This is a genomic window from Nocardia sp. FBN12 (assembly GCF_050320175.1).
In the GTDB taxonomy this organism is placed as follows: Bacteria; Actinomycetota; Actinomycetes; order Mycobacteriales; family Mycobacteriaceae; genus Nocardia.
Genome location: NZ_CP190048.1, coordinates 4,783,343 through 4,838,346, shown reverse-complemented (window position 1 = coordinate 4,838,346; position 55,004 = coordinate 4,783,343). Strand labels below are relative to the sequence as shown.

The 55,004-nt window shown below is 68.1% G+C and carries 55 protein-coding genes (2 of these 55 running past the window's edge); 25 read left to right on the top strand and 30 right to left on the bottom strand.

Annotation, left to right across the window (positions count from 1 at the left end):
• The 4 genes from ACQHI0_RS22915 to ACQHI0_RS22900 all read right to left on the bottom strand — a co-directional run.
• Positions 1–845: the 5' portion of a lytic transglycosylase domain-containing protein gene (locus ACQHI0_RS22915; protein ID WP_427903887.1), read on the bottom strand. The gene continues 19 nt to the left of window position 1, outside the view; the window shows 845 of its 864 coding nt (coding positions 1–845); the start codon lies at positions 843–845; its stop codon lies beyond the left edge, outside the window.
• Positions 846–941: 96 nt separating this feature from the next.
• Positions 942–2,303 carry a lytic transglycosylase domain-containing protein gene (locus ACQHI0_RS22910; RefSeq protein WP_427903886.1) on the bottom strand — a complete coding sequence of 454 codons (1,362 nt, stop codon included), beginning with the start codon at positions 2,301–2,303 and terminating at the stop codon, positions 942–944.
• Between the two features lie 111 nt (positions 2,304–2,414).
• Positions 2,415–3,005 carry a DUF1003 domain-containing protein gene (locus ACQHI0_RS22905; protein ID WP_427903885.1) on the bottom strand — a complete coding sequence of 197 codons (591 nt, stop codon included), beginning with the start codon at positions 3,003–3,005 and terminating at the stop codon, positions 2,415–2,417.
• Positions 3,002–4,309, bottom strand: coding sequence for a magnesium transporter MgtE N-terminal domain-containing protein (locus ACQHI0_RS22900; RefSeq protein ID WP_427903884.1), 1,308 nt, complete (start codon positions 4,307–4,309; stop codon positions 3,002–3,004). The genes ACQHI0_RS22905 and ACQHI0_RS22900 overlap by 4 nt, the downstream gene beginning before the upstream one ends.
• Positions 4,310–4,361: 52 nt before the next feature.
• Here ACQHI0_RS22900 and ACQHI0_RS22895 point away from each other — a divergent pair, with 52 nt between their 5' ends.
• The 3 genes from ACQHI0_RS22895 (at position 4,362) to ACQHI0_RS22885 (ending at position 6,448) form a co-directional block, all read left to right on the top strand.
• Positions 4,362–5,291: an HpcH/HpaI aldolase/citrate lyase family protein gene (locus ACQHI0_RS22895; RefSeq protein ID WP_427903883.1), complete on the top strand. Its 930-nt coding sequence runs from the start codon at positions 4,362–4,364 to the stop codon at positions 5,289–5,291.
• Positions 5,292–5,367: 76 nt separating this feature from the next.
• On the top strand, positions 5,368–5,862 hold the full coding sequence (locus ACQHI0_RS22890; protein WP_056813349.1) for a general stress protein: 495 nt from the start codon (positions 5,368–5,370) through the stop codon (positions 5,860–5,862).
• A 4-nt stretch (positions 5,863–5,866) separates the two neighbouring features.
• A complete protein-coding gene (locus ACQHI0_RS22885) occupies positions 5,867–6,448 on the top strand; it encodes a suppressor of fused domain protein (protein WP_427903882.1) in 582 nt (193 codons plus the stop codon).
• Here the strand turns inward: ACQHI0_RS22885 and ACQHI0_RS22880 are convergent.
• Positions 6,445–7,506: a magnesium and cobalt transport protein CorA gene (locus ACQHI0_RS22880; RefSeq protein WP_427909268.1), complete on the bottom strand. Its 1,062-nt coding sequence runs from the start codon at positions 7,504–7,506 to the stop codon at positions 6,445–6,447. The genes ACQHI0_RS22885 and ACQHI0_RS22880 overlap by 4 nt on opposite strands.
• 85 nt (positions 7,507–7,591) lie before the next feature.
• Here ACQHI0_RS22880 and ACQHI0_RS22875 point away from each other — a divergent pair, with 85 nt between their 5' ends.
• The 5 genes from ACQHI0_RS22875 (at position 7,592) to ACQHI0_RS22855 (ending at position 12,207) form a co-directional block, all read left to right on the top strand.
• Positions 7,592–8,446, top strand: coding sequence for a PHP domain-containing protein (locus ACQHI0_RS22875; protein ID WP_427903881.1), 855 nt, complete (start codon positions 7,592–7,594; stop codon positions 8,444–8,446).
• Positions 8,443–8,709 (top strand): hypothetical protein, encoded by a 267-nt coding sequence (locus ACQHI0_RS22870; protein WP_427903880.1) that lies wholly within the window; start codon positions 8,443–8,445, stop codon positions 8,707–8,709. Before ACQHI0_RS22875 ends, ACQHI0_RS22870 begins: the two co-directional genes overlap by 4 nt.
• A 51-nt stretch (positions 8,710–8,760) precedes the next feature.
• Positions 8,761–10,317 carry an FAD-binding protein gene (locus tag ACQHI0_RS22865; protein ID WP_427903879.1) on the top strand — a complete coding sequence of 519 codons (1,557 nt, stop codon included), beginning with the start codon at positions 8,761–8,763 and terminating at the stop codon, positions 10,315–10,317.
• Between the two features lie 389 nt (positions 10,318–10,706).
• Entirely contained in the window at positions 10,707–11,927 is a 1,221-nt protein-coding gene (locus ACQHI0_RS22860; protein WP_427903878.1) for an NAD(P)-dependent malic enzyme, read from the top strand.
• A 70-nt stretch (positions 11,928–11,997) separates the two neighbouring features.
• The gene (locus ACQHI0_RS22855; protein WP_427903877.1) at positions 11,998–12,207 is read left to right on the top strand and encodes a ribbon-helix-helix domain-containing protein; all 210 of its coding nucleotides are present in this window, start codon (positions 11,998–12,000) and stop codon (positions 12,205–12,207) included.
• Here the strand turns inward: ACQHI0_RS22855 and ACQHI0_RS22850 are convergent.
• The 4 genes from ACQHI0_RS22850 to ACQHI0_RS22835 are packed head-to-tail and all read right to left on the bottom strand — an operon-like array spanning position 12,190 to position 15,591.
• Positions 12,190–12,897 carry an ABC transporter permease gene (locus ACQHI0_RS22850; protein WP_427903876.1) on the bottom strand — a complete coding sequence of 236 codons (708 nt, stop codon included), beginning with the start codon at positions 12,895–12,897 and terminating at the stop codon, positions 12,190–12,192. The two genes, ACQHI0_RS22855 and ACQHI0_RS22850, sit on opposite strands and share 18 nt — an antisense overlap.
• Entirely contained in the window at positions 12,894–13,553 is a 660-nt protein-coding gene (locus tag ACQHI0_RS22845) for an ABC transporter permease (protein WP_427903875.1), read from the bottom strand. Before ACQHI0_RS22845 ends, ACQHI0_RS22850 begins: the two co-directional genes overlap by 4 nt.
• Positions 13,550–14,698 carry an ABC transporter ATP-binding protein gene (locus ACQHI0_RS22840; RefSeq protein ID WP_427903874.1) on the bottom strand — a complete coding sequence of 383 codons (1,149 nt, stop codon included), beginning with the start codon at positions 14,696–14,698 and terminating at the stop codon, positions 13,550–13,552. Before ACQHI0_RS22840 ends, ACQHI0_RS22845 begins: the two co-directional genes overlap by 4 nt.
• 8 nt (positions 14,699–14,706) lie before the next feature.
• Positions 14,707–15,591 carry an ABC transporter substrate-binding protein gene (locus ACQHI0_RS22835; protein ID WP_427909267.1) on the bottom strand — a complete coding sequence of 295 codons (885 nt, stop codon included), beginning with the start codon at positions 15,589–15,591 and terminating at the stop codon, positions 14,707–14,709.
• Between the two features lie 247 nt (positions 15,592–15,838).
• Here ACQHI0_RS22835 and ACQHI0_RS22830 point away from each other — a divergent pair, with 247 nt between their 5' ends.
• The 4 genes from ACQHI0_RS22830 (at position 15,839) to ACQHI0_RS22815 (ending at position 20,136) form a co-directional block, all read left to right on the top strand.
• Entirely contained in the window at positions 15,839–16,447 is a 609-nt protein-coding gene (locus ACQHI0_RS22830; RefSeq protein ID WP_427903873.1) for a hypothetical protein, read from the top strand.
• Between the two features lie 154 nt (positions 16,448–16,601).
• Positions 16,602–17,777, top strand: coding sequence for an alpha/beta hydrolase family protein (locus tag ACQHI0_RS22825; protein WP_427903872.1), 1,176 nt, complete (start codon positions 16,602–16,604; stop codon positions 17,775–17,777).
• 222 nt (positions 17,778–17,999) lie between these two features.
• Positions 18,000–18,626 (top strand): PadR family transcriptional regulator, encoded by a 627-nt coding sequence (locus ACQHI0_RS22820; RefSeq protein ID WP_427903871.1) that lies wholly within the window; start codon positions 18,000–18,002, stop codon positions 18,624–18,626.
• Positions 18,610–20,136, top strand: coding sequence for a DHA2 family efflux MFS transporter permease subunit (locus tag ACQHI0_RS22815; protein ID WP_427909266.1), 1,527 nt, complete (start codon positions 18,610–18,612; stop codon positions 20,134–20,136). The genes ACQHI0_RS22820 and ACQHI0_RS22815 overlap by 17 nt, the downstream gene beginning before the upstream one ends.
• Here ACQHI0_RS22815 and ACQHI0_RS22810 read toward each other — a convergent pair.
• The 3 genes from ACQHI0_RS22810 to ACQHI0_RS22800 are packed head-to-tail and all read right to left on the bottom strand — an operon-like array spanning position 20,108 to position 22,308.
• On the bottom strand, positions 20,108–20,473 hold the full coding sequence (locus ACQHI0_RS22810; RefSeq protein ID WP_427903870.1) for a type II toxin-antitoxin system death-on-curing family toxin: 366 nt from the start codon (positions 20,471–20,473) through the stop codon (positions 20,108–20,110). The two genes, ACQHI0_RS22815 and ACQHI0_RS22810, sit on opposite strands and share 29 nt — an antisense overlap.
• The gene (locus tag ACQHI0_RS22805; RefSeq protein ID WP_427903869.1) at positions 20,470–20,679 is read right to left on the bottom strand and encodes a toxin-antitoxin system HicB family antitoxin; all 210 of its coding nucleotides are present in this window, start codon (positions 20,677–20,679) and stop codon (positions 20,470–20,472) included. Before ACQHI0_RS22805 ends, ACQHI0_RS22810 begins: the two co-directional genes overlap by 4 nt.
• A gap of 45 nt (positions 20,680–20,724) precedes the next feature.
• Positions 20,725–22,308 carry a molybdopterin-dependent oxidoreductase gene (locus ACQHI0_RS22800; protein ID WP_427903868.1) on the bottom strand — a complete coding sequence of 528 codons (1,584 nt, stop codon included), beginning with the start codon at positions 22,306–22,308 and terminating at the stop codon, positions 20,725–20,727.
• Positions 22,309–22,435: 127 nt separating this feature from the next.
• On the opposite strand from ACQHI0_RS22800, the gene ACQHI0_RS22795 reads away from it, so the two are divergent.
• Together ACQHI0_RS22795 and ACQHI0_RS22790 are read left to right on the top strand one after the other, a co-directional pair.
• Complete coding sequence (locus tag ACQHI0_RS22795; protein ID WP_427903867.1) at positions 22,436–22,858, top strand: hypothetical protein; 423 nt, start codon at positions 22,436–22,438, stop codon at positions 22,856–22,858.
• 139 nt (positions 22,859–22,997) lie between these two features.
• Positions 22,998–23,708 (top strand): cutinase family protein, encoded by a 711-nt coding sequence (locus tag ACQHI0_RS22790; RefSeq protein WP_427903866.1) that lies wholly within the window; start codon positions 22,998–23,000, stop codon positions 23,706–23,708.
• Positions 23,709–23,759: 51 nt separating this feature from the next.
• Here the strand turns inward: ACQHI0_RS22790 and ACQHI0_RS22785 are convergent, their stop codons facing one another.
• Positions 23,760–24,320, bottom strand: a complete 561-nt coding sequence (locus tag ACQHI0_RS22785; RefSeq protein WP_427903865.1) for a CGNR zinc finger domain-containing protein — start codon at positions 24,318–24,320, stop codon at positions 23,760–23,762.
• 84 nt (positions 24,321–24,404) lie between these two features.
• Here ACQHI0_RS22785 and ACQHI0_RS22780 point away from each other — a divergent pair, with 84 nt between their 5' ends.
• The gene (locus ACQHI0_RS22780) at positions 24,405–25,274 is read left to right on the top strand and encodes an alpha/beta fold hydrolase (protein WP_427903864.1); all 870 of its coding nucleotides are present in this window, start codon (positions 24,405–24,407) and stop codon (positions 25,272–25,274) included.
• A gap of 51 nt (positions 25,275–25,325) precedes the next feature.
• Here the strand turns inward: ACQHI0_RS22780 and ACQHI0_RS22775 are convergent, their stop codons facing one another.
• The 4 genes from ACQHI0_RS22775 to ACQHI0_RS22760 form a co-directional block, all read right to left on the bottom strand.
• Positions 25,326–27,122, bottom strand: coding sequence for an AMP-dependent synthetase/ligase (locus ACQHI0_RS22775; RefSeq protein WP_427903863.1), 1,797 nt, complete (start codon positions 27,120–27,122; stop codon positions 25,326–25,328).
• 92 nt (positions 27,123–27,214) lie between these two features.
• On the bottom strand, positions 27,215–28,168 hold the full coding sequence (locus tag ACQHI0_RS22770) for an alpha/beta hydrolase (protein WP_427903862.1): 954 nt from the start codon (positions 28,166–28,168) through the stop codon (positions 27,215–27,217).
• Between the two features lie 16 nt (positions 28,169–28,184).
• The gene (locus tag ACQHI0_RS22765) at positions 28,185–29,018 is read right to left on the bottom strand and encodes an SDR family NAD(P)-dependent oxidoreductase (RefSeq protein WP_427903861.1); all 834 of its coding nucleotides are present in this window, start codon (positions 29,016–29,018) and stop codon (positions 28,185–28,187) included.
• Positions 29,015–30,550: a flavin-containing monooxygenase gene (locus ACQHI0_RS22760; RefSeq protein ID WP_427903860.1), complete on the bottom strand. Its 1,536-nt coding sequence runs from the start codon at positions 30,548–30,550 to the stop codon at positions 29,015–29,017. Before ACQHI0_RS22760 ends, ACQHI0_RS22765 begins: the two co-directional genes overlap by 4 nt.
• Before the next feature lie 68 nt (positions 30,551–30,618).
• On the opposite strand from ACQHI0_RS22760, the gene ACQHI0_RS22755 reads away from it, so the two are divergent.
• Positions 30,619–31,254 (top strand): TetR/AcrR family transcriptional regulator, encoded by a 636-nt coding sequence (locus ACQHI0_RS22755; RefSeq protein WP_427903859.1) that lies wholly within the window; start codon positions 30,619–30,621, stop codon positions 31,252–31,254.
• 28 nt (positions 31,255–31,282) lie between these two features.
• Here ACQHI0_RS22755 and ACQHI0_RS22750 read toward each other — a convergent pair whose 3' ends face one another.
• Entirely contained in the window at positions 31,283–31,864 is a 582-nt protein-coding gene (locus tag ACQHI0_RS22750) for a helix-turn-helix domain-containing protein (RefSeq protein ID WP_427903858.1), read from the bottom strand.
• A gap of 81 nt (positions 31,865–31,945) precedes the next feature.
• Here ACQHI0_RS22750 and ACQHI0_RS22745 point away from each other — a divergent pair, with 81 nt between their 5' ends.
• The gene (locus ACQHI0_RS22745; protein ID WP_427903857.1) at positions 31,946–32,938 is read left to right on the top strand and encodes an NAD(P)/FAD-dependent oxidoreductase; all 993 of its coding nucleotides are present in this window, start codon (positions 31,946–31,948) and stop codon (positions 32,936–32,938) included.
• A 73-nt stretch (positions 32,939–33,011) separates the two neighbouring features.
• On the opposite strand, the gene ACQHI0_RS22740 is transcribed toward ACQHI0_RS22745, so the two are convergent.
• Positions 33,012–33,230 (bottom strand): hypothetical protein, encoded by a 219-nt coding sequence (locus ACQHI0_RS22740; protein ID WP_427903856.1) that lies wholly within the window; start codon positions 33,228–33,230, stop codon positions 33,012–33,014.
• Positions 33,231–33,330: 100 nt separating this feature from the next.
• Complete coding sequence (locus tag ACQHI0_RS22735; protein ID WP_427903855.1) at positions 33,331–33,948, bottom strand: TetR/AcrR family transcriptional regulator; 618 nt, start codon at positions 33,946–33,948, stop codon at positions 33,331–33,333.
• 79 nt (positions 33,949–34,027) lie between these two features.
• On the opposite strand from ACQHI0_RS22735, the gene ACQHI0_RS22730 reads away from it, so the two are divergent.
• Complete coding sequence (locus tag ACQHI0_RS22730) at positions 34,028–34,660, top strand: hypothetical protein (protein WP_427903854.1); 633 nt, start codon at positions 34,028–34,030, stop codon at positions 34,658–34,660.
• 96 nt (positions 34,661–34,756) lie between these two features.
• On the opposite strand, the gene ACQHI0_RS22725 is transcribed toward ACQHI0_RS22730, so the two are convergent.
• Positions 34,757–35,605, bottom strand: coding sequence for a helix-turn-helix transcriptional regulator (locus ACQHI0_RS22725; RefSeq protein WP_427903853.1), 849 nt, complete (start codon positions 35,603–35,605; stop codon positions 34,757–34,759).
• A gap of 101 nt (positions 35,606–35,706) precedes the next feature.
• Here ACQHI0_RS22725 and ACQHI0_RS22720 point away from each other — a divergent pair, with 101 nt between their 5' ends.
• Both ACQHI0_RS22720 and ACQHI0_RS22715 read left to right on the top strand, forming a co-directional pair.
• Positions 35,707–36,423 (top strand): SDR family NAD(P)-dependent oxidoreductase, encoded by a 717-nt coding sequence (locus tag ACQHI0_RS22720; protein ID WP_427903852.1) that lies wholly within the window; start codon positions 35,707–35,709, stop codon positions 36,421–36,423.
• Positions 36,420–36,884: a hypothetical protein gene (locus tag ACQHI0_RS22715; RefSeq protein ID WP_427903851.1), complete on the top strand. Its 465-nt coding sequence runs from the start codon at positions 36,420–36,422 to the stop codon at positions 36,882–36,884. The genes ACQHI0_RS22720 and ACQHI0_RS22715 overlap by 4 nt, the downstream gene beginning before the upstream one ends.
• A 15-nt stretch (positions 36,885–36,899) precedes the next feature.
• Here the strand turns inward: ACQHI0_RS22715 and ACQHI0_RS22710 are convergent, their stop codons facing one another.
• The 6 genes from ACQHI0_RS22710 to ACQHI0_RS22685 all read right to left on the bottom strand — a co-directional run bounded on the left by ACQHI0_RS22710 (position 36,900) and on the right by ACQHI0_RS22685 (position 48,266).
• Positions 36,900–38,063, bottom strand: a complete 1,164-nt coding sequence (locus tag ACQHI0_RS22710; protein WP_427903850.1) for a hypothetical protein — start codon at positions 38,061–38,063, stop codon at positions 36,900–36,902.
• 271 nt (positions 38,064–38,334) lie between these two features.
• Positions 38,335–42,102, bottom strand: coding sequence for a multifunctional oxoglutarate decarboxylase/oxoglutarate dehydrogenase thiamine pyrophosphate-binding subunit/dihydrolipoyllysine-residue succinyltransferase subunit (locus ACQHI0_RS22705; protein WP_427903849.1), 3,768 nt, complete (start codon positions 42,100–42,102; stop codon positions 38,335–38,337).
• 104 nt (positions 42,103–42,206) lie between these two features.
• Positions 42,207–45,812 (bottom strand): ABC transporter ATP-binding protein, encoded by a 3,606-nt coding sequence (locus tag ACQHI0_RS22700; RefSeq protein ID WP_427903848.1) that lies wholly within the window; start codon positions 45,810–45,812, stop codon positions 42,207–42,209.
• On the bottom strand, positions 45,812–46,597 hold the full coding sequence (locus tag ACQHI0_RS22695; protein WP_427903847.1) for an ABC transporter permease: 786 nt from the start codon (positions 46,595–46,597) through the stop codon (positions 45,812–45,814). The genes ACQHI0_RS22700 and ACQHI0_RS22695 overlap by 1 nt, the downstream gene beginning before the upstream one ends.
• Positions 46,594–47,550: an ATP-binding cassette domain-containing protein gene (locus ACQHI0_RS22690; RefSeq protein ID WP_427903846.1), complete on the bottom strand. Its 957-nt coding sequence runs from the start codon at positions 47,548–47,550 to the stop codon at positions 46,594–46,596. The genes ACQHI0_RS22695 and ACQHI0_RS22690 overlap by 4 nt, the downstream gene beginning before the upstream one ends.
• Positions 47,547–48,266: a hypothetical protein gene (locus ACQHI0_RS22685; RefSeq protein ID WP_427909265.1), complete on the bottom strand. Its 720-nt coding sequence runs from the start codon at positions 48,264–48,266 to the stop codon at positions 47,547–47,549. The genes ACQHI0_RS22690 and ACQHI0_RS22685 overlap by 4 nt, the downstream gene beginning before the upstream one ends.
• A 166-nt stretch (positions 48,267–48,432) precedes the next feature.
• On the opposite strand from ACQHI0_RS22685, the gene ACQHI0_RS22680 reads away from it, so the two are divergent.
• Positions 48,433–49,227, top strand: a complete 795-nt coding sequence (locus tag ACQHI0_RS22680) for an enoyl-CoA hydratase/isomerase family protein (RefSeq protein WP_427903845.1) — start codon at positions 48,433–48,435, stop codon at positions 49,225–49,227.
• A 77-nt stretch (positions 49,228–49,304) separates the two neighbouring features.
• Positions 49,305–50,549, top strand: a complete 1,245-nt coding sequence (locus ACQHI0_RS22675; protein WP_427903844.1) for a class I adenylate-forming enzyme family protein — start codon at positions 49,305–49,307, stop codon at positions 50,547–50,549.
• Here ACQHI0_RS22675 and ACQHI0_RS22670 read toward each other — a convergent pair whose 3' ends face one another.
• Entirely contained in the window at positions 50,550–51,293 is a 744-nt protein-coding gene (locus tag ACQHI0_RS22670; protein ID WP_427903843.1) for a tyrosine-protein phosphatase, read from the bottom strand.
• Positions 51,294–51,606: 313 nt separating this feature from the next.
• On the opposite strand from ACQHI0_RS22670, the gene ACQHI0_RS22665 reads away from it, so the two are divergent.
• Both ACQHI0_RS22665 and ACQHI0_RS22660 read left to right on the top strand, forming a co-directional pair.
• Complete coding sequence (locus tag ACQHI0_RS22665) at positions 51,607–52,143, top strand: TetR family transcriptional regulator (RefSeq protein WP_427903842.1); 537 nt, start codon at positions 51,607–51,609, stop codon at positions 52,141–52,143.
• Between the two features lie 45 nt (positions 52,144–52,188).
• A complete protein-coding gene (locus ACQHI0_RS22660; protein WP_427903841.1) occupies positions 52,189–53,367 on the top strand; it encodes an alanine racemase in 1,179 nt (392 codons plus the stop codon).
• Positions 53,368–53,418: 51 nt separating this feature from the next.
• On the opposite strand, the gene ACQHI0_RS22655 is transcribed toward ACQHI0_RS22660, so the two are convergent.
• Entirely contained in the window at positions 53,419–54,039 is a 621-nt protein-coding gene (locus ACQHI0_RS22655; RefSeq protein ID WP_427903840.1) for a phosphoribosyltransferase, read from the bottom strand.
• An 11-nt stretch (positions 54,040–54,050) separates the two neighbouring features.
• Positions 54,051–54,908 (bottom strand): carbon-nitrogen hydrolase family protein, encoded by an 858-nt coding sequence (locus ACQHI0_RS22650; protein WP_427903839.1) that lies wholly within the window; start codon positions 54,906–54,908, stop codon positions 54,051–54,053.
• Between the two features lie 62 nt (positions 54,909–54,970).
• Between ACQHI0_RS22650 and ACQHI0_RS22645 the strand changes: the two genes are divergently transcribed.
• Positions 54,971–55,004: the start of a DEAD/DEAH box helicase gene (locus tag ACQHI0_RS22645; protein ID WP_427903838.1), read on the top strand. It continues 1,766 nt past the right edge of the window; 34 of the gene's 1,800 nt are visible here — the first part of the coding sequence; the start codon lies at positions 54,971–54,973; the stop codon falls past the right edge of the window.

Genomic DNA, 55,004 nt, shown 5'->3' with positions numbered 1-55,004 from the left:
TCCTGGGGCTTGGGGGCGAGGCCGCTGGAGTAGGAACCCGACCACGCCATCACGTTGGCGACATAGGCCATCGAGTTGTTGTAACGCAGGATCGCCTTCGACTGCTGCGACAGGTCGCGCATGTTCAGGCCGCCGTCGCACAGGTACCGGCCCGCGGTGAGGGCCGCGTCGAAGAGGTTCTGTGGGTCGGCGACGCCGTCGGCGTTGCCATCGGCCGCGTAGCGGTGCCAGGTCTCGGGCAGGAACTGCATCGGGCCGATGGCGCGGTCGTAGCCGCCGAGGCCGTCGAGCTCGCCGCCGTCGCTGTCGTGGATGACATTGTTGCCGGAAAGGCTGCCGTCGAGAACGGGCCCGTAGACCGCCTTGATCGGATTGCCCTGCGCGTCGGCTTTGCCGTAGGCGTGGGTGGATTCGACGCGGCCGATGCCGGCCAGCAGCGACCAGGACATCCCGCAGTGCGGATTCTCCACGGCCAGTTGCTGTTCGGCGGTCTGGTAGGCCGCCACGGCGATGCCAGGAATACCGAGCGGGCCCGCGGGCATATCGGCGGACACGCGATCATCCGGCAGCGCAACGGTTTTCACGACCGGCGTAGCCGAGGCCGACTGGCGCGCTTCCGCATGGACGATGTCGGCGATGTCGGCCTGTGGCGCCGCGACCAGGTTGGCCGTCGGCTCCGGGTCGGTGCCGGGCAGCAGGTCGTGCTCGACAGCTGCGTTGGTTGCCGTGGTCGCCTCGGTGGCGGCCGCGGTGACGGCTACCAATCCAGCGGGGACCAAACCGGTCAGTGCGATGAGCGAGCTGCGGCGGACTGTCGCAGGTGACTGTTTCCGATGACGACCCACTGTGTGGTGCCCTCCTCAACCGTGTTGGATGAGAAGAGATTACCGCACCCGAGACCTTTTTGTTACCCCTCTGTGATCTGAGTTTCGGTTTGATTTCTACGGGGCTGGTGCGGGGGCGGGCGGCAGCGGGATGACGATGCCGAACGGCAGCGTGATGCCGGGCTGCTGCGTCGGCGCGACCGGCGCGGGCTCGGCGGGTGCGGGTTCCTCGGCAGGCGCGACACCCGGTTCCGGCGTCTTCTCCGGCGTTTCGGGTGCGGGCTCGACCGGTGCGACGGCAGCCTCCGGGGTGCACGCGGCGGGCTCGACGACCGGCTGCTCGGGCGCGGCCGGATCCTTCGGCGCCGCAGCGCCGTAGGTCTGCTCGGCGGGCTTGCCTGCGGGCTTGTCGGGTTCGAGCGGGTTCGGCATGTCGGCGGGCAGCGGCTGGCTCACGCAGTTCTCGGGCGGGGCGACCGGCGCCGGGCAGAAGATGCCACACGGGATCGGCGGCAGACCGGGCAGCGTGATCATCACCTGGGTCGGCGTGGTGGTCTTCGGTGTGGTGGGCGCGGGCTTGGGGGTGGTGGTTGGCGTATCGGTAGACGCCGCCAGCACATTCGGCGCCACCAGCGGTCCACTGCCCGGCGGGATGATCTCGGGCGAGATGGCCACCTGACTCGGCGCGCCGCCGGTCCGATACGCCGCCGACCAGCTCAGTACGTTGGCCGCGTAGGACATGGAGTTGTTGTAGCGCAGCACCGCGCGCAATTCCTGGGCCGCCTCGCGCAGGTTCATGCCACCCGAGCAGAGGTACTTGCCCGCGGCCAGCGCGGCGTCGAAGACATTGTGCGGATCGGAGGCGCCGTCGCCGTTGCCGTCGGCGGCGTAGTGCACCCAGGTGCTCGGCAGGAACTGCATGGGGCCGAGTGCCCGCACGAATCCGCCGTCGGCTTCCTTGATGATCTCGTTGCCGGGCAGCGTGCCGTCCAGCGCGGGCCCGAAGATCGGCGTCGTCGTCGTTCCGGCGGGGTCGGTGCGACCGCTGCTGGCGTGCCCGGATTCGATCCGGCCGATGCCCGCCAGGAGGTTCCAGGTGAGCCCGCAGCCCGGCTGCGCGGATTCCATGGCCAGCTCCGCGTTGCGGTAGGCGGCGAGCACGATCTCCGGGATGCCGAGCGCGCCGCTACCGGTGGGTAGCGAAATGCTCTGCAGTGGAACGGTTCCCGCGAAGGGTGCGGCGGTGTTGGTGTTGAGCGCCCGCAGTCTGCGCGGTGCTTCCTGCGCGACCGGCAACAGGCCGACGATCTCGGACGGATCGGTTTCGGGTGTGTCCTCGGCGGTGCCTGCCGTGGCGGCCAGCAGGGCCTCCGGCGCGGTCGGCGCGGTGCTCGGTTCGCTGGTGTGCACCCCCGACCCCGAGGCGACGAGACCTGCGACGACAAGGGCCGACATCGTTATCGGAGCAGAGATTCGCACGGCCACACCCTTTTCGTCGAAAAGCGGCGGTCCGCAGAGTCCCCCTCCGGCCCGCCCGGAACAACGTGATCCAGGTTACCTACCGGTCAGGTAGTTGTTGAGCATTTCCGGTCATGCATCTGGAGCACCAGGCGAAATCGGGGCGGAAGAGGGCGTTTGACCGGAGGTTTTCTTGCGGACCGCTTTTCGCTTTTTGTCCGTCTTCGGCGCGCCGTCGGGCGTGGTGACCGCGTCGATCCGGTCGAGCACGTCCTTGATTTCCTCCAGCTCACGGCGCAGATAGTCACGGGTGGCGACCTCACCGACCGCCAAGCGCAGGGATGCGAGTTCACGGGCGAGGAACTCGGTATCGGCCTTGGTCTGCGCGGCCCTGGTGCGATCTTCTTCGAGGGAGACCTTGTCTCTGTTGTCCTGGCGGTTCTGCGCCAGCAGGATCAGCGGCGCGGCGTAGGCGGCCTGGGTGGAGAAGGCCAGGTTGAGCAGGATGAACGGGTACGGGTCCCAGCGCAGTGTCACCGCGAAGACATTGAGCAGCACCCACACGATGACGATCACCGTCTGGATCGCCAGATACCGCCCGGTGCCGAGGAACCGCGCCACCCGCTCGCTGCCCTGCGCGAACGCGTCGGAGTCCCAGTCGAAGCGCAAGCGCGACCCGACCGGCGTCTCCAGCCGCTGCCGTGGTTGATTCTTCTCGCTCACGCCGAACTCCCCTTCGCCAGGCTCGCCTCGATCTGGCCGAGTGCCGGTGGCTCTTCCTCGCGCCAGTCCTCTGGCAGCAGATGATCGAGGACATCGTCGACGGTCACCGCGCCGAGCAGGTGATTCTCCGCGTCGACCACCGGCCCGCACACGAGGTTGTACGTGGCGAAATAGCGGGTCACCGCCGAGAGCGGCAGATCGGGTGACAACGGCGCGAGATCACTGTCGACGATCCCGCCCACCAGATGCGCGGGCGGCTCCCGCAGCAACTGCTGAATATGCACACAGCCCAGATAGCGGCCGGTCGGCGTGGCCGTCGGCGGCCGGACGACGAAGGCCATCGAGGCCAGGGCGGGCGTGAGGTCGGGGTCGCGGACCCGGGCCAGCGCCTCGGCGACGGTCGTCGCGGGCCCGAGCACGATCGGTTTCGGCGTCATCAGGCCGCCCGCGGTGTCAGGGGAGTGCGCGAGCAGCCGGCGCACCGGCTCGGATTCCTCGGGATCCATCAGTGCCAGCAGTGATTCGGCTTCGCTCTCGGGCAGCTCGCCGAGCAGGTCGGCGGCGTCGTCGGGGTCCATCGCCTCCAGCACGTCGGCGGCGCGGCGCACCTCGAGGTGGCCGAGCAGGTCGACCTGGTCGTCGTCGGGCAGTTCCTGGACCACGTCGGCGAGGCGCTCGTCGTCGAGCGCGATCGCCACCTCGATGCGACGTTTCTCCGGCAGCTCGCGCAACCGGTGCGCGACATCCGCCGCGCGCAGCCCCTCGAACTGGGTGAGCAGGGTGGTCACGTCCTGGCCGGGCCGGTCCACCTCGGCGGGGGTGAGCCCGTCGACCTGCGACCACTCCACCACGTGCACCGAGCGCCTGCGCCCGATCCGCCGATGCCCGCGCACCGCGACCCGGCTGACGATCCAGTCCCTGGTCCTGGTCTGCTCGATCCCCAGATCGGCGACGAGCACGTCGACCTCGGCCAGATCCGGCAGATCCGGGTCGTTCACGCGCACCGGCGAATCGAGGATCTGCGCCATGGCGAGGCGCTCGCCGGGGCGCTGGGCGAAGCGGCGCAGGCTCACGGTCCCGGTGTTGAGCGTGACCATGCCCGGTTCGATCGCGGTGACCCGCAGCATCGGCACGAAAATCCGGCGCCGGGTGAGCAATTCGACGACGAGCCCGTGCACGCGTGGCGGCTGGCGCCCGTGCCGGACGGCGACGACCACATCGCGGACCCGGCCGATAGACTCCCCGTCCGGACCCAGCACCGTCAGGCCGGCGAGCCGGGCGACATACACCCTGGTGGTTGCCATGACCATCAGGCTATCGGTCGGAACCGGCCGACAGAGTCAGGAGGCGCTCCTCATGAAGCCACGTCGTTCGGTACTCGCGGTGCCGGGTAGCAACCCGAAGATGATCGCGAAAGCGAAGACGCTACCGGTCGACGAGGTGTTCCTCGACCTGGAGGACGCGGTCGCCCCCGGTGCCAAAGCCGCGGCGCGGGCGAACATCGTCGCGGCGCTGAACGAACCCGGCTGGGGCGCGCAGTTGCGGGTGGTGCGCGTCAACGATTGGTCGACCGAGTGGACCTTCGCCGATGTGATCAGCGTGGTCGAGGGCGCGGGCCGCTGGATCGACGCGATCCTGCTCCCCAAGGTCACCGACGCCGGTCAGGTGCGGGCCCTTGACCTGCTGCTGACCCAGCTGGAGAAGGCGAGCGGCCTCGAGGTGGGCCGGATCGGCATCGAACCGCAGCTCGAGAACGCCCTCGGCCTGCGCAATATCGACGCGATCGCCACCGCGAGCCCGCGCGTGCAGGCGCTGGTGTTCGGGCCCGCCGATTTCATGGCCAGCATCAATATGCGCACGCTGGTCGTCGGCGAGCAGCCGGAGGGCTACGACGTCGGCGATGCCTACCACCACATCCTGATGACGATCCTGCTCGCCGCGCGTGCGCACGGCCTGCAGGCGATCGACGGCCCCTACCTGCAGGTTCGCGATGTCGAGGGGTTCCGTCGAGCCGCAGGCCGCACGGCCGCACTGGGTTTCGACGGCAAATGGGTGCTGCATCCCGGCCAGGTCGAGGCGTGCAACGAGATCTTCAGCCCGCGCCAGGCCGACTACGACCACGCCGAGTTGATCTTGGAGACCTACGCCTTCCACACCTCCGAGGCGGGCGGCGCACGTGGCGCTGTCATGTTGGGGGATGAGATGATCGACGAGGCCAGCGCCAAAATGGCACAGGTGGTAGCCGACAAAGGCCGCGCCGCGGGAATGACAAGGACTGCCGGCTGATCGCCGATAGCCGCCGAGCAGCGCGATGGTGCGTTTCACTGCGGCACAGTCGGTCGACGAATAGCAGAATAGGACTATGACGAATCCCTTGGGCAACTCGAATCGCGGGCGGCAGGCGTTGCCGACGCCGCCGTCGGGCTGGCCGGTCGGCTCCTATCCGACCTACGCCGAGGCGCAGCGTGCGGTCGACTACCTGGCCGACGGGCAGTTCCCGGTGCAGGACGTGACCATCGTCGGTGTCGATCTGATGCAGGTCGAGCGGGTGCTCTACCGGCTGACGTGGGGCAAGGTCATCGGCGGCGGCGTGGTGTCGGGCGCGTGGCTCGGCCTGTTCCTCGGTCTGCTGCTGAGCCTGTTCACCACCACCGGCGGTGCGCTCGGACCACTCGTCGTCGGCCTGCTCGGCGGCATCGTGTTCGGCGTGATCACCACCTCGATCCCGTACGCGGCCACGAAGGGCCAGCGCGATTTCGCCTCGACCATGCAGTTGGTCGCGGGGCGCTACGACGTGCTGTGTGACCCGAAGTCGGCCGAACAGGCCCGCGACATGCTGGCCCGATTGGCCCTGTAGCGCGATGGATGTGGAGAACACGGTCCGCGCCGCGGTGCTGGACCACTTCGAAGTCGAACGCGCGCAGGTCGATTCGGCCTCGCTGACCTTCCTCGGGCTCGAACCCGTCGAGATCCTGCGCATCCCCGGCGACGGCGCGGTCCATTACGCGACGCTGGGCGGTTCACGTCATCCGATGGGAGATCCGTCCGATCTCCTGGCCGACCCGGTGCGTGGCCCGCGCGCGGAACTGGTGCTGACACTGTTGATGAGCGCCGATCCGCAGGTCGGGGTGGCCAAGTCCCTCGGCATCCTCGTCGCCTCGCCGTCGGTGGAAGGCGTTGTGCTGCAAGCGGACGCGCTCCTCGATCTCGGCGAACCGCTGTGGCGCAACGCGAAGTTCACCGCGGTCGTGCTCGGTGAGAGTGATATTCCCGCGATCCCGTTGCCCGATCCCGCCGAGCCGGTCCGCTATCTCAGCGTCACCCCGGTGACCGCGACCGAGGCCGCCTGGGTGCGGGTGCGCGGTGCCCAGGCACTGCGCGATGCCTGGGCCGAGGCCGGTATCGACGTGCGTGACCCCGAGCGCGGCGCGGTGACGCTCTAGAGCCACCCGTTGCGGCGGAAACTGCGGAACAGCAGCGCGCACAGCCCCGCCATGACGAGCAGCACCGCGGGGTAGGCCCACACCTGGTGCAGTTCCCACATGTGGTCGAAGTTCATGCCGTAGACGCCGGCGATCATCGTCGGCACCGCGGCCATCGCGGCGTAGGCCGAGATCTTGCGCATATCGGTGTTCTGCTGAACGCTGATCTTGGCCAGCGCCGCGTTGACCAAGCTGCTGAGCGCTTCGTCGAAGTAGCTGATGTGATCGGCGACGGTGACCTGGTGGTCGGCGACGTCGCGCAGATAGCGGCGGATCTCGGTCGGCACCGGCAGGTCGGTGTTGTTCACCAGCCGCTCCAGCGGAACCGCCAACGGCGCCACCGCCCTTCGCAGTTCCACCACTTCGCGTTTGAGCTGGTAGATCGACCCGATGCCGATCTTCGAAGTGGGCGTGAACACCGCCTCCTCCATCTCGTCGATATCACCGCCGACGGATTCGGTGACGTCGACGTAGGTGTCGACCACGTGGTCGGCGACGGCGTGCAAGACCGCGGTCGGCCCGTATCCGAGCTGTTCGGGCTGCGCTTCCAGCTCGTGGCGCACGTTCGACAGATGGGTGTGTTCGCCGTGGCGCACCGTGATCGCGAAGCGTGGTCCGGTGAAGACCATGATGTCGCCGGTCTCGACGATCTCACTGGTCGAGTCGATGTCGTGGTCGATGTAGCAGACCGTACTCAAGACCAGGAACAGCGTGTCGCCGTAGCGCTCGAGCTTGGGTCGCTGACGCCCCTGCACGGCGTCCTCCACCGCCAGCGGGTGCAGGTCGAAGGTCGAGGCGATGTCGTTCATCTGCCGCTCGTCCGGGTCGTGCAGGCCGATCCAGACGAATCCGGAATCGGTGGCGTCGGCCGCTGTCAGTGCCTGCTGTGGCGTGAAATGCCCTGGTTGCCGCTTGCCGTCGACGTAGACCCCGCAGTCGACGATCGCTCGCGCCGTCGGCACGGGGACTTGCGGTCTCGGCGATTTCGTCACGCGATTCGGCCCGTGAAACGACGGCATCGGCGGGAGGGAGGGCACCAGGCGGATCCTACGGGCAGCGACCGGCGACGCGCGGGACCCGAGACCGCACTGTAAGACTGAGGGTGTGCGCATCGACCTGCATACCCATTCCACCGCCTCCGACGGCACCGACACCCCTGCCGAACTGGTGCGGCATGCCGCGGCGGCCGGTCTCGACGTCGTCGCGATCACCGACCACGACACCACCGGCGGCTGGGCCGAGGCCGAGGCGGCCCGCCCCTCGGGGCTCACCCTGGTGCGCGGCATGGAGATGTCGTGCACGGGTATGGGGGAGGACGGCTACCCGGTGCCGGTGCACCTGCTGGCGTATCTGTTCGACCCGGCCGATCGCGGCTTCGCCGACGAGCGCGAGCGGTTGCGCGGCGAGCGGGTGGCCAGGGTGCGCGCGATGGCCGAGAAGATGGCGGCGGACGGACTGCCGATCGATCCCGTCGCGGTGATGGCGAGCGCGGGTCCGGCGGTGGGCAGGCCACATCTGGCGCAGGCGCTGATGGCGGCCGGGGTGGTCGACAGTGTGAACGACGCGTTCATCGATCTGCTCGCCCCGCACGGGCCGTACTACGCCGAGAAGGCCGATACCCCGTTGACCAGGGCCGTGCAGTTGATCGCGGCCGCGGGTGGCGTCAGTGTGATCGCCCATGCTCGCGCGCGTAAGCGGGGCAGGCTGCTGGCGCTCGACGAGATCAGGGAGCTGGCCGGGCTGGGCCTCGGCGGGCTCGAGATCGACCACCCGGATCACAGCGAAGCCGATCGCCTTGTGCTGAGCGGACTTTCGCGGGAATTGGGCCTCGTGCGCACCGGCTCGTCGGACTATCACGGCACCAACAAGACCATCGAGATCGGCGCGTGTGGCACCGATCCCGACCAGTACGAGGCGCTCATCGACAAGGCGAGCGGGACGCCGGTGATCGCCCCGTGACACTGGTGCGCACGGTCAGCGGCGTCGTCGCGGGCGGGGTGCTCGCCCTGTTGTGTGTGGTCATCGGAGCGGCGGTGATCGGCTCGCGTCGCGACTTTCCGGGGCCGGGCGCCGAATCGCTGACGTGGCATTTCGTGGCCGCCGTGGTGGTGGTCGTCGCGCAGGTTTTCGCCGACCGGCGTCGCGGAATGTCCACCTTGTTCGGCTCCGGGACGGTCTTGATCACGGCCGGTGTATTGCTTTGGACACAATGGTGGGGTTGATGGCCGCGTAATGGTTGCGGCCGGGTGAACGGTGCCCGAATATTTCTCTTTGTGGCCAGTATCGAAACCGACGTCCTGATCCTCGGCGGTGGACCCGCCGGGCTCTGGGCCGCCGTCTCGGCCGCGGCGACGGGCGCGCGGGTGATTCTGGTCGACAAGAGCCGCTGCGGTTCCAGCGGTCCCACCGTGTACGGCACCACCGTGCTCTGGGATATCCCGCCCGGTCCCGGGCGGCCCGAGGCGGTCGAGAGGGTGTTCGCCGCCGGTGGCGGGCTCGGTGATCGGGCCTGGCTGCACCGCGTCGTCGACGAGACCCACCGGCAATTGCAGACCTGGTCGGGCGCGCGCCACCGCGTGCCACACCCGAACGGCGACCCGGCCCACCTTCACTTCGACGGCGCGAGCTACCTGCGCAGACTACGTCGCGGCGCGCTAGAGGCGGGCGTGCGGATTCTCGATCACCATCCGGCGCTGCAACTACTCGTCGATCCGGCGGGCACCGTGGCCGGGGCCGCGGGGGTCCAGCGCCACAACAAGTTTCGGCCGTGGGCCATCCGGGCGGGTGCGGTCGTGGTCGCCACCGGTGGCTGTGCCTTCCTGTCCGGCGGTGCGGGAACCGAGGTGAGCACCGGCGAGGGCCTGCTGATGGCGGCCGAGGCCGGTGCCGAACTGTGTGGGATGGAATTCTCCAGCGCCTACGGACTGGCGCCGGTGCTGTCGCGAGTACTTCCGCATCCGGCGGTCGCGCCCGGACTCTCGGTGCATTTCGCGGCCCTCTACGACGAGGCGGGCGCCGAACTGCCCGACCGGTACCCGGCGGCACTCACCGCGATCGCGGACGGTCGGCGGGTCTTCGCCGCACTGAACGAGGTGCCCGACACGGTGCGGCACTGGTTGAGCAGACACGGCGCGATCGATGCCACGGGCCGGGTGCCCGTGCGGGCGGTGCTGGAGGGGACCATTCGCGGTGCGGGTGGGCTGGCCATCGCCGGCACCGATTGCTCGACGACGATCCGCGGCCTGTTCTGCGCGGGCGATGTGACCGGTAGGCAGGTCGTCACCGGAGCGGCGGGCGCCACCGCGGGACTGAATGGCGCGTGGGCGCTGGCCTCGGGCACCTGGGCCGGTCAGGGTGCCGCCGCGTTCGCGCTCGTCAACGAGCGGGCGAGCAGTGCGCGCGCTGTGCCCGGCGCCGGCCTCGGTCCCCATGCTCATATCGACCCGCGCTCGGTGGTCGGTCTGGTGCAGGAACACACGTTGCCGCTGCGGCGCAGCTACCGGCGCAGCGCGGGCAGCCTCGGCGACAGCATCGCCGAACTGGACGCCATGTGGCCCGGCGCCCAGTTCGAACTCGGTGGCCTCGGCGTCGGGCAGCTGCGGGCGCGCCAGGCCGCCGCCTTGCTCGCCGTCGCCCGGTGGGCCGGCTACAGCGCGCTCGTGCGCACCGAGACCCGCGGCATCCACCGGCGCATCGACCACCCGGCCGCCCACGCCGACTGGCGGGTGCGGCTGCGCTGCGGTGGGCTCGACGACGTGTGGGTGCGCCGCGAGGAATGGCCGGAGCCGCTCGGCGGCGAGCTCACCGCGGCCACCCCCGCCACGGTGTGAGAGTTCACCGGATGTTCCCGCTGCACTGCGAGTTTTCGCTTACGCCACGGCAATTCGACGCGGCTACGCTCGACACATGACGCGGTTTGGTAATAGGCGCACCGTGCTGGCAGAATGTTGCGGATTCCCTACCCTTGCCACCGCCGGGTTCGGGGACATTGGAGACCTTCTCCCTGCGACGCACCGTCGCAACGGAGGTCGACCCGTTTTGCTCGCCCGGACACACCCGTCCGGTTCCGCTCGGCGGATCAGTGCCGCGCCACGCGTACCGGTAGCCACCGCGAAACGCGTGCGGTCGCGCACCCGATGAGCGTCCTAGAAATCATTGTTCCGATATACCCGGCGGTAACCGTCCCCCGGTTGAGCCCGACTCGAGCAGGAGTGAAATCGTGTCACCTGTGACTGACGCACCGAATGCCACCGCGGCGCCCAAGGCCGATGACGCAGCGAGCCTCGCCGCGATCACCCAGGAGGAGATCTTCGCGGGTCACCTCGGCGGAAAGCTGTCGGTCGAGCTCAGCGCCCCCCTCGAGACCCAGCGTGATCTTTCGATCGCCTACACCCCCGGTGTCGCCCAGGTCAGCCGCGCGATCGCCGAGGACCCCGCGCTCACCAAGCGCTACACCTGGACCGACCGGCTCGTGGTCGTGGTCAGCGACGGCACCGCCGTGCTCGGCCTCGGTGACATCGGCCCGCGCGCCTCGCTGCCCGTGATGGAGGGCAAGGCCGCGCTGTTCAAGAAGTTCGCGGGTCTGAACTCGATCCCGCTGGTGCTCGACACCACCGATCCCGACGAGATCGTCCAGACACTGATTCACCTGCGCCCGAGCTTCGGCGCGGTGAACCTGGAAGACATCTCCGCCCCCCGCTGCTTCGAGATCGAGCGTCGTGTCATCGAGGCACTCGACTGCCCGGTCATGCACGACGACCAGCACGGCACCGCCATCGTGGTGCTCGCCGCCCTCAAGGGCGCGGCCGCGGTGCAGGGCCGTGACATGTCCGCGCTCAAGGTCGTCGTCTCGGGTGCCGGTGCGGCCGGTGTGGCCTGCGCGAACATCCTGCTCGCCGCCGGTGTCCCCGACGTGGTCGTGCTCGACTCCAAGGGCATCGTCAGCGCCGGTCGCGACGGTCTCAACGGGGTGAAGGCCGACCTGGCCGCACGCTCCAACCCGCGTGGTCTCACCGGTGGTCCGGCCGACGCGCTGGCCGGTGCCGATGTGTTCCTCGGCCTGTCCGCCGGCACCATCCCTGAGGAGCTCATCGCCTCGATGGCCCCCGAGGCGATCGTGTTCGCGATGTCCAACCCGGACCCGGAGATCCACCCCGACGTGGCCGCCAAGTACGTGGCGATCGTGGCGACGGGTCGCAGCGACTTCCCGAACCAGATCAACAATGTCCTCGCCTTCCCCGGTGTGTTCAAGGGTGCGCTCGATGCCGGTGCCCGCCGCATCACCGAGGGCATGAAGGTGGCCGCCGCGGATGCGATCTTCGGTGTCGTCGCCGACGAGCTCGCGGTCGACAAGATCATCCCGAGCCCGCTCGATCCGCGCGTCGCCCCGGCCGTTGCCGAGGCCGTCGCGGAAGCCGCGCGCGCCGAGGGCGTCGCCTGATTTCTGCTGACAAGCGCCCCCGTTCCCACCGGAGCGGGGGCGCTTTCCTGTCGTCTGGGATCATCGAACGATGACCGCGATCACCGTGCAGCTCCCCGACGAGGTCTACGAGCAGTTGGCCGCCGGAGCCGAGGCCGAGGGCGTGTCGGTGAACGTGGCGATGGTGCTGGCCGCGCAGGAGTGGATCCAGGCGCAGGCGCATCGTGCGCGTGAGCGGGCCAGAATGCGGGAGGTCCTGGCGGACGACCCGCACCTGCGCGCATTACTCGGCGACGACTGAGGCTGCGGGTCCGGGGGCAGCGGAGCGCGTGACCCGGCCCGACCCCGGCGCGCTGGCCCAGACCGCCACCGCGAGCAGCCCGTCGAGCACCAGCGCCAACACCGCCACCAGCAGCGCGCCGACCAGCACCAGGTCGTACCGGTAGAGGCCGATCCCGTCGAAGATGTAGCGGCCGAGCCCACCCAGGTTGACGTAGGCGGCGATGGTCGCGGTGGCGACGACTTGCAAAGTGGCGCTACGCAACCCGCCGAGCAGCACCGGCATCGCATTGGGCACCTCGACCCGGAACAGGATCTGGCTCTCCGTCATCCCCATCGCCCGTGAGGCGTCAACGACGTCGGCCTGCACGTTCGCGATGCCCGCGTACGCACCCGCCAGTAGCGGGGGAACGCCGACGGTGATCAGCGCCAGCAGGGGCGGGATCAGCCCGAGGCCCAGTCCGAGTACCAGAAAGGTGAGCAGACCCAGCGTCGGCAGTGCCCGCATGGCATTGGCGAAACCGACCATCACCGCGCTGCCACGGCGGGTGTGCCCGATGAGCAACCCCAGCGGCACCGCGACCACCGCCGACAAGGCCACCGCGAGGAAGCTGTACCACAGGTGTTGCAGCAGGCGATGTTCGATGCCGGTGGGTCCGCCCCAGTTCGCGCCATCGCTCAGATAGTTCCAGGCTTCGACGAAAAGATTCACGAGCGCGCCCCTTTCACGCGCGAATCGGCGCGGGTCCACGGCGTGGCGAGGGTGCCGAGCAGGAAGACCAGCCGGTCGAAGATCAGCGCCAGCACCAGGGTGACGATGATGCCCGCGACGATCTGGTCGGGGTAATCCCGCTGATAGCCCTGCGTGAACAGCTTCCCGAGCCCGCCCACTCCGATCAGCGCACCCACCGACACCATCGCGATATTGGTGACCACCACCACGCGCAGCGAGGCGGTGAAAACCGGGAGCGCCAAAGGCATATCGACCGTGACGGTGCGCCGGAATCGTCCGAACCCGATCGCGTCGGCGGCGTCGATCACGCTGGCAGGCACCGTATCGAGCGCCATCGGCACCGCGATCAGCAGCAGCGCCGCCGAGTACACGGTGAGCGCGATGATCACATTGAGCGGGTCGATCATCGAGATGCCGATCAGCGGCGGGATGATCACGAACAGGGCAAGCGAGGGGATCGTGAACGCCAGGCTCGACGCGGTGGTGACGATTCTTCTGGCCCAGCGGTTTTCGCGGATCAGTGCGCCGACCGGGACCGCGATCACCAGGCCGAGCACCAGGGGCACCAGCGCCAGCACCAGATGTGTGCGGGTGATCGCCATGATGTCGGCGAAATTGTCGATCAGATATCTCACGACGTGCCCTTGGCGAAGAACTCCTGGTTGCGTTCGGCGTCCTCGGCTTCGCGTTGTTCGGCGAGTTGGGTGAGGACATCGGTGGCGAGCAGGCCGCCGAGCACCGTACCCGCGTCGTCGACGGCCACGCCGATACCCGACGGTGACGAGATGGCCGCGTCCAGCGCCTGGCGGAGGTCACCGCCCGGGGTGAACAGCGAACCACCGGCGGAAACGCTGGAGTCCAAGGGTTTTCCGGCGCGTACTCGTTCCACACCGGTCACGTCGATCCAGCCGCCCGGCTTGCCGAGGGCATCGACGAGGAGCGCCCACTCGCCCTGGGCGAGCCGCAGGTCGGCGATCTCGTCCGGTTCGATCGTCCGAATCGGTGCCAGCGCAACAGCTTCGGCGCTGCGGAACGACAGCCCCCGATAGCCACGATCCCGGCCGACGAACCCGGCGACGAAATCCGTTGTGGGCTGGGCCAAGACGTGTTCGGGTGTGTCGAACTGCTGTAGCACCCCGCCGCGCCCGAACACCGCGATCTTGTCGCCGAGGGTGATCGCCTCGTCGATATCGTGGGTGACGAACACGATCGTCTTGTGCAGCTCCGCCTGCAGTCGCTGCATCTCCGACTGCAGTTCCGCCCGCACCACCGGGTCGACGGCGCTGAACGGTTCGTCCATCAGCAGCACCGGAGGGTCGGCGGCCAGCGCCCGCGCCACCCCGACGCGCTGCTGCTGGCCGCCGGACAGTTGCGCCGGATACCGCTCGGCCAGACCGCGATCGAGGCCAACCCGGTCCAGCACGTCCAGCGCGGCCGCGCGGGCGGCCCTGCGCGATTGCCCGAGCAGCATCGGCACGGTCGCCACATTGTCGATCACCTTGCGGTTGGGCAGCAGCCCGCCGCTCTGGATCACATAGCCGATACCGAGGCGCAGTTTCACCGGATCGACCGTCGCGATGTCGCGTCCGTCGACGGTGATGGTGCCCGCGGTGGGGTCGACCATGCGATTGATCATGCGCATCGAGGTGGTCTTGCCGCAGCCCGACGGCCCGACGAAGACGGTGAACGAACCCGAGTCGATGTGCAGGTTCAGGTCGCGTACCGCGTGTGTGCCGTTCGGATAGGTCTTGTCGATGCCGCGAAAGACGATGTCGGACAACGGGGCTCCTAGCCGATGGGGGAGTTCAACCCTTGTGCGGTGATCCAGGCGAGCGCGGCGGCCTTCGGTTCGATCTTGCTGTCACCCGAGACGGCCGTGTTCAGCGAGATCAGTTCGGTGGTGGTCAGTTTGGCCGACACCGCGTCGAGCACCGCGACGGCCTTGTCCGTCTTCTTGGCGGCGTTGAACAGTGGCACCACGTTCTGGGCCGCGAAGTTGTGCTTCGGATCCGCGAGCACCACGAGGTCGTTCTGGGCGATCGCCTGCGAGGTGGTGAAGATATCGGCCGCGTTCACCTGGCCGTCGACCAGCGCGCGCACCGTTGCCGGGCCACCGCCGTCGGCGATCGGCACGAAATTGGCGTCGGTGATGTCGAGTCCGTAGGTCTTCTTCAAACCCGGCAGCCCGCCTGGGCGCTGCGCGAATTCGGCCATCCCGCCGAACTTCACCTCGGCCGAGTGCGGCGCGAGATCCTCGATGGACTTCAGGCCCCACTTGTCGGCCGTCGCGCGGGTGACGACCACCGCGTCGGAGTCCTCGCCGGGCGCGGGCGTCGCGATGGCCAGGTCCTCGCCGAGTGCCTTGGTGAGTGCGGCGTTCACCTCGGGTGCCGCGGTCGCGGTGGCGTCTTTGTCGAGGTATTGCAGCAGGTTGCCGGTGTATTCCGGGATCAGCGAGATCGCGCACTGGCGCAGCGCGGGAATGTAGGCCTCGCGCGAGCCGATGTCGAACTTGGTGTCCACCTTGAAGCCGTTGATCCGCAGCACCTCGGTGTAGATGTTGGCGACGGTCTCGGATTCGGGGAAGTTGGCCGACCCGATGATCAACGCGTCGCTGGTGCAATCGCCCTTGGCGGCAAGCGGATCGCTGTTGCCGCACGCGGCGACGATCATGGCGGCGGCCAGCGCCACCGCGGCAGCCAGCACCCGGCCCGCCCGCACCGCGAGGCGGCGTGCCGGTCGACGTTGTCCTGGTGATGAGGAGGCGAAGGCGGTTTTCACTGGTGTCCTTCCGGCAAAGGCGGGCAGTGCGCTGTGCGTGCGACCCGGGGGCCACAGGTACATTCTGGTAGTTCATACTGCCCGCCGTCGGGCCGAATTGCGCGGGTTGACGGCAAATACAGAAAGTTGGTGTCGCCGGATGCACTCGGTCGCCGTGCGTCGAACCGCCGCCGCGATCCTGGCCGTCACCTGCGCTTTCAGCACCCTTTCCTGCGCTTCCGACGAGGCCGGTCCGGTGATCGCGGTCGGTGCGGATTCGTCGGCGGAATCGGTTCTGCTCGCCGAGATCTATTCCCAAGCCCTTGACCGCGTGGGCGTCGACTCCACCGTCGTCACCGGCTTGACCACCCCCCTCGCCGATCTCGACGCGGCCCGCATCGCCGTCCTGCCCGCCCGCAACGGCGCCCTGCTCGACCGCTGGAACCCGACCTCTCCCGCACGCAAACCGGGCGAGGTCGCCGCCGCGGTCAATGCCGCGCTCCCACCGGGTCTTTCGGTGACCGATGCGGCAGAGGGCACCGACCTGCGCCCCCGCGACGCCCTCCCCGACCCCGACTACACCCTCCGCGCCCAGAACATCCTTGCCCTCTACCGCACCGGCATCTTCGACCGTCAGCAGCTGAAAAAGCTCAACTACGTCGCCGGCGAACTCACCACCGAGGATCTGATCGAGTCGATCAACAAGATCGAAACCGGCACCCACCCCGCCGACGCAGCCCGATCCTGGCTGGACGCCCACGGGCTGTAGCGCGGGACGTCGGACCACTCGGCCTGCGCCGGCCGATCCGCCTCCGAGCGGCTCGGGCTAGGCTGAACCGGCAGAAGGCGTGTGGTGTCGATGCTTGGGGGGAATAGCCTTGCGGACGAGAGTATTTCGGTGCGTTTCGGTTCTCGTGCTACTGATGTTGACCACGGTCGACGTCGTAGCACACGCCGAACCTGAGCCGCCGCACCAGGACCCGGTGCTCGTGACCCTGCCGGAACCATCCGGTGCCGAGCCGATCGGTGTGGTGGATCTGCACATGGTGGATACCTCGCGGCCCGATCCGTACAAGCCGGCCGTGCCGCGCGAATTCATGGCCAGCATCTGGTATCCCGCTGCCGACGTGACCCGAACGCCCGTGCGGCCATGGATGTCTCCCAGCCTCACCCGGATCTATGCCGACAGCATTGCTCAGATCGGGGCAGCATCGACGCAGCGATTGACGTTGGCGCCCAGCCACGGCCACCTCGGCGCGCCCGCGGAGATCTCTCGTGGACCTCGCCCCATCATTGTGTTCTCGCCGGGTATGGGCATGCCGCGTGAGCTGAGTACCGCGCACGTCGAAGACCTTGCCAGCCACGGTTTCATCGTGGTCACCCTGAGTCATACGTACGAGTCGGTTGCGACGGAATTCCCCGACGGGCGGATCGAACCCAGCGTGCTGCCGTCGACCATCGATCCCGGCGAAGTCGAGGCTCAGGGCGCGATCGCGATGGCGGCGCGGGTGGCCGACACACGATTTGTGCTCGACAAGCTCGTCGACATCACCGCGGGGAACAACCCGGACGCCGGTCAGCAGCCGCTGCCCGCGAACCTGGCCCGAGTGCTCGACGTGTCGAAGATCGGGATGTTCGGCCATTCCCTCGGCGGCGCCACCGCGGCCCAGGCGATGCACGACGACCGCCGGATCGCCGCGGCAGTCGATCTCGACGGCCGCCTCTGGGGCTCGGCCGTCACCAACGGGCTGGACCGCCCCTTCATGCTCATCAGCGGCGAAGGTCACGACCGCGACGACGTGCCGAGCTGGGAACAGTTCTGGGCCACCAGCCGCGGACCGAAGCTGCATTTCCAGCTCGGCGACGCACAACATATGTCGTTCTGCGACATCCAGCTGATGGCCGCTCCCCTGATCACCGCGGGCCTCATCCCCGCCGCTGCCGCGGCACAGGCGGTCGGCACCATCGATCCGCTCGCGTCGCTCGATGTGCAACGCGACTATCTGCGCAGCTTCTTCGATACGACGCTGGGCCGATACGCCGATCTCGCCGAGCTGCCGGCCACCCTGCTGCACCCGGACATGGTCCTGGTCCCGTAGGCCGATGACAGCCACGCCCGGCCGAGCGCACACTCCCGCTCGCGGTAGTTCTCGGGCGGCGTGAAGTAGATCCAGCGAGTACGCATTCCCAAGGACGGGGTAAGCGGTCTGTTACGGCCTTGCCAGGCTATGTCCCAATCCGTATATTCCTACTGGAATATTTGGTCTGGAACATGAAGCTGAGTGGAGGTGGCCTGGGTGGGGCAGGTCGGGCGGAATGCGATGACGCCGTTGGCTATCGCGGTGCTCGCGTTGCTGGACGAGCGGCCGATGCATCCGTATGAGATGTATCAACTGCTGATTGCCCGGCGCGAGGATCTGCTGGTCAAGGTGCGGCCGGGCTCGCTGTATCACGTGGTGGCGCGGCTGGCCGATGGTGAGATGGTGGCCGCGGAGGGGATCGGGCGGGCGGGGAATCGGCCCGAGCGGACCACCTATCGGATCACCGATTCCGGGCGTACCGCGCTGCGGGAGCGGATCGCGGAGTTACTGCGCATGCCCGTGCAGGAGTATCCGATCTTCCGGGTGGCGCTGTCCGAGGCGCACACCCTCCCGCAAGAGCAGGTTGTCGCGTTGCTCGATGAGCGCGTGGAGCACCTGAGTCAGTCGCGGACCGAACTGGACGAACTGCTCGGCTGGACGCGCAGCCGTGCGGTCCCGCGTCGCTATTACGTTGTCCTGGAATACATTCGCGCCACCGTCCACGCCGAACTCACCTGGATCCAGGATTTCGCCGCGGAACTCGGCAACGGTGCCGTGCCGTGGGAACAGTTCGACCCCGAGACCGGCGAACGCATCAGTCTGAATCCTTCTCCCGATGGGAACCAATTCGATGACCTCCCAACGTAATCCGTGGCTAGCGCTCTTCGCCCTGGTGGTCGGGTTCTTCATGATCCTGCTGGATATGACGATCGTCGCGGTCGCCAATCCGGCCATCATGACCGAACTCCACACCGACATCTCCAACGTCATCTGGGTCACGAGCGCCTACCTGCTCACCTACGCGGTGCCGCTGCTGGTCACCGGTCGCCTCGGTGACAAGTTCGGGCCGAAGAACATCTATCTGATCGGCCTCGCGATCTTCACCGCCGCCTCGCTCTGGTGCGGTCTGTCGGGCAGCATCGGCATGCTGATCGCCGCCCGCGCGGCCCAGGGCATCGGTGCCGCGCTGATGACGCCGCAGACGATGGCCGTGATCACCCGCACCTTCGCGCCGGACAAGCGGGGCGCCGCGATGGGTCTGTGGGGCGGTGTCGCCGGGCTGGCGACGCTGGTCGGTCCCATCCTCGGCGGTGTGCTGGTCGACAACCTCGGCTGGGAGTGGATCTTCTTCGTCAATGTGCCGGTCGGCATCATCGCGTTCGGGCTGGCCGTGTGGCTGGTGCCCGCGCTGCCGACCAACGACCACAAGTTCGACATCGTCGGGGTGATCCTGAGCGGAATCGGCATGCTGGCACTGGTTTTCGGTATCCAGGAAGGCAATTCGCAGGATTGGTCGTTGCGGATCTGGCTGTTGATCGGCTTCGGTGTGGTGATGCTGGTGGTGTTCGTGATCAACCAGGCGCGCAACACCGGCGAACCGTTGCTGCCGCTGAGTCTGTTCCGCGACCGCAACTTCGCCCTGTCGAACCTGGCGATCGCCGCGATGGGCGCCGCGGTCACCTCGATGATGGTGCCGTCGTACTTCTACCTGCAGTCGGTGCGGGAGATGTCGCCGACCATGTCGGCGCTCGTCTTCGCGCCGATGGCGATCATCACCGGTTTCACCGCGCCGTTCATCGGCAAGGTATCGGACCGCTTGCCACCACGGCTGCTGCCGACCATCGGTTTCGTGCTGTTCGCCGGCTCGGTGGCGTCCTTCGGTGTGCTCATGACCCCGGACTCGTCGATCATCTGGTTCCTGATCGCCGCAGGCGTCGGCGGCCTCGCCAGCTCGTGCATCTGGGCCCCGCTCGCCTCTACCGCCACCCACAACCTGCCGGTCGTTCAGGCAGGCGCGGGCGCAGGCGTCTACAACACCACCCGCCAGGTCGGCGCGGTCCTCGGCAGTGCCGCGATCAGTGCCCTGATCGCCGCCCGCCTCACCGCCAACGGCCTCGGCGGCGGTGGGCCGGTCGGCGAGGGCACGGCCACCGGCCCGCTCCCACCCCAGGTCCTCGACGAATTCAGCACCTCACTGGCCCAGTCGATGATCCTGCCCGCCGCCATCCTCCTGATCGGTGTAGTCGCCTCGGCCCTGTTCGTCGGCCATCGGGAAGTCCGCGGGCAAGGCTCCCACGCTGGAGAAAGCGGACGCCTCGGTCTGATCGTGAAATTTCAATCTGCCAGCGCTAGAACTCGACGATCTGGAGTCTCTTGACGATGTCGGAAACGGTCAGATCGTCGTCATCAGTCCACAATCGCTGGAACAGATCGTTCGCTTCGGTGGCCGTACAGCCGGGGCGTTTGCTATGGCAACTCAGCATCAGGCGAGCGGCGACCCAGGCGGTTCGCTTGTTCCCGCGGAGAAATGGTCGCGTTCGCACAATCGCGTGAATCAGTGCAGCGGCCTTCTCTTCGATGGTGGGGTAGGCCTCGGAACCTGACATAGTCAGATGAGGTCGGTCTGCGGCAGAAGCGACCAAACCAGGATCGCGCACTTCCGCACGCCCATCCAGCACCGTCGCATTGACTCGAAGGAGAACCTCCGGCGTCACTCGTCACCCAACTGCGCGAGCAGGTCGGCGTCCTCGAGCATGATCTGCTGCACCGAGACGCGTGCCCGTGCGCGGTGAACCTGCGCATCGACCCATGCCTGCGCAGCCTGGACGATCGCTGAATTCACCGAGATATGGTCGGCTTCGGCTGCTGCTGTGATCCCCGAGTGTAGTTGGTCCGGGAGTCGCACACTGATCGTCGTCATACCGGAATGATACCAGCGGTGATGGTTTCGGGCCTGACCTTGCGATCAGCTGACCTGGATGGTGAGGGTGGGGTAGCCGGTGGCGCCGTCGGGGACGACGTCCTGGGAGACGGCGGTTTGGGGGCCGGTGGGGTCGAGGGTGCGGGCGCGCAGGGTGTGCTGGCCCGGGGTGGCGTCCCAGTCGTAGGTCCATTGGCGCCAGGTGTCGATGGTGACCTCGGTGGACAGGCGGGCGGGGCGCCAGTCGCCGTTGTCGATCTGGACTTCGACGCCGGTGACGCCGCGATGTTGGGCCCAGGCCACACCGGCGATCACGGTGCGGCCCTGGGGGATTCGGCCGCGGGCGCGTGGAGTGTCGATGCGGGTGCCGGTCTTGATCGGGCCCTGCGCCGACCAGCCGCGGCGGGTCCAATAGGCGGTGGCCCTGTCGAAGCGGGTGACCTCGAGTTCGGTGACCCATTTGGTGGCGGAGACGTAGCCGTAGAGACCGGGGACGACGAGGCGGGCGGGATAGCCGTGCTGCACCGGGAGGGGCTCGCCGTTCATGCCGATGGCGAGCAGCGCGTCGCGACCGTCGGTGAGGACCGACAGCGGCGAGCCCGCGGTCCAGCCGTCCTTGCTGTGCGACAGCACCATATCAGCGTCGGGGAGCGGGCGGGCCTGCGCGAGGAGCTCGTCGAGGCGGTAGCCGAGCCACCGGGCGTTGCCGATGAGGTCGCCGTTGATCGGGTTGGACACACAGGCCAGGGTGACAAGGCGCTCGACCGGCGTCCGGCGAAGCAGATCGTCCCAGGTGAGCGTGATTTCCTGTTCGACCATGCCGTGGATGCGCAGGGACCAGGAGTCTGTGGACACCTGGGGAACGATCAGCGCGGTGTCGATACGGTAGAAATCGCTGTTCGGGGTGATGTAGGAGGTCAGCCCCGGTACGCGCAGATCGGCGTCCGGCGCGAGGCCTGGCAAAGGGGTTGCGGGCCTGGGCAATTCGACCGTCGCCCGCTCGGCGGTCACGTCACTGCGTGCCCCGCCCAGCAATCGCCCTGCCAGCCCGGCGCCGATAGCCGATACCCCGGTGGCCGCGATCCCGCCGAGGACTCGACGGCGCCCGGCCTTCGCGGCGAGGCTCTCGGCAGCAGTCGAACTGCCCTCGATGCCGCGGTCCTGCGCCGGGGTATCGCCGGACGCTGCCGCTGCGGGCTGCTGACCAGAGGCCGCGTCGATCCGGCGCGTGAGCCCTCGCAACGCGAGAATCCCAGCGGCAGTGCCGATCAGCGCGGGGAGTGCCCCGAAGAACCCGCCGATCCGCCCGGCGCCGATGACAGCGGCGATCACGCCGAAAACCGCGAACGTGACCGACCCGATCGGCTGAGTCCTGCGCTCGCACCCTCCAGCGACCCCCGCGACAATCGCCGCGACCACCCCCATGCACGCGAACAGCACGGCCTTGTCATTGGTCCCGAAGGTCGAAATCGCCCATTCCCGAATCCCATCGGGCGTGTGGTCGATAACCGTCGCCCCGAGCGCGTACGCCGGCGCACCACCCGCCCCGGTGAACACCGCGACCAACTCCGCCACACCGAGCACCAGTGCGGCGGCCACGATCCCGGCCACCACCCGCAAGAACGCCATGCACAGAGCGTACGTCGCGGCCGGATCAGCGGCGGTGACCGATTTGTGACGGCCGAACACCTGTCACCGGAGGCCCATGAAAACTACACTGCGTAGTAGAAGTGATCCCGCTCGGCAGGAGAACCCGATGACCGAGACAACACCCGACTCCACACTGCGCGCCACCACGGCGGTCTTCGCCGTCGCACTCCTGGTCCACGGCGCCGACCACCTACGCCGCGGCATGGACGCGACCTCAGCCCTCGTCAACGCCCTCGGCACCCTGCAACTGCTCTTCGCGCTACTCACCGTGTTCCTGGTGTTGCGCCGCCACCAGGAGGCCGCACGCGCCGCGGTGTTCGTCGGCTTCGCCAGCGCCGTCGGCTTCACGATCGTGCACTTGCTCCCGGATTGGTTCGGCCCACTCAGCGACAGCTTCGTCAATGCACCGGCGAGCTCAGGGGTCACCGGATTCTCCTGGTTCGCAGCGTTATTCGAGATCGCCGCCGACCTCGCGATCGCCGTCGCGGGCTTGCGAGTACTGCGATCGAGGCGGGTGAGCGTGGCGTGAAAGCGCAGTGCCGATGCGCGACCGCCGTTTCGGCAGCGGCACAGCAGTGCGGCCTACCTCGGCAATGACGCGCCCACCAGCGGCGCGCCATCGGCACCGAAGGCGTCGGTGAACGGTCGCGGTCGGTAGTCTGCGCGGAATGACAGCACGTTCCTTCTCGCGATTCGTGTCTGCAGTCTTCTTGGCAGCCGCGATTCCCCTGGTATCGCCCACCCATTCCGCTACCGCCGCGCCCTGTTCCGATATCGAGGTGGTGTTCGCTCGCGGGACCGCCGAGCCGGGCGGCGAACTAGGCCTGACCGGTATCTCCTTCGTCGAAGCGCTGCGCGCGAACGCCGGTGGACGCTCGGTCGGCTCCTACGGCGTCGACTACCCGGCCGGCAGCAACTTCGCCGACCGGCTCGCCTTCGCGCACTCCGTCGTGCAGGGCATCAGCGATGCCCAGCGTCGGGTCGAGTACATCGCGGCGAACTGCCCCGGTTCCCGGATCGTCCTCGGCGGGTATTCCCAGGGTGCGGCGCTGGCCGGGTTCGCGACCGGTGTCGGTGTGCCAGAGGGTGTGCCGCCGGAGTACGAGATGTACCTGCCCGAGCCGATGGCGCCCGAGATCGCCGAGCATGTCGCGGCGGTCGCGCTGTTCGGCAAACCCTCGGATCGGTTCATGCGCGACGCGGACGCGCCCGCGATCTCCATCGGCGCGCTCTACAAGAACAAGACCATCGACCTGTGTGTCCCCTCGGACAACATCTGCGACGGTTCCCCCCTCGCCCAACCCAATGCCCTGCACACCCTCTACGGCATCAATGGAATGACCCTCACCGCTGCACAATTCGCGGTGCGACGACTCTGATCGCAGACAGCGCAAGGCCGGTCGCGAAGGCGCGACCGGCCTTGCGCGTTCTCAGGGGTGTTCCTTGTGCCGCTGGTAGTACCGGGCGACCCTGGCTCGGTTGCCGCAGCGGGCGGGAGAGCACCATTGGCGGCGCGGGTGGGTGGCGACGAACAGGAGCACGCAGTCGTCGGCGGCGCATCGGCGGAGTTTGCGCAGTGCCGGATCCGCGAGTAGCTCGGCGGCGGCTTCGGCGAGGGCGGCGGCGGCCCTGGCCCCGGCCGGCCCGGTGCGGTGGCGGACGGTCGTTATCTCGGTACCGGTCCAGGCCGGGCGCAGGATCGCGGGGGCCGCGTTCTGGGCTGCGATAAGTCCGCGCAGGGCGGATTCGGGTGGTCGGCGGCCGTGGCGCAGAGCGTCGATAGCGGCCGCGGTGTGCTCGCGAACGGCGCGGATCGCGCGCAGGTCGGCGGGACTGGGGGCGGCGACGGCCAGGTCGGGGTCGCGGGAGGCCTGGATGGTCAGCCAGTCCTCGAGAAGCGCGGGGCTGGCGAGCAGATCCGCGCCGAGCGGACGGGTGTTGACCAGGTCCACCGCCAGCGGTTCGCCGATAAGCGGAGTCGATGCGGTCATCATGTAATGCTACATCGCCCTGTTGACGCATTAGTCATGGCGCGGTATGACTAATGCATCAACTACGGATGAAAGCATGTGAAGATGAGCGAAGTGCCCCGTATCGAATACCGCACCGTCGACATCGACGGGGTAGACGTCTTCTATCGGCAGTCCGTGCCGACCGCGCCCGACGCTCCGGTTCTGCTTCTGCTGCACGGGTTTCCGACAGCCTCACACCAGTTCCGCACCCTGATGCATACGCTCGGCGACCGCTACCGGCTGATCGCCCCCGACTATCCCGGGTTCGGATACACCAGTGCGCCAGATGATTTCGACTACACCTTCGATGGGCTCGCCGACACGATCGCGGCTTTCGTCGAGCGAATCGGCCTGCGTCGCTTCGCGATGTACCTGTTCGACTTCGGTGGGCCCGTCGGTTTGCGGATCGCCGACCGCATGCCCGACCGGATCACCGGGCTGGTGATACAGAACGCCAACGCCTACGAGGCCGGATTGTCCGACGGCGCACGCGAATTCACCGCCCTGAGCCCGGACGACGAAGGCGCCGAAGACACGATCCGCGGCCTGCTCACGCTGGAAGGCACGCGCAGCCAATACGAGCACGGCGTGCCGGACCCCGCCGTGCTCTCACCCGAGGGCTGGACTCTGGACCAGCACTTCCTCGACCTGCCCGGCCGCAAACAAGCGCAGGTCTCGCTGGCCTTCGACTACAAGTCCAATGTCGAGGCGTACCCGGCCTGGCAGGCATGGTTGCGCAAGTACACACCGCCGGCGCTGATCGTTTGGGGCGCCGACGACCCGTTCTTCCCCGCACCTGGCGCCCACGCCTACCTCGCCGACCTCCCGGCGGCCGAGGTGCACCTGTTCGGCACCGGCCACTTCGCTCTCGAAACCCACCTGCCCGAGATCGCCCCGCTGGTGGCGCACTTCCTCGACCGACTCGAGCCCTGAACAGCCGAAAGGCCGGTTGCGGCAACGCAACCGGCCTTTCGAGGGTGGGGACTAGGAGTAGATCTTGTCTACTTCGCCCGCGTACTGCTTCATGACGACGGCGCGCTTGAGCGACATCTTCGGGGTGAGCTCACCGGTCTCCTGGGTCCAATCGACCGGCAGGATACGGATCTTCTTGATCGCCTCGGCCTTGGAGACCTTCTTGTTGGTCTCGTCGATCGCGGCCTGCACCTCGGCGACCAGCGCCGGGTTCTCGATCAGGGTCTCGATCGCGGTGTCGGCGGCCACGCCGTTGCGATCCTTCCAGCCCGGCAGGGCTTCCGGATCCAGGGTGATCAGCGCGCCGATGAACGGCTGGCCGTCACCGACGACCATGACCTGGCTGATCAGCGGGTGCGCGCGCAGGGAATCCTCGAGGATCGCGGGGGAGACGTTCTTGCCGCCCGCGGTGACCAGGATTTCCTTCTTGCGGCCGGTGATGGTGATGAAGCCGTCAGCGTCGATGGCGCCGAGGTCGCCGGTCTTGAACCAGCCGTCCTCGAACGACTCGCCGGTGGCCTCGGCGTTGCCCCAGTAGCCGTCGAACACGACCGAACCCTTGAGCAGCAGTTCGCCGTCCTCGGCGATCTTGGCGGCATGCCCCTGGATCGGGCGACCGACCGAACCCACCCGGATGTGCTGGGCGGTGTTCACGCTGAACGCGGCGGTGGTCTCGGTCAGGCCGTAGCCCTCGTAGATCGTCACGCCCGCACCACGGAAGAAGTGGCCCAGACGCGCGCCCAGCGGGCCGCCACCGGAGACAGCGGCCAGGCACTGGCCACCGAGGGCCGCGCGCAGCTTGCTGAAGACCAGCTTGTCGAAGACGAAGTGCTTGACCTTGAGCAGCAGGTCGGGGCCGCCGGGGGTCTCGAGCGCCGTGCTGTAGGCGATGGCGGTCTCCGCGGCGGCGTCGAAGATCTTGCCCTTGCCGCCGTCGTGCGCCTTCTGCTTGGCGGAGTTGAACACCTTCTCGAACACGCGCGGCACCGAAAGGATGAAGTCGGGCTTGAAGTCGCCGAACTGCTCGACCAGCGTGGTCCAGTCCGAGCTGTGGCGGATGATCACCTTGGAATCGAAGGCGATCAGCGCCACCGCGCGGGCGAACACGTGCGCCAGCGGCAGGAACAGCAGGGTCTTCTGACCCGGCTTCACGAACGCCGACAGTTCGATGCCGCCCGAGCGCGACTCGGCCCACAGGTTGGCGTGGGTGAGCTGCACGCCCTTGGGCTTGCCGGTGGTGCCCGAGGTGTAGATCAGGGTGGCGGGCGAGGCCGCGCCGACCTGCTTGCGACGCTCGTGCACGGCCTCGTCGCCGAGATCGGCACCGCGCTTGGTGAGCTCGTCGATCGCGCCCTTGTCGATCTGGATCGTCTCGGCGAGCGCGGGCAGCGAACCGGCCTCGATCTCGTCGATCGTGGCGCGGTGCTTGTCGTTCTCGACGACCAGCAGCTTGGTCTCGGAATCCTGCAGGATCCACTTGGCCTGCTCGGCGGCCGAGCTGTCGTAGATCGCGACGGTGACGCCACCGGCGGCCCAGATCGCGAAGTCGAGCAGCGTCCACTCGTAGCGGGTGGCCGCCATGATCGCGACGCGGTCGCCCAGCTCGATGCCTGCGGCGATCAGGCCCTTGGCCACGCCGAGGACGGCCTTCTCGAACTGTGCCGCCGTGACGTCATTCCAGCCGCCGCTGCCGTTCGGGACGTTGAACAAGACCGTGTTCGGCGTCTCCTGCGCGAAGCGGAAGACGTTGTCGGAATTGTTCGCATCGTCCGGGATGGTGTAGGAAGCCGGAACTTCGAACTCTCGCATCTGTGCCCTTCCAGTGGGTTCTACTCGCCAGTAATCTACGACACGTTCGGCCCGGTTGCGATATCGCCGCCCGAATTGCCCGTCACCAGGCTTTATCGTAAATCGTTGATCGATACCGGCTGTATTGCTTCTCGCAGGAATTCTGCGAGTTCGCTGAGTGCCATCGCTGCCTCGGTGACCAGCGCGGCTTGCAGTTGCGCGACGTGCCAGAGGCCGCGGGTTTCGGTGAACCGGACGTGGACGCCCGCTCCACGCAGGGCTGAGACGAGCTTGCAACACTGGTCGTGCAGGAGTTCGCTCACGTCGACCTGCACGTAGGTGGGTGGCAGGCCGATCAGGTCTCCCGAGAGCGGGGCGTAACCCACTTCGGTTGCGGCGGCGTCGCCGAGGTAGTAGGCGGCACACGCCTGTGACCACGCCCGGTTGATCACCAGATCGCGGTCCTTGCTCGGCACCTCGGTGGGATCGACCCACGGGGCGATGAGGCCGAGCGCGGCGGGCGTCATCTGATGCCGTTGGATCAGTCGCTGAGCCAGTGCCATCGCCAGGCCGCCGCCCGCCGAGTCACCGGCCAGGCAGATCTGATCGGGCCGGTAGCCGACGTTGCCGACCAGGTCGAGGAACGCTGCTTCGGCGTCGTCGAGCCCGGCCGGGAACGGGTGCTCCGGCGCCAGTCGGTAGTCCAGCGAGTACACCGCGCACGCGGTCTCGCGCGCGAGACCGGCCACCAGCGAACGGTGTGTGGCGATCGAACCGACCACGTAACCGCCGCCGTGTAGGTACAAGATCGCGCCCGCGGCACGTTCGGGTGGCACCGCCCGGGTACGCGAACCCGGAATGGGGGTTTCGGCGATCACCCGCTCGGCGGGGCGCCCACCCAGCTGCAGGTGCTGCACGACGGAACCGTCGGGCACCAACTGCAGCCGGGAGACGGTGTCGAGCAGCACCCGCTGCACCGCGACCGGTAGCCGCGCGTTCAGCGTCACCCGGAACACCGGGTCGAGCAGCGTGCGGGCGATCGGCAGCGGAATCTTGAACTCGCGCATGGAGTTTCCTGGTCTGTCAGTTCGGCATGAAGCGGCCGTTGACCACGGCCGAGATTCGGTTGTAGCCGGAGGCGAGGAAACGCACGCTCACGTCGAGCAGCTTGGCCTCCCAGCCGATCAGCACGCGCGCCTGGCCCTTGCGCACACCTTCGGTGATGGTCTGCGCGGCCATCTCCGGGCTGTGAATCGCCAGGTACTTGTCGAACAGGGTGGCGGCATTGGCGCCATCCATGCCCTCGGCGTAGGTGGCATTGCGGGCGACCGCGGTCTTGATGCCGCCGGGGTGCACGCAGGTGACCTTGACGGGCGCCTTGGCGACCTTCATCTCCTGGTACAGCGCCTCGGTGAAGCCGCGCACCGCGAACTTGGCCGAGTTGTAGGCCGCCTGGCCGGGCACGGTGACCAGGCCGAACAGGCTGGAGACGTTGATGACGTGGCCGTCGCCGGACTCGATCAGCATCGGCAGGAACGCCTTGGTGCCGTTGACGACGCCCCAGAAGTCCACATCCATGATGCGTTCGATGTCTTTGAACTCGGTCTTGATCACGTCACCGTGGTAGGCGATGCCCGCGTTGTTGTAGATCTGGTGCACGACGCCGAAATGCGCCTTCACCTGATCGGCGTAGAGCAGGAACGACTCGCGCTCGGCCACATTGAGCCGGTCGGACTTGACCTGCGCGCCCAGCTTCTCGCAGGAGGCGACGGTCTGGGCAAGGCCCTCGGCGTCGATGTCGGAGAGCGCGAGCTTGGCGCCACGCGCGGCCAGGTTCTCGGCCAGCGCGCGCCCGATGCCGGAGCCTGCTCCGGTGATCACGCATACCTTGTTCGTGAAGTAAGCATCTTTGCTCACTGTGCTGCCACCACTTCCCTGTCGGCGTCTGCGGTTGTCGTAGTGTAGGCATCGGCATCGAAATACCGTGTGAGCCTACGGAATTCGAAGGTGAAGTCCGGCCACAACGTGGTGTTGTTGCCGTGCTTGTCCAGGTACCAGCTGGCGCAGCCGCCAGTGTTCCAGACGGTCTTGCCCAACTTTTCCTGCAGGTCGGCGTTGTAGGCGTGCTGCACGTCTTCGCGCACCTCGACCGTGCGCAGACCCTGCTTGTCGATCGTCGCCAGCGCGTCGCTGACGTAATTGATCTGCGATTCGATCATGTACACCATCGAGGTGTGGCCGAGGCCGACATTCGGGCCGACCAGGAAGAACATGTTGGGGAAGTTCGCGATGGCCGAGCCCTTGTAGGCCTGCTGGCCGATCTGGTCGAACACCTCGGTCAGCGTGCGCCCGTCGCGCCCGACGATCGAGTTGTAGGTCGGGGAGTCGGTGACGTGGAAGCCGGTGGCCACGATCAGCGCGTCGATCTCGCGCTCGGTGCCGTCCTTGGTCACGATGGAACCCGCCTTCACTTCGGCGATACCGTCGGTGACCACGTCGACATTGTCGCGATCGAGCGCGGGGTAGTAGTCGTTGGAGATCAGCATGCGCTTGCAGCCGATCCGGTAGTTCGGGGTGACCTTCTTGCGCAGCTCGCTGTCGCGGATCTCGATCTGCAGCTTGGCGCGTGAGATGGCCTCGAAGGCCTTCATCAGGGCCGGGAAGCGGGTCAGGCCGACGACCTGGGTCTCGCGCGCGGCGTAGATGGCCGCGCGGGACAGACGCTGCACGACGGGCAGGTGCTTGAACGCCAGCCGTTCGGGCAGCAGATACGGGCGGTCCATGCGCGGCAGCAACCAGGGCGCGGTGCGCTGGTAGACGTCGAGCGTGGCGACCTTGCTCGCGATGGCGGGCACGATCTGGATCGAGGAGGCGCCGGTGCCGATCACCGCGACGCGCTTACCGGTGAGATCGGCGTCGTGGTTCCAGCGGGCGGAGTGGAAGATCTCGCCCTCGAAACCGTTGATGCCCTTGATGTCCGGCAGCGACGGCTCACACAGCGCGCCGACCGCGGAGACCACGGTGTCAGCGGTGAACTCGCCCTTGGTGGTGCGGATGTCCCACTGCGCGGTCGCCTCGTTCCAGCGGACGCTCTGGACGTCGCAGTCGAAGACGTGGCGGTCGAGCACGTCGTAACGCTCGGCGACGCTCTTGATGTAGGACTGGATCTCGCCCTGCTTGGAGAACGACCGGGTCCAGTCCGGGTTCGGGGCGAACGAGTAGGAGTACAGGTGCGAAGGCACGTCGCAGGCGGCACCGGGATAGGTGTTGTCGCGCCAGGTGCCGCCGACTTCGCTGCCGCGCTCGAGCACGAGGAAATCCTCGCGACCCTGCTGACGCAGGCGAATGGCCAGGCCGAGGCCTGCGAACCCGCTGCCGACGATGACCGTCGTGACGTGGCGGGCGCCTGCTCCGGGTTCGACAACTTTGTCTGTAACCTTGCGACTCATGTAATGCAGAATACGGTCTTATTGAGCCGTAGTCAACAGCTATTGAACCGTATTCAGTAGTGGCTAGGATGGCTGATGTGAGTACCAGGAGCGTGGGAGAGACCAAGCGTGTGCGGCTCAGTCCCGAGGAGCGTCGGCTGCAGCTGATCACCCTCGGCGCCGAGATGCTGGTCGACCGATCACTCGAGGAGATCTCGGTCGACGACATCGCCAAGCAGGCGGGCATTTCGCGCGGGCTGCTGTTCCACTACTTCGCGTCCAAGCAGGAGTTCCACGAGGCGATCGCCCGGCATGTGAGCACCGAGTTCTTCGTCGCGATCATGCCCAACCGTGAGTTGTCGCTGTTCGACATGCTGCGCGACTCGATCGAACGCTACGTCGACTACGTCTGTGAACACTCCGCGCCCTACCGCTCGGTGCTGCGCGGGCCCGCTAGCGTCACCCCGGACGTGGCCGGACAGGTCAACGAAACCCGCGGCGCCATCGCCGATCTCATCATCGGCGAACTGCCGCTGCCGCCCGAGGGTGCCGAACTGGCGCGGCTCACCTTGGCCATTCGTGGCTGGATCGCGTTTGTCGAGGAGACCATCCTCACCTGGATCGTCGAGAAGCCGATCAGCCGCGAGCAGTTGGTCGACTTGTTGGTCGAGTCCTTGCCCGCGCTGGCATTGAGTCCGGCGTTGATCGCGGCACTGCAGGGCTGAATTCTCCGAATCGCTTGCCCTTTCCGGCCTATTCGGACTTCGGGCGGGCGCGCAGGTGTGCGCGCTCGCCCTGCTTGCCGAACAGGCTGAGGAATTCGACGGATTGTTCGTCGGCGGCGCCGAACCAGTGCGGGACATGGGTGTCGAATTCGGCGGCCTCGCCGGGGTTCATGATGATGTCGTTGTCACCGAGGATCAGGCGCAGGCGACCGTTGAGCACGTAGAGCCACTCGTAACCCTCGTGCACCTGCGGCGTCTGAGGCCGATCGCGGGCGCCGGGGGCGATGATCATCTTGAAGGCCTGGATGCCGCCCGCGCGTTTGGTGAGCGGGAGCATGGTCATGCCGTGTCGGCTGACCGGGCGCAGGTGGATGCGTGGGTCGCCGGTGGGCGGGGCGTCGACGAGCTCGTCGAGGGTGACGCCGTGCGCCTTGGCCAGGGGGAGCAGGAGTTCCAGGGTGGGTTTGCGGTCGCCGGATTCCAGGCGGGACAGGGTGCTCACCGAGATGCCGGTTTCCTGGGAGAGGTCGGTGAGGGTGGTCTGGCGCTGTTTGCGCAGGGCGCGCAGGCGAGGGCCGACCGAGTCGAGGGTCTGATCGAGGTCGTCCATGCTCTCCAGTTTGCCATGTCGGCAAAGAAGGTTGCCAGTATTCGGCGCTGGAATGCATGGTGGAGCTCGAAGGAGGTCGAGATGACACAGCTGAACGATTCATACGACGTGGTGGTGCTCGGTGGTGGAGCCGCTGGGCTGAACGCGGCACTGATGCTGGCGCGTTCGCGGCGCTCGGTCGCCGTGATCGACGCGGGGGCGCCGCGTAACGCGCCTGCTCAGGGCGTCCACGGACTGCTCGGGCGCGAGGGGATGTCGCCGTTGGAGCTGCTCGAACTCGGCCGCGCCGAGGTGCGTGGGTACGGCGGGCACGTCGTGTCGGGTCAGGTTGTCGCGGTGGGGCGTGCGGCTGATTCATCGGATATCGATGAATTCGCGGTGACCCTCGCCGACGGTCGCACGGTGGCCGCTCAGCGGATTCTCGTGGCCACCGGCCTCGCGGACGAACTCCCCGATGTTCCCGGCCTGCGCGAACACTGGGGTCACGACGTCTTGCATTGCCCCTACTGCCACGGCTGGGAAGTGCGCGATCAGCGCATCGCCGTGCTGGCGAGTGGACCGATGTCGGTGCATCAGGCGTTGCTGTTCAGCCAGCTCAGCGACGATATCGTGTTCCTGACGCACACGGCTGCGCCGCTGAGCGAAGAAGATGCGGAAAAGCTTGTGGCGCGGGGTATTCGGATCATCGAAGGCAAGGTCGTCGAGGTTCTCGGCGCCGACCGCCTGACCGGTGTCCAGCTCGCCGACGGCACGATCATCGAACGCGACGCCCTGGTCGTGGCACCCCGCATGAACACGCGCGCCACCTTCCTTACCGACCTCGGCCTCACGCCCGAGCCGCACCCGTCCGGCGCGGGCGACCACATCCCCGCTGATCCCGTCGGCCGGACCGCGGTGCCCGGCGTCTGGATCGCGGGCAACGCCACCGACCCGTCTGCCCAGGTCGGCGCGGCCGCGGCCGCCGGCGCAATGGCCGGTGCGCAGATCAACGCGGAACTGGTGATGGCCGAAACCGCCGCGGCGGTGGCCGTACGTCGCGCCGATGCCGACCTGGCCGAATCGGCGTCGGCGTAAGCCGATCGACCCTCGGTTCGATCTGGCGCGAAGGGCCCCGCCGAACGTCTCGGCGGGGCCCTTCGCGACGGACTCAGTTATCGGTGGCCGGGCACACCGTGCTGCTGAACGGGCACGGCTTGAACAGCTCCTCGATGAGCATGACCAGGGTGCCACTGCCACTGGTCGCATCGGCGCTGCCGGTCTCGGCGACCGGCGCGGCTGCTGTCGGCGCGGCCATCGCGGTAGCCGGAGCCATGGCCCCCAGCGCCACAATCGCCATACCGGCCATGACAAATTTCCCGATCGACACGCTGTCTCCCAAATCTCGAAAAGTGTTGCCGCAGAGTCGGCGAGAAGAATGATTCCCTGTGAAACGACCGACCGGTAGCCCTGAAAACCGGGGCTGTCGATCAGTTCGGGGTCAGGGTTTCCTCCTGGTCGGCAGTGGGTGCGTCGTCCGCCGGGGGTCGTGGTCGAGTGCGATAGCCTTGCGCGTCATCGATGGCCGTGGTCAGCAGGGCGCGGGCCTTGTCCGGCGAGAGCTGGCCGATGGTGACGTGCAGGGCGAGGCCGTCGAGTAGGGCGAGCAGGGATTCGGCGGCGGCGGTCGGGTCGGGGTGGTCGGGGAGCATGCCTGCGACGTGGTCGCGGAAGCCGAGGCCGTTCATTTTCAGGGTTTCGGCGATCTGGGGGCGGACTGTGGCGAAGGCCAGGTAACCGATCAGGATGCGGGCGTCGGCGGCCGATTCGGGGTCGGTGGGGAGCAGCGTGGTGAGGATCTGGCGCAGATCGGGGTCGGGGCCCGCCGCGGAGATCCGCGTGGCGATCCGGTCGGCGATGGTGGTGGTCGCGAACTCCATCATCGCCTCCTTGCTGGGGAAATAATGCTGCACCTGGCCCGCGGAGACTCCTGCCTCGGCGGCGACGTGGCGCAGGCTGATCGACTCCAGGCCGTCGCGGGCGAGCAGGCGCATCACCGCATCGCTGATCGTCGCGCGTCGAGAACTGTGATCCACCCGCTTCGGCATGGGCCAATCTTTTCACAATGCACTTGTATTGCCGCACTTCGCCCCTTTACAATGCGAGTGTATTGAAAAGGAGGGTCCCATGCGCCCGATCAGCCGGCTCGCACGGTCTTTCGTTCGTCTGGAAACCGACATCTGGGTGAGCCTCGCGCGGGCCGTCAGCCGCAGGCCGGACACCGAAGGCGGCACGCCGATTCGGTACGCGGGCGCGGAGTCGGCTGTCATCTGGGCGTTCATCGTGGTCAGCGCCGTGGAGATCCCGGCGGTTCACCTACTGATTCCGTGGCCCGCGGCGCGGTTTGTCGCGCTGGGACTCGGGGTCTGGGGATTGCTGTGGATGGTTGGCATGCTGGCCGCGCACCACATGTATCCCCATGTGCTCACCGATGAACTCCTGCGGGTCCGCTACCTGCGCCGGGTCGCCCTCGACCTCCCGCTGGCCGGCATCCGCGCCGTCCGCAACGATCTACGCGCCTACGACGGCGCGAAGTCCTTGCAGCTCACCGGCCCCGGCGAGACAACGCTCGCTGTCATCGTCGGCAGCTCGACCAATATCCGCGTCGACTTGATCGAACCGCAGACCTTCCACACCCCGCACGGCGACTTCACGGCGAGCACCGTCGCATTCTGGGCCGATGATCCGAAGGCCGCGGTCGCATCGATCCGCGCCGCATTTTCGCCCGATTCGGGGCTGGCCAGTCAGAAAACTGACTGAGCGGAGACGAAAATGCCGGAGGTTCACGGCCGGTCAGGGAGCGGCGTCCGCCGGAAACTGCGGACGACCTCGATGTAGCCCAGTGGCGGCCAGGTGTTATTCGGGTGTTGCGAAGGATTCGAGGCCGGTTACGCGGAGTAGGTCGAGGGCGGTGGCGGTCGGGGTGTTGGGGGCCGCGGAGTAGATGATGACGGTCTGGTCGGTGTCGGGGACGTGCATGGCGTCGCAGTCGAGGGTGAGGGCGCCGAGGTCGGGGTGGGCGATGGTTTTGGTGAGGCTGTGCATGACGCTGGAGCGGCCCGCCTGCCAGTGCTCCTCGAATTCGGTACTGCCGGTGCGAAGTTCGGTGAGCAGGCGGGTCAGGCCGGGGTCATCGGGGTAGGTGGCTTTGACCGCGCGCAGGCAGCCGACGCAGGCGGCCGCGTTGCTGTCGGCCTCCTCGGGTGTCATGACGATGCGGCCCATACCGCTGCCGAGGAAGCGCTGCCACATGATGTTGCGCTGGGTCACGGGGATCGCGGAGAAATCACCGAGCAGGGCCGCCGACAAGGGATTCCAGGCGAGGACATCGGATTTGGCGGAGAGCACCAGCACGGGCAGATCGGCCAGGCGATCCAGCAGGCGCAGCACGCTGGGGCGGATCAGCATCGGAATCCGCCCGGCCTGCGGTGGTTCCGACCCGGCGAGTCGATAGACGAGATCGCGATCGACATCGGTGAGCCGCAGCGCCCTGGTGAGCGCGCCGAGCACCTGCTCGGACGGTTTGGGTCCGCGACCCTGCTCCAGCCGCACGACGTAGTCGACGCTGACACCGGCCAGGTTCGCCACTTCCTCGCGCCGCAACCCGGGTACCTGCCTGCGTGACCCGCTCGGCAGGCCCGCGTCGGCGGGGGTCAGCCGAGAACGCGCGGTGCGCAAAACCGTCGCCAATTCCGCTCTGTCCACCTCTCCCATGGTGCCGCAGGACCCGAGCGCGGGGGTGGTACCGCCGGTCCTATGCCGAGGCAGCACTGGAGAACGTGGCGCGTCGGCGGGAATCTGGACGCATGACAACAACGATTGCCCTGGTCACCGGGGCCAATAAGGGACTCGGCCGGGAAACGGTGCGCAGATTGGCCGAAGCGGGCTGGCAGGTGTTCCTCGCGGCCCGCGACACCGCCCTCGGCGAGGCGGCCGCCGCCGAATTCACCGCGGCCGGTTTCGACGTTCGATTCGTCCCGCTCGATGTGACCTCCGACGACTCGGTCGCCGCGGCCGCCGACATCGTCAAGGCCACGGCGGGCCGCCTCGACGTGCTCATCAACAACGCCGCCATCGGCGGTCCGCGCACCGCGCCCTCCGAAACCAGGCCCGACGATCTGCGAGAAGTGTTCGAGACCAACGTCTTCGGCCCGATTCGGGTGACGAACGCGTTCGTGGGGCTGCTGCGTGTGTCCGACCACCCCCGCATCGTGATGGTCTCCAGCGGTGTCGGCTCGATCGCGACGATCACCGACCCGAAGTGGCAGGGCCTGCTGCCACCAGCCCTCGGCTACCCGGGCACCAAGGCGGCGCTGAACATGCTCACCGTCATGTACGCGAGCGAACTCGGCGAGATGAAGGTCAACGCGATCGATCCCGGCTACACCGCCACCGACCTCAACGGGCACAGTGGTTTCCAGACCGTCACCGAGGGCACCGACGCCGTCGTCGCCGTGGCGATGGCCGACCCGGACGGCCCGACCGGCGGATTCTTCGACCGAACGGGTACCGCACCGTGGTGAAAGCGGGCGCACTGCTCGTGGCGGTGCTCGCCGGTCTCGGCATCACCGCCTATCTGATGAGAACGGAGAATCCAGTGGCCCAGCCGAACACGGTGCTGTCGATCGGTCTACACCCCAACGCGGTCGACTACTCCCGCTACCCGCAGATGGACGAAGCCACCCTGACCGCCCGCATCGCGGCAGGTGAAACCGCCCTGCGTGCGGCGGGATTCGACATCGTCTCGTGCCAGGTCCCCGCCGATCCCGACGCGGCCGAGGCGACGCTGCGTGAATGCGCGGCGAGCGGGCAGTTCCGGGTGGCCATGATCGGAGCCGGTGTGCGGATGGCCCCCGAGCACACCCTGCTGTTCGAACGCCTGATCAATGTCGCCGGCGAGATCGCTCCGGGAATTCGATTCTGTTTCAACACTTCTCCGGAAACGACCATCGACGCGCTGCGCCGGTGGGTGCAGCCGGAGTGAAGCAGAGACCGGCTGCTACTTGTGGCCGCCGCCGTGGTCATGGCCGCCGCAGGTGTCGGTGCGCCGACCGTCCGCCGAGGCTTGCCCGGCGCCGTGGCCTTCCAGCGCCGCGAACGGACCGCACTCGTGCGGGGCGATCCACACGTGCACCATCGGGTTTCCCGAGCCGGGGTTGATGGAGTTGGGCGGGCAGTTGCCCTGGGCGTCGAGCACACCGGCGACCACGGGGCCGTTGTCGCCGGCTTTCCAGCAGAGGTTGTCGTGGACGTGCCACTGCATCAGGGAACCGCCGAAATCCACCAGGGCCGGGTCGTCGATCTTCTTGCCGTTGGCGATGTACATCGCCGAGACGAGGGTGCGGTCGGTTCCGTCGACCCGGTAGACCAGCGACTCCGGGTGGGCGGGATCGAGGAAGTTGTTGTCGCGGATGTAGCTGGTGTTGATGTAGTGCTCGTACCCGGTGGCCGAGTCGCCGATCGAGCGGAAGCCGAGGGCGCCAACGGAATTCACGTCCGCGAAGGCGGGCAGGCCGTCGAGGGTGCTGCGAACGAGGTCGGTCGCGCGTGCCTGCTGATCCGGCGTCACACCGGCGACACCCGACAGGTCGATCGGCTTCGCCGGATCGAAGGGGCGCGGCCAGTTCGCCTCGGTGCCGTGGTCGTCGCCCGTGCCGTGCGCGTGGTCCCCGCCCGCCGCGTGCGCGTCCTCGCTCCCGTGACTGTGGACGTGTCCGACACCGTTGAGCATCGCCGCCAGCGCGAGCACCCCCACCGCCGCGGCCGCGATCCCCGACCGCAGTGGCGGCAACGTCGCGGTGGGCCTGAGTAGGCCGATTCCCGCGGCAATGGCGGCCAGCGCACCCAACGCGGCGCACACGGTATCCGCTACCTGCGGTGACTCCGCGGTCAACCCGGCGATGAACCCCACATCAGCGAACCGCGTGAACGCCCATACCGCGGCCGCGAAAGCATTCACCGCGAGCATCGACGTCACGACGAGTTTGCGCTCACTCAGCAACACCGCCAGTCCGGTCGCGCACTGGACCGCGGCGAGCACGACCATCAGCCGTGCCAGAGTCGCGTGCTCGGTGTGCATTCCCGCCGCCATGAAATGCACGGCGCCAGCTCCCACCGAGGCGATCCCGCCCAACAGCAGGTACCCGTTACGTCCGTTCGCCATGCCATGCTCCCGTGTTTGTTGGAGCGCTGGCGCGCTCGAGCGGGGCCCTGCGGGCCCCTGATCTTCCCTCCCCCCGGGCACTCCTTCGTCGCACCCTCCGGTCAGTCCAGATCAGGGCGGGCCCCTTAGGTTCTCGGACACTACCGGGACTCATTGAGACGTGGTTGCCGCCTGGATAAGAGAACTCTGTGACCCATCTCTCGCCGCGAAACGGCGAACGCCGGGCGGATCGCGATGATCCACCCGGCGTTCGCCGTTGTGCGAGAAGAAGCTACGTGGTCGGCTCGAAGGCCTCGCCGATGATCTCGGCCTGTTCCACGGCGTGCACCTTCGACGAACCCGAGGACGGGGCCGACATGGCGCGACGCGAGATGCGACGCAGGCGGCCGAGGCGCTCGGGCAGGACCTCGGGGAGGTTGAGGCCGAAGAAGGGCCAGGCGCCCTGGTTGGCGGGTTCTTCCTGGACCCAGGCGATGTCGGTCGCGTTGGGGTACTTGGCCAGTGCCTCGTTGAGGCGGTACGTCGGGATCGGGTAGAGCTGTTCGATCCGGACGATGGCCACGTCTTCACGCTTGTGCTTGGCCTTCTCCGCGGCGAGCTCGTAGTAGAGCTTGCCCGAGGTCAGCAGGATGCGCTTGACCTTGGTGGTGTCGCCGATGCCCTGTTCGTAGGTGGGCTCGTCGAACACCGAACGGAACTTCGACTCGGTGAAGTCCTTGACGTCGGACACCACGGCCTTGTTGCGCAGCATCGACTTCGGGGTGAAGACGATCAGCGGACGACGGATCCCGTCGAGCGCGTGGCGACGCAGCAGGTGGAAGTAGTTCGCCGGGGTGGACGGCACCGCCACGGTCATCGAACCCTCGGCGCACAGCTGCAGGAACCGCTCGATGCGACCGGAGGTGTGGTCGGGACCCTGACCCTCGTGGCCGTGCGGCAGCAGCAGCACCACGTCGGAGAGCTGGCCCCACTTGGCCTCACCGGAGGAGATGAACTCGTCGATGATCGACTGCGCGCCGTTGACGAAGTCACCGAACTGCGCTTCCCACAGCACGAGTGCGTTGGGGTTGCCGAGGGAGTAGCCGTATTCGAAGCCGACCGCGGCGTACTCGCTCAGCGCGGAGTCGTGCACCGCGAACCAGCCCGGCTTCTCCGAGCCGATGTTGTGCAGCGGGGTGTACTCCTGCGCGTTGATCCGGTCGATGATCACCGAGTGACGCTGGGTGAACGTGCCGCGACGCGAGTCCTGACCGGTCAGGCGCACATCGTGGCCCTGGTCGATCAGCGAACCGAAGGCGAGCAGCTCGGCGAAGGCCCAGTCGACCTTGCCCTCGTAGGCCATCTCGCGACGCTTCTCCAGCACCGGCTTCACGCGCGGGTGCACGTTGAAACCGTCGGGAGTGTTCAGGAACGCGTCGCCAATCCGCTGCAGCACCGACTTGTCGACCGCGGTGACCACGGTGGCGGGCACCTTCTGGTCGTCCTCGACCGACTCCGACGGCTCCGGAATGTACTTCTCCAGCTCGCGGACCTCGTTGAACACGCGCTCCAGCTGGCCTTGGTAGTCGCGCAGCGCGTCCTCGGCCTCCTTCATGGAGATGTCACCGCGGCCGATCAGCGATTCGGTGTACGCCTTACGCACCGAACGCTTGGTGTCGATGATGTCGTACATCTCCGGCTGGGTCATCGAGGGATCGTCACCCTCGTTGTGCCCGCGGCGGCGGTAGCAGACGAGGTCGATGACGACGTCCTTGCGGAACTTCTGGCGGAAGTCGACCGCCAGGCGCGCGACCCAGTCGCAGGCCTCCGGGTCGTCACCGTTGACGTGGAAGATCGGCGCGCCGATGAACTTCGCGATGTCGGTGGAGTACTCGGTGGAGCGGCTGTTCTCCGGCGCGGTGGTGAAGCCGATCTGGTTGTTCACCACGATGTGGATGGTGCCGCCGACGCGGTAACCACGCAGACCCGACAGGTTCAGCGTCTCGGCGACCACGCCCTGACCGGCGAACGCGGCGTCACCGTGCAGCATCAGCGGCATCACCGAGAAGCCGTCGGGGCCGTCGCCCTTGTCGAGCAGGTCCTGCTTGGCGCGCACCAGACCCTCGAGCACCGGGTCGACCGCCTCGAGGTGCGAGGGGTTGGCGGTGAGCGAGACCTCGATCTCGTTGTCGCCGAACATCTGCAGGTACTGGCCGTGCGCACCGAGGTGGTACTTCACGTCGCCGGAGCCGTGGGTGGCCGCCGGGTTCATGTTGCCCTCGAACTCGGTGAAGATCTTCGAGTACGGCTTGCCGACGATATTGGCGAGCACGTTGAGGCGACCGCGGTGCGGCATGCCGATGATGACCTCGTCCATGCCGTACTCGGCGCACTGGTCGATGGTGGCGTCCATCATCGGGATGACGGCTTCGGCGCCTTCGAGCGAGAAACGCTTCTGGCCGACGTACTTGGTCTGCAGGAAGGTCTCGAACGCCTCGGCGGCGTTGAGCCGGTTCAGGATGTACTTCTGCTGTGCGACAGTCGGTTTGACGTGCTTCTGCTCGACCCGCTCCTGCATCCACTGCAGCTGGTCGGTCTCGAGGATGTGGGTGTACTCGACACCCACGTGGCGGCAGTACGCATCGCGCAGGATCGAGAGCACATCGCGCAGCTTCATCCGCTCCTGGCCGTGGAAACCGCCCACGTCGAAGGTGCGGTCCAGGTCCCACAGGGTGAGGCCGTGCTCGGTGACGTCGAGGTCGGGGTGGCTGCGGAACTTGTCCTTGACCAGGCGCAGCGGATCGGTGTCGGCCATCAGGTGACCGCGGTTGCGGTAGGCCGCGATCATCTCGAGCACGCGGGCGCTCTTGTCGACACCGCGCGCGCTGATGTCCTTGCGCCAGCGGATCGGCTCGTACGGCACGCCGAGGCCGTGGAAGATCTCGTCGTAGAACTCGTCGGAGATCAGCAGGTTGTGGATGGTGCGCAGGAAATCGCCCGACTCGGCACCCTGGATGATGCGGTGGTCGTAGGTCGAGGTCAGCGTCATCAGCTTGCCGACGCCGATATCGGCGATCCGCTCATCGCTCATGCCCTGGAACTCGGCGGGGTATTCCATCGCACCGGCACCGATGATCGCGCCCTGGCCCGGCATGAGGCGCGGCACCGAGTGGACGGTGCCGATGGTGCCGGGGTTGGTCAGCGAGATGGTGACGCCGGCGAAGTCGTCGTTACCGAGCTTGCCCTCGCGGGCCCGGCGCACGACGTCCTCGTAGGCCGCGTGGAACTGACCGAAGCTCATGTCTTCGGTTTCCTTGATGGCGGCCACGGCCAGCGATCGGTTGCCGTCCTTGCCCTGGAGGTCGATCGCCAGGCCCAGGTTGGTGTGGGCCGGGGTGACCGAGTTCGGCTTGCCGTCGATCTCGGCGAAGTGGCGGTTCAGGTTCGGGAACGCCTTGATCGCCTGCACGATCGCGTAACCCAGCAGGTGGGTGAACGAGATCTTGCCGCCGCGAGTGCGGGCCAGGTGGTTGTTGATCACCAGGCGGTTGTCGATCATTAGCTTGGCGGGGATCGCGCGCACCGACGTCGCGGTGGGGATCGTCAGCGAGGCCGACATGTTCTTGGCGATGGCGGCGGCGGGGCCGCGCAGCACCTTGTTCTCCGGGCCGGCGGCAGCCGCTGCCTTGGGCGCGGTGGTGGCCGGTGCGTTGGACACCGGTGCAGGTGTGGTCTGCGGTGCGCGCACGGTCTTGGCGGCCGGAGCCGGCGCGGGAGCCGCGGCGGGCTTCGGCGGTGGGGTCGCTACCACGGCCTTGGGGGCCGGGGCCTGCGCTGCTGCCGCCTTGGGCGCAGCGGCTGCCGCGGGAGCGGTGGAGGCGGCCGGAACCTGGCTGTTACCGGATTCGGTGGCTTCCGGCGTGTAATCCGCGAGGAACTCGTGCCAACTTGCGTCGACCGAGGATGGGTCCTGTTTGAACTTCTGATACATCTCGTCGACTAGCCACTGGTTCTGTCCGAACTGGGAAGTTGAGCTGCTCACAGCTGGTGTTCGCCTCATTTCGTTCTTCGCGCTGCGACGTTTGTGACGTGCCCGGCAGGGGTATCAGCCATGTCTGCCGATGCGCCCTCACCGAGCATATGCCCAGCGGCTGACAGGCGTCGCTACCGGTCTTGGGTCGACACTATGCCCTCTGCCTCCTGCCCCGCCGCCCAGAGTCGGGAGTAGTGACCGTTACTGGCGAGTAGGTCTGACGGCGCGCCGAATTCCACGATACGGCCGTGTTCGACCACGGCAACCAGATCGGCGCGCGCGGCGGTCGCGAGACGGTGCGCGACCACCACCGTGGTCCGCCCTCGCGCCAGCGATCGGCTCGCAACCAGCACCGATGCCTCGGTGTCCGGGTCGAGGGTGGAGGTGGCCTCGTCGAGCAGCAGCAGGTCGGGGTCGACCAGTTCGGCCCTGGCCAGCGCGATCATCTGGCGTTGTCCGGCGGAGAGTCCGCGTCCGCGTTCACCGACCGGATGGTGCATTTTTCGGGGGAGACCGTTGATCATTTCCGACGCGCCGACGGCGTCGGCCGCCATCGCGATGTCCACCGAGGTGGCGAATGTTTGCCCGAATGCAATGTTGCTCGCCACGTCGCCGGTGAACAAGTGAACTTCCTGCGGCACGATTCCCAGCCGCGTGCGGTACTCGGTGAGGACATATTTCCGGAGATCGATACCGTCGACCAGGATCGCACCGGCCGCAGGCTCGGGTGGGAGGTCGTAGAGGCGGGCAAGCAGCTTCACGATCGTCGATTTGCCCGCGCCGGTCGGCCCGACCAGTGCCAGGGTCGCGCCAGGGGGAACCGCGAAGGTCACGCCGTCGAGGGCGGGGGTGCTCGCGCCGGGGTAGCGGAATCCGACGTCGTCGAAGACGATCTCGCCGCGCAGGCGGTCGACCGAGATCGCGTCGGGTGGGTCGGCGGCGATCGATGACGTGGTGCGCAGCAGATCGCCGATCCGCCGCAGCCCGACTCTGGCCTGCTGATAGCCGTCGAAGACCTGTGACAGTTCCTGGATGGGACTGAACAGCAGACCCAGGTAGAGGACGAAGGCGACGAGCGTGCCGGTGGTCGTGCGTCCGTCCGCGACGGCATTGGCGCCGAGGTAGACCACCACAGCGAGCGCCAGATCGGCCCAGGCCAGACCGAAGGAGAAATAGGCCGCGATCGCTCGCTGCGCGCGGATCCGCGCATCGCGGTAGCGGTGGGAGTACTCGGCGAAGCGGCGCGCGGCGGTCGGCTCGTTGCGGGCGGCCTGCACCGCGCGCAGGCCGGCGATGTTCTCCTGGAAACCCGCGTTGACCGTCGAGACCCGTTCGCGCGAGACCGTGTAGGCCACCGAGGACACCCGGCGGAAAAGCAGCGTGGCCACCAGCATCGGCAAGACGGTGACCAGCACCACCACGGCCAGCCCGGCATCGATGAAGAACAGTCCGATGGCGACGCCGATCAGGGTGATCAGCGCGACCAGCCCGGTGGCGACTCCGGTCTGCAGGAACGTCGAGAGCGCGTCGACGTCGGTGGTCATCCTGGTCATGATGCGACCGGACAGTTCGCGTTCGTAGAAGTCGAGGCCGAGCCGCTGCAACTGGGCATAGCTGCGCACCCGCAGCCCGAACAGCACGCGCTCGCCCGTGCGCGCGGTGAGCACGGTGACCGCGGCGCCGACCACCAAGCCGGCCAGCACCAGCCCGATCCCGATCACCCCCGCGAGGACGAGCGCGGAGTCGTCGCCCGCGGTGACGCCGATGTCGATGGCATAGCGGACCAGCGGCGGGAACGCGACACCGACCAGCGCGTCGACGATGAGCAGCCCGACGACCACGCACACCAGGCCGCGAACCGGGCGCAGCAGTGCGCGCAGGCCGAAGCTGGGTTGGGGTGCGCGGAGGTCGCCGGGCAGGGCGGGTTCCTCGGTTGCCGGTGGCAGGGCGTCGACCGCGGCGCGCAGTTCCGGTGTTTCGCTGAGGTCGTTCGAGGCCGACGACATCGAGCGTGGTTTGCCCGCGTCGCCCAGTGGTGTGGTCATGGCGCCGGTCGCCGGCACCACCGACGCGATGGGTGCGGGCAGCCGGATGACGCGGTCGGCCTGGGCCAGCGTCGATTCCCGGTGCGCCAGGATCAGCGTGGTCCGCCCGCCCGGGTCGGGGAGCCGGCGGAAGATCTCGGCCTCGGTGACGGCGTCGACCGCGGAGGTGGCGTCGTCGAGCACCAGCACGCGCGGGTGGGTGAGCAGCGCCCTGGCCAGGGCGACGCGCTGGCGTTGGCCACCCGAGAGGGTCAGCCCGCGTTCGCCGATGACGGTGTCGTAGCCCTCCGGCAGCGCGGCGATGAACTCGTCCGCGGCGGCGGCCGTCGCGGCGGCCCGGATCTCGGCGTCGGTGGCGTCGGGCCTGCCGAGCGCGATATTGGCGGCGATGGTGTCGGAGAACAGGAACGGATCGTCAAAGACGACACCGACCGCGCCGCGCAGCTCGTCGGCACGCAGCTCGGCCAGGTCGACGCGGGTGCCGTCGGCGCCGACGAGATTGATCCGGCCCGCGTCGGGTGCGTAGAAGCGGGGGAGCAGCAGCGAGAGCGTGGACTTGCCCGACCCCGCCGGACCGATCACCGCGACGGTCTCGCCGGGCCGCACGGTGAGGTCGAGTTTCTGCAACACCGGCTGATCGGCCTCGAAACCGAAACTGACAGCATCGAATTCGATCCCGAGCGGTCCCGGCGGTAGCTCGGCGGGGTCGTCCGGATCGACCAGCACCGGTGCCGCGTCGATCACCCCGAAGACCCGGTCGACGGCGGCCTTGGTGAGCTGACCCATGATCACCACCGAGGTGATCGTGCGAGCCGAGGACGTCATCGTGGCGAGGTAGGCGGTGAACGCGAGGAAGGTGCCGATGCCGATCGCGCCGTGCGAGGCGAGCACACCGCCGACGATGATCACCGCGACCAGCCCGGCCTGCGGCAGCGCCGACACCAACGGCGCGAACCTGGCGTTGATTCGCGCGGCGCGCATCCGTTCGGCGAACAGCAGCCGGCCGTGGTCTTCGAGGATGTCGACCATCCGGGATTCCTGCCCGAATCCCTTCACCACCCGCACCCCGGTCACCGTCTGCTCGACGTGTTCGGCGAGGTCGGCCGCGCGCTGCTGCGCCGACCAGGTCGCCGCGTAGAGCCGGGGCCGCATCCGGAACACGATCACCGCCATCGCGGGCGCGACCAGCAGGGCTGCCAGCGCCAGCGGTGGACTCAACCACACCATCACCACCGCCGACAGCACGAACTGCAACACCGCCAGTCCCGACCACGGCACCATGGCGAGCAGTCCCTGCACGAGCTGCAGATCGGTGATCGACCGCGACACCACCTGCCCGGTGCGGATCGCGTCCTGGCCCGCGCCGTCGAGCCGCTGCAAGGCGGCGAGCAGCGAGATGCGAAGGCCGTGTTGCACTTCCAGCGACAGCTTGCCCGCCCAGAGCCTGCGCGCGAAGGTGACGACGAACCGGGTCACAGCCAGTACGGCGAGCAGGACGGCGGCGCTGCCGATCACCGCGGTGTCGCCCACCTGGGCGGCGTCGACCGCGCGTTTGGTCGCCAGCGGTGCGGCGATCGCGACCGCCGCACCGGCCAGCACGGAGACGGCGATGCCCGCCAGCAGCCGGGGGTGTTCCAGGCACAGGCGCCACAGCCTGCGGATCCACCCGGACGAACCCGCGGTCGCGGGCACTACAGGTCTCGGTTGCGCAGGTCCCACCACCCCGCGGCGCCGACCGCCGCTGTCCACAGCAGCAGGACCACCAGTGCCGCCGGTGTCGGCGCGAAGACCTCGGCCTCGTCGAACGAGCCGGCGCTGACCCCGGCCACGGTGGCCGAGACGGGCAGCAGCGCGGCGAATCCGCCCGCGCCGAAACCCTTGGCCACCACCCAGATCAGCGGTTCGAGCGCGAACGCCCAGCCGAGCACCAGCCACGCCGCGCCGCTGAAGGTGCGCAGCAGCAGCCCGATTCCGGCGCCGATCACCGCCCAGCACATGGCTACCAGCAGACCGGCCGCGAGCACTTCGATCAGCTGCCAGCCGAGTTCGAATTTCCCGCGCGCCGCGACGAGCAGCACCACGAAGCTCACCAGTTCGGCGGCCAGCGCGAGCGCGAAGGCGAAAGCGGCGGTCGCGGCGTACTTCGCGGTGACCAGCCGGTCGCGATCGGGCGCGAACAGCACGGTCAACGCCATGGTCTTGTGCCGGTACTCACCGCCGGTCGAGGCGATGCCGAGCAACGCGGCGACCACGAAGACCGCGACCATTCCGAGGTAGAGGCCGATCGTGGCGGCCCCGGTCGCGGGCTGACCCTTCGGATCGGCGGGCCCCGACATGATCGCGGTGATCAGCGTCGCGACCAGCGCCAGCGCCACCGGCGCGGCAAGCAGCAGCCGGGTCTGGCGCAGCGCGACGATCTTGCGCGCCTCGGCGTCGATACCGGGAACGAGATCGGCGGGGATCACGGAGGTGGTCATCGAGGCATCCCATACGAGGTCGGGGCCGGGACGTACGCGGCGGGAGTCGGCGTCGGGACGGTGTGCCGGTGGCGGCGCGGTTTGGTCAGCGAGGCCAGCACCCGATCGGGGTGGATGGGATCGGCGACGATGCTGCCGATCCGCACCTGCGCGGTGTCGGCGATCGAGCGGATGGTCGCTTCGTTCGCCTCGGCGACGGCAAGACGCCCGTCGGGTCGCATGACCGCGTCGGTGAAGCCCTGCCCGGCCAGCGCGGTCGCCAGTGCGATGGACGGCGACGCGGCGACAACGAGCCGGTCGGGATGGCCGCGGCGCAACTTGGCCGGTGTGCCCTGCCAGACGACAGTGCCTTCGCTGAGCACCACGAGCTGATCGGCGCTCGACACCACATCGGCCAGTGCGTCGGAACTCACCAGCACGGTGCCGCCGCGGTTCGCGTGGCGACGCAGCAGCTCGAGCAGCCAGCCGCGTTCGATGCTGTTCGCGCCCGCGAACAGATCGTCGAGCACCAGCAGCCGGGGATCGGCCAGCAACGCCATGGCCAGGGCCAGGCGTGTCTGCTGACCCGGATGTAGCTGGGCGACAACAGTTTCGGCGACAGCGGTGAGGCCGGCTTCGTCGAGCACCGCGGCGACCCGGCGCCGCGACGCCCCCGCGACCGGCGCGTAGCACCGCAGTTGATCGCGCACCGTGCGTGCCGGATGCAGGCCACGCGGACTCAGCACCGCCCCGACCGCGGCGGGACCACGGTCGACGCCCGCGATACTGCCCGTGGTCGGCTGCTGCAGGCCCAGCACCATCTGCAGGACCGTCGACTTGCCCGCTCCGGCGGGCCCGACGAGGGCGGTCACCGAACCCGCCGGCACGGCGAAGTCGATCTCGTGGACCGCGCTCACCGGCCCGAACTGCTTGCCGACACCACGCAGCAGCACGGCGTCACCACCCTTGCTCACTTCTCGGTCGCCTTGCGGGTACCGATCGCGGGCAGCGGATCGGCATCGATCACGTTGTGCAGCGGGGTCGGCCACAGCGCGGGCGCGGGCCCGAAAGCCTTGTGCGCGTTCTCGATTGTCACCTTGCCAAGCGCCCGGTTGCCCGCGCCACCGATGGCGGCGCCGATGCCTGCGGGCAGCACCTTGCCCGCCATCAGCGCGACCCGCTTGGTGATGAACCGCTTCATGAACTGCTGCAGCAGTTTGCTGTTGATCCCGCCGAGGCCGGGAACCTTGCCCGCCAGCGCGCCCGCCCAATTCTTCGACTGGGTGCTGAGTCCCTTCTGCACGATCGCGATCCCGGCATCGCCGAGTACGACCGCGAGCACCAGCGCGCGCCGGGCTTCCTTGTTTTCGGGCTCGATGCCGTGCACCGCGGCCTGGGCCAGGGTGAACAGGGCCGACGCCTCCATGAAGAACACGGTCTCGGCGCTCACCGCCCCGAGTGCGGCGATCGTGCCGACACCCGGCACCGCCGCGGTGGCGCCGACGGCCGCACCGCTGCCGGTGACGGCGAGCAGATACTGCTTCTCCAACCGTGTCACGATCTGGGCCGGACTCTCCCCGGGATGACGCTCACGCAGGAATTCGACATAGCGGCGTACGGCCGGCGCCTGCAGCTTTGACCCGGTGTCGAGCACATCGACCACGGCTTTTTCGATCGCGTTCTTGAACACGGCGTCGTCCTCCTCTTCGCCCCAACGAGTCGAACTGTAGGGCACTTGCGCAACCGAGAGCTCATCATGCCAACGACCACCGACAGCCCGCGGTTCCGTGATGCGCGCGACCGTTTCTCTCGACTGGCTCTGTCGACCGCGGGGCTCGAAGTTCTACGCTGACCCGATGAGTAAAACGCTGCCAACCCGACTGTCGCGTGAGTTCACCGAAGGCGGTGCCGAGTACGCGACGATCACGATCGACCACCCGCCGCTGAACCTGTTCGATCGCGCCCTCATCGCCTCACTGATCGCCGATATCGCCGCGGTACGCGCGCTGCCGCCGCGTGCGTTGCTGATCAGGGCCGAAGGCAAGGTCGTCTCCGGCGGTGTCGATGTGAACATCTTCGACGGCCGCACGGTCGAAGAGGGCGCGCAGCTGTGGCGAGAGCTGTTCGAGCAGGTCATCCACCCCTTGGAAGCGCTGCCGTGTCCGGTGGTGTTCGCCGCGCACGGGCTCACCCTGACCGCCGCCTTCGAGATGTCGCTCGCGTGCGACATCATCCTGGCCGCGCCGAAGGCGAAGTTCGGGCTGGTGGAGACGGTCGTGGGGCTGACACCGTCGATGGGCGGGCCGCAGCGGCTGGCCGAACGCGCCGGCTCCGGGCGCGCCCGCGAGTTCGTGATGACCGGCGACCTCTACACCGCCGCGACGATGGCGGAGTGGGGCGTGGTGAACGCGATCCACGAGGACCTGGAAACCGCGGCGCGCGCACTGGTCACCCGGCTCGCGGAAGGGCCGACGCGCGCGCACGCCGCGACCAAGCAGATCATCGAGGCGTGGCGTTCCGGTGGTGTGGCACATGCCGATTCGGTGACGCCGAAGGTCTCGGGCGAGCTGTTCGACACCGCCGACCTGCGCGGCGCGGTCCGCAGTTTCCTCGATGTCGGACCGGGAAAGGCCACCTATCGCGGCGAATGAGCGCGCCGAGTGCCTGACAGCTGTGTGATCCACGTCATATAGTCACAGTGCGGCTGTATCGACGTACGGAGGTCCGGATGGGTCATGGCGAGCACGAACCGGGCGCGGCCGTCTTCGAGTTCCCCGCCACCAGTGCGGCAACGCAGCTGCGGCGGGGCTCCGACGGTGTGCTGCGCTACGGCGACCTCAATCCGGCCCTCACCGAATTACTCGACCTGCGCGTGCACTCGTTCACCAATCGCGAGGCCGTGGTCGAGGTCGGCGGTCCGCGTCTGACCTACCGCGAACTCTGGCACAGCGCCTCGCGGATCGCGGGCGGTCTACAGGGCCACGGCATCGGGTACGGCGATCGGGTCGCGGTGCACATGCCGACCAGCGCGCGCTGGGTGCAGGCGTTTCTCGGCGCGCTGCTCTCGGGCGCGGTGCCGGTGCTGGTGCCGGATGCGCTGCCCGCCGCGATCGCCGACCAGGTGATCGCCGACAGCAGAGCCGATTTCGTGCTCGGTCCCGATGGGCCGCTGCCCGACAGTACGGCCTACATCGATGATGGTGCGGCACTGGATGATCCGGCCCTGCTCTGCTACACGGGCACCCGTCGGTCGATGCCCGCGGGAGTCGAGCTGTCCAACGAGAACCTGCTGTCGGCGGTGTCGTCGGTAGTCGGCGCGCTCGGTCTGCCCGCCGACGGGTTGCGCAATCTGGTGCTGCTGCCACTGGCGCACGCCAGCGGCTGCGTCGACCAATTGCTGCCCACCTTCGCCGTCGGCGGCACCGTCGTCCTTGCCCCGGGCGCCCGCAGCCTCGCTGACGTGCTGGTGAGCGAGCGGATCGACACCGTCTCGGCCACGCCGCGGATCTTCGCCGGCCTGGTCCCCGAACTCGTCGCTCGCCGTGCCGGTGACGGCGTGCGGCGGGTCAGTAAGGCCTGCCATCGCTCCGAGCGTGCCGCCGCCGCGGCCCCCGCCGCCCTCACCGCCGCGCTGCGCGGACTGTTCCCCTCGGCTAGGCAGTGGTCGGTCTGGGGTGCTACCGAGACCAGCGGCATCGGCCTGATGGTCGACGACACCGAGCTCCCGGACTCCGACGCGACGCTCGGATTCGCTTTCGGTGGAACGGAATTGGCGCTCGCTGGCCCCAGGGCGAGCACGGGTCACGGCGAATTGCTGTGTCGTGGGCCGAATGTCAGCAGGCGCTACTGGAACAACCCCGGCGCATCGGCCGCCCGCTTCAGCGGAAGCTGGTTCCACACCGGGGATTTCGTCAGTATCGGTGCGGACGGGCTGGTTCGGGTCGACCCGGACAGGCGAGTCAGCGGGCTGTGATCACACCAGGCGAGCGCGCAGGGCCTCGCGTAGTTCGCCGGTCAGGCCGACAACGGTGAGGTAGTTCTCGATGTCGCCGTGGACCGCGCGGACGCTGGCGTCGGCGGTGCGGAGGTATTCCTCGCGGACGCCGAGAAGGTCGTCCGACAGGGCGTCGCCGTTGCCGATCTTCGGTTCCAGCAGCCTGCGCAGCGGTTCGACCGCGGCGTTGCTCGCCAGGAAGTCGGTGTAGACGTCCTCCTCGGTGACGCCGACCGCGCGCAGCACGGTGGCCACCGCCCAGCCGGTGCGGTCCTTGCCTGCCGCGCAGTGCACCAGGACCGCGCCGTCGCCGCGCACGATCGAGCCGGCCAGTTCGGCGATCGCGGTGTGTGCCTCGGGCAGGGTCGGGAAGGCCCGGTACACCTCGATCATGTGCGCGAACGCCGAGACGGTCTTCGCCTCGTGCGGCGGCGCCTCCTCCATGCGTGAATCGAACGGCGTCACGTGCAGGCGCACGTTGTCGGGGAGGGTGTCGTGGCCGATGTGGTCGATCTCGACGAGGCCGCGCAGATCGTGCACGTCGGTGACGCGCCATTCTCGCAGGGTGTCGTGGCCCTGATCGTCCAGACCGCTCAGCTGAGCGGATCGCAGCAGCACACCGGGGCGGATCGTGGTGCCGTCGGCGGTGCGAAGGCCGCCCACATCGCGGAAATTGAAGGTGCCGCTGAGAGCGAACTGATCGGCAGGAGGCGAGAGAGTCACCTGACCAGGTTATCGGCGACTCCGGCGCCGCCGCGCCGGAGTTCGCGGATCGGTCACCGGATGTGTCGCGTCCGTTCCGATGGGTGCCACTGTGCCGTCGCCCACACCGAGCGGGGCGGACCGGGGTCCACTTGTAGTATTGATCAGATGCGCGGATTCCAGCGCGGGGGCTGGATATCCAGGAATGCGAAGAATTGAAGCCGTATGGTCGGTTTTACAAAAGGTCGCATTCGGGTAACAAAACAATCTTTCAGTCTGAAAAGGATGGCTGAACCAGTTCGTGAATCCTGAAAATCTTCTAAGATCGAGCTCGGTGACCACCAAGCTCGCATCGCCGCGGGCAGCGAATTTTGTTGCCGAGGAGTCGTCGTTGAGCGCCAGTCGTGAACTAACAGAAATTTCGCTACGGCCTGCGGTATGTGATGCCGTCGAACAAGCCGCCGCCAGTTCGGATGCCACCGGTGTTCGGGCGCTGCGGGTGTACTTGCATGCTGGGCTCAGCACCTATTGGCCGCTGGTGAAGGCCGCGCCCACCCGGCGAATAGCCGCCTACGAAGCCGCGTTGGAGACCTTGCGTCTGCGGTGGACGCCCTCGGGTGACACGGTCGGCGATCCGTCCGCCGTCGCGATGTTCCGCGAGATGGACGACGAAGCCGCCGACTTCCTGGGGATGTGCGCGCGGTTGTCCGGCACACAGTGGCTCGAGCCGGTCGATTCGGTCGCGGGTTACCTCGTCTCGGTGTTCCACGGCTCGGTGCTGCGCTGGCTCGCCGACGGCAACGACGAGACCATCCTGGTGGTGATCGACGACCTGGTCGGCTGTCTGACCCTGAAGGCTGTCGAAAGCTGACCCGCAATGCTGGACGACTGACCAAATAGGTGGTTCAGTAGTCGAGTGACCCAGACGACATCGCTGCACCATCTGCACGCGGCGACCGCGGAGCTCGACCCGCCGCTGGCCGCCCTCGACCTGACCGCCCTCGATCGCAACGCCGCCGACCTGGTTCGGCGCGCGAACGGCGTCGCGGTGCGGGTGGCCAGCAAATCCGTGCGGTGCCGCGCCGTGCTCGAGCGTGTGCTCGGCGACGGTCTCACCGCCCGCGACGGGTTCGCCGGGATCATGGCGTACTCGTTGCGCGAGGCCATCTGGCTGGTCCGCCTCGGCGCCCGCGACGTCCTGCTCGGCTACCCGGTGCTCGACCGCGCCGCCCTGGCCGAACTCGCCGCCGCCCCCGCCCTGCTCGAAGCGATCACGCTGATGATCGACGATGTCGCCCAACTCGAACTCACCCGCGCCGCGCTCGGCACCGACCTGGTCCACCCCCGCGTCTGCCTCGATGTCGATGCCGCGTTGCGCATCGGCCCGCTGCACCTGGGTGCCCGTCGCTCGCCCGTGCGCAGTCCCGAAGAAGCCGCCGAGCTGGCAGGCGAGGCGCTGCGCCGCGGGTTCACGGTGGTCGGCGTGATGACCTACGAGTCACAGATCGCCGGTCTGCCCGACAGCAATCCGGCGGTCCGCGTGGTGAAACGCTTGTCCGCCATCGAAATCGGCCGCAGGCGCACCCGGGTACTCGACGCGGTCCGCGCGGTGACCGGCCCGCTGGAAATCGTCAACAGTGGTGGCACCGGCTCCATCGAGGTCTCGATCACCGACCCCGACGTCACCGAGGTCACCGCCGGTTCCGGCCTCTACGTGCCGACCCTGTTCGATCACTACCGCTCGTTCACCCCCCGCCCCGCCCTGTTCTTCGCCACCCCGGTGCTGCGCAAACCCGCCCCGGCCATCGCGACCGTCTTCGCGGGTGGCTACATCGCCTCCGGCCCCGCGGGCCCTAGCCGCGTCCCCGTCCCGGTGTGGCCCGCGGGCCTGAAGCTGCTCGGCTCCGAAGGCGCGGGCGAGGTCCAGACGCCCCTGGCGGGCGGCGCGGAACTCGAGATCGGCGACCGCGTCTGGTTCCGTCACGCCAAGGCGGGCGAACTGTGCGAACGCTTCGCCGAGATCCACCTCGTCGACGAGGCGGGCACTCGCACGACCGTGCCGACCTACCGTGGTGAGGGGCAGTGCTTCGGCTGAGTGCGACCTGTCTGGTCGACCGGCGTGGGTTGCTCGCGCCGCGGGTGTGCTTCAGCGCAGCAGCTCGATGACCTCGTCGTCCTCGAGCTGATGAAAGTCGCTGTACGCCATGCCGACTCCGCCCAGGTCCGGTGGCGTCCACAGGCAGACGAGTTCATCGCACTCCCGCTCGACCCGTCGCGCCGCCTCGGGCGAGGACACCGGCATCGCCACCACCACACGGGCGGGGTGCTGCGCATTCGCCACCCGGCACGCGGCCACCACCGTCGCCCCGGTCGCCATCCCGTCGTCGACGATCACCACCGTGCGCCGCGCCAGCGGAATCGGATCGGCGACCCGCAACATCGCCTGTCGACGGCGCAGCTCGGCGCGCTCGGCCTGTTCCACCTCGTCGAACGCCTCGGCGCTCACCCCACTGCGGTCGACGACGTCACGATTGAGGACCAGCAGTCCGCTCTCCCCGAGCGCCCCCATCGCCAACTCCGGCTGCCACGGCAGCCCCAGTTTGCGTACCAGCAGCACATCGAGTTCCCCGCCGATCGCCGCGCTCACCGCCGCCGCCACCGGCACACCCCCGCGTGGCAGCCCGAGCACCAGCGGGCGGGTGGACCGCAGGTGTTCGAGGGCCGTGCCGAGGGCGCGGCCCGCCGCCGCGCGATCCGGGTACACCATCGCCTCGAACGCTACTCCGCCGCGGGCGCCTCGGAAATGGTGAAACGTCGCAGCGAGAGGCTGGGATTGGCGGTGCGTACCCTGGCCAGGTGCGCCGGATCCACCGTCGCGGTGAGCACGCCCGGCTCGTCGCCGAGTTCGGCCAGCACCGTTCCCGCCGGATCCACGATCATCGAGGCGCCCGCACCGCGCGGCGCGCACTGATCGGCCGCCGCCACGTACACGGTGTTCTCGATGGCGCGGGCCCGCAACAGCGTGGTCCACTGGTCGACTTTGGCGGGCCCCGGAATCCACTGCGCGGGCAGCAGCAATACGTGCGCGCCCGCTGCCGCGACACGCCGACACCCCTCCGGAAAACGGAGATCGAAACAGGTCTGCATGCCGAATACCACACCGTCGACGGCGAATGTCACAGGCGCGACGAGCGGGCCCGGCTCCACCACATCCGATTCCAGATGCCCGAACGCGTCGTACAAATGCACCTTGCGATACACCGCGACGCGCGCGCCGTCGGGCCCGTGCGCGACGAGGGTATTACTGATTCGCGTCGCCCCCGGTGTCGGCAACTCCACCACCCCGGCCACCAGAAACACTCCGAATTCGGCTGCCAGCGCGGCGAGTCCGGTGGTGAAAGGGCCGTCGAGCGGTTGCGCGATCGCCACCACCCGCTCGTCGAGGCGGGTCACAGCGAACATCGAGTATTCGGGCGCGACCACCACGCGCGCACCCGCATCGGCTGCGGCGCGCACGTGTTCACGCAGGGTCGACAGGTTCGATTCGGGGTCGGTTTCGGGGGCGAATTGGACCACCGCGATCCCCACTGTCACCGGCTGATGTTCCTGATGTGCTGACCCGTCGCGCAGTTGCATAGGTCTCACCGTATTCACCTGGTGGTTGGGGCAGCTACCGCCAGGCAGTAAACTCGTGGTCAATGAGTACAAATGAGGTCGACAGCGTTCCTGCCG

Bases quoted from the DNA above. Each gene is read 5' to 3' on its own strand.
- ACQHI0_RS22900 (WP_427903884.1), bottom strand. From the start codon at position 4,309: ATGGCAACCACCAGGGTGTATGTCGCCCGGCTCGCCGGCCTGACGGTG.
- ACQHI0_RS22895 (WP_427903883.1), top strand. From the start codon at position 4,362: ATGAAGCCACGTCGTTCGGTACTCGCGGTGCCGGGTAGCAACCCGAAG.
- ACQHI0_RS22890 (WP_056813349.1), top strand. From the start codon at position 5,368: ATGACGAATCCCTTGGGCAACTCGAATCGCGGGCGGCAGGCGTTGCCG.
- ACQHI0_RS22885 (WP_427903882.1), top strand. From the start codon at position 5,867: ATGGATGTGGAGAACACGGTCCGCGCCGCGGTGCTGGACCACTTCGAA.
- ACQHI0_RS22880 (WP_427909268.1), bottom strand. From the start codon at position 7,506: ATGCCGTCGTTTCACGGGCCGAATCGCGTGACGAAATCGCCGAGACCG.
- ACQHI0_RS22855 (WP_427903877.1), top strand. From the start codon at position 11,998: ATGACCGCGATCACCGTGCAGCTCCCCGACGAGGTCTACGAGCAGTTG.
- ACQHI0_RS22835 (WP_427909267.1), bottom strand. From the start codon at position 15,591: ATGATCGTCGCCGCGTGCGGCAACAGCGATCCGCTTGCCGCCAAGGGC.
- ACQHI0_RS22830 (WP_427903873.1), top strand. From the start codon at position 15,839: ATGCACTCGGTCGCCGTGCGTCGAACCGCCGCCGCGATCCTGGCCGTC.
- ACQHI0_RS22825 (WP_427903872.1), top strand. From the start codon at position 16,602: ATGTTGACCACGGTCGACGTCGTAGCACACGCCGAACCTGAGCCGCCG.
- ACQHI0_RS22820 (WP_427903871.1), top strand. From the start codon at position 18,000: ATGACGCCGTTGGCTATCGCGGTGCTCGCGTTGCTGGACGAGCGGCCG.
- ACQHI0_RS22815 (WP_427909266.1), top strand. From the start codon at position 18,610: ATGACCTCCCAACGTAATCCGTGGCTAGCGCTCTTCGCCCTGGTGGTC.
- ACQHI0_RS22805 (WP_427903869.1), bottom strand. From the start codon at position 20,679: ATGACGACGATCAGTGTGCGACTCCCGGACCAACTACACTCGGGGATC.
- ACQHI0_RS22800 (WP_427903868.1), bottom strand. From the start codon at position 22,308: ATGGCGTTCTTGCGGGTGGTGGCCGGGATCGTGGCCGCCGCACTGGTG.
- ACQHI0_RS22795 (WP_427903867.1), top strand. From the start codon at position 22,436: ATGACCGAGACAACACCCGACTCCACACTGCGCGCCACCACGGCGGTC.
- ACQHI0_RS22790 (WP_427903866.1), top strand. From the start codon at position 22,998: ATGACAGCACGTTCCTTCTCGCGATTCGTGTCTGCAGTCTTCTTGGCA.
- ACQHI0_RS22785 (WP_427903865.1), bottom strand. From the start codon at position 24,320: ATGACCGCATCGACTCCGCTTATCGGCGAACCGCTGGCGGTGGACCTG.
- ACQHI0_RS22780 (WP_427903864.1), top strand. From the start codon at position 24,405: ATGAGCGAAGTGCCCCGTATCGAATACCGCACCGTCGACATCGACGGG.
- ACQHI0_RS22775 (WP_427903863.1), bottom strand. From the start codon at position 27,122: ATGCGAGAGTTCGAAGTTCCGGCTTCCTACACCATCCCGGACGATGCG.
- ACQHI0_RS22770 (WP_427903862.1), bottom strand. From the start codon at position 28,168: ATGCGCGAGTTCAAGATTCCGCTGCCGATCGCCCGCACGCTGCTCGAC.
- ACQHI0_RS22760 (WP_427903860.1), bottom strand. From the start codon at position 30,550: ATGAGTCGCAAGGTTACAGACAAAGTTGTCGAACCCGGAGCAGGCGCC.
- ACQHI0_RS22755 (WP_427903859.1), top strand. From the start codon at position 30,619: ATGGCTGATGTGAGTACCAGGAGCGTGGGAGAGACCAAGCGTGTGCGG.
- ACQHI0_RS22750 (WP_427903858.1), bottom strand. From the start codon at position 31,864: ATGGACGACCTCGATCAGACCCTCGACTCGGTCGGCCCTCGCCTGCGC.
- ACQHI0_RS22745 (WP_427903857.1), top strand. From the start codon at position 31,946: ATGACACAGCTGAACGATTCATACGACGTGGTGGTGCTCGGTGGTGGA.
- ACQHI0_RS22735 (WP_427903855.1), bottom strand. From the start codon at position 33,948: ATGCCGAAGCGGGTGGATCACAGTTCTCGACGCGCGACGATCAGCGAT.
- ACQHI0_RS22730 (WP_427903854.1), top strand. From the start codon at position 34,028: ATGCGCCCGATCAGCCGGCTCGCACGGTCTTTCGTTCGTCTGGAAACC.
- ACQHI0_RS22720 (WP_427903852.1), top strand. From the start codon at position 35,707: ATGACAACAACGATTGCCCTGGTCACCGGGGCCAATAAGGGACTCGGC.
- ACQHI0_RS22710 (WP_427903850.1), bottom strand. From the start codon at position 38,063: ATGGCGAACGGACGTAACGGGTACCTGCTGTTGGGCGGGATCGCCTCG.
- ACQHI0_RS22705 (WP_427903849.1), bottom strand. From the start codon at position 42,102: ATGAGGCGAACACCAGCTGTGAGCAGCTCAACTTCCCAGTTCGGACAG.
- ACQHI0_RS22695 (WP_427903847.1), bottom strand. From the start codon at position 46,597: ATGACCACCTCCGTGATCCCCGCCGATCTCGTTCCCGGTATCGACGCC.
- ACQHI0_RS22680 (WP_427903845.1), top strand. From the start codon at position 48,433: ATGAGTAAAACGCTGCCAACCCGACTGTCGCGTGAGTTCACCGAAGGC.
- ACQHI0_RS22675 (WP_427903844.1), top strand. From the start codon at position 49,305: ATGGGTCATGGCGAGCACGAACCGGGCGCGGCCGTCTTCGAGTTCCCC.
- ACQHI0_RS22655 (WP_427903840.1), bottom strand. From the start codon at position 54,039: ATGGTGTACCCGGATCGCGCGGCGGCGGGCCGCGCCCTCGGCACGGCC.
- ACQHI0_RS22650 (WP_427903839.1), bottom strand. From the start codon at position 54,908: ATGCAACTGCGCGACGGGTCAGCACATCAGGAACATCAGCCGGTGACA.